The organism is Sphingomonas paludis, assembly GCF_053502515.1.
Map to the genome: position 1 here is coordinate 1,344,772 of NZ_CP187558.1, position 55,943 is coordinate 1,400,714.

Consider the following 55,943-nt stretch of genomic DNA (forward strand, 5'->3'; position numbering starts at 1 on the left):
GCCAGCCGTCGACGCGAATGGGCAATGTCGCGGTCGATCGCCAGACCTGGGCCAAGGCGCGGGAATATGACCGCAAATGGGATAAATATGAAAAGGATGGCGGCGAGCCGCCCGCGCGCGACATCGGCATGGACACGCTGCGCGGCGTGCTGGACGGCGAGATCATCGTCCACAATCATTGCTACCGCGCCGACGAGATGGCCATCGTGCTCGATATGGCGCGGGAGTTCGGCTACAAGCTGGGCACCTTCCACCACGCGGTCGAGGCGTACAAGATCGGCGACCTGTTAAGGGAACGCGACGCCTGTGCCGCGGTCTGGGCCGATTGGTGGGGCTTCAAGATGGAAAGCTATGACATGGTGCCGGAAAACCTGGCGCTGGTCGATCGCGCGGGTGCGTGCGCGATGATCCATTCGGACGACGCGAACGGCATCCAGCGGCTGAACCAGGAAGTCGCCAAGGTGCTGGCCGACGCCAAGCGGGCGGGCATGGATTATAGCAAGGCGCAGGCATGGCGATGGCTGTCGCTGCATCCGGCAAAGGCGATGGGCATCGACCAGATGACCGGAAGCCTGGTGGCCGGAAAGATGGCGGATGTGGTGCTGTGGAACGGCGATCCGTTCAGCGTCTATACCCGGCCCGAGCGGGTCTGGATCGACGGCGCGCTGATGTTCGACGCCAACAATCCCGCGCTTCGTCCGGTATCCGATTTCGAGCTGGGCCAGCCCGGCGAGGGAGACGTGAAATGATCGCCCGCCTGTTCCTGTCGGCGGCGGCGCTTGCCTTCGCCCTTCCCGCCGCTGCGCAGAGCGTGGCGATCACCAATGCCAAGCTGGTCACCGGCGACGGGTCCGGCCCGGTCGAGGGCGGCACCGTCGTCATCCAGAATGGCCGCGTCGTCGCCGCCGGGGCAGGCGTTGCCGCGCCTGCGGGCGTGCGCACCATCGATGCCGGCGGCAAATGGGTGACGCCCGGCCTAGTCGCGGGCTTTACCCGCATGGGCATTGTCGAGGTGGATGCGGTGCGCGGCACCAACGATGCCAGCGCCGGCAATTCGCCGTTCAATGCCGCGCTGGACGTCGCCCCGGCGGTGAACCCCAAAACGGGGGCGATCCAGCTGAACCGGGCGGAGGGGATCACGCGGGCAGTGGTCGCCCCCGACAATGGCGGATCGATCTTTGCCGGGCAGGGGGCGGTCATCGACCTGGCCACCGACGTGAACCCGATCACCAAGGCGCAGGCATTCCAGTTCATGGAATATGGGGAGGCAGGTGCCCGTGCCGCAGGCGGCAGCCGCCCGGCGGCGCTGGCGATGCTGCGCAACACCCTGTTCGAGGTAAAGGCCTATGCCGCCAATCCGGGGGCCTATCTGGACCGGGGCAAGGAGGCGCTGCTCACCCGCGCGGATGCCGAGGCGCTGGTGCCCGTCCTGAACGGTCGCCAGAAGCTGATGGTGCATGTCGAGCGTGCATCCGACATGCTGACGCTGATCGCGCTGAAGCGGGAGTTCCCGACGCTGGACCTGGTGTTCGTCGGCGCGAGCGAGGGCTGGACGGTCGCGCGCGAGATCGCGGCGGCGAATATTCCGGTGATGGCCAGCGCGCTCAACGACCTGCCCGACACGTTCGAGCAGCTCGCCGCGACCCAGTCCAATGTCGGCCGGATGGCGGCGGCCGGCGTCAGGGTCGGCATCGGCATGATCAACGACAACGAGGCGCGCCAGGCGCATCTGGCCAAGCAATATGCCGGCAATCTGGTCGCGCTGAACAAGGTGCCGGGGGCGACGGGGCTGAGCTGGGGCCAGGCATTCGCCGCGATCAGCTCCGGCCCGGCAGCGGTGCTGGGGCTGAGCGATATCGGTTCGCTTGCGCCCGGCAAGCGCGGCGATGTGGTGATCTGGGACGGCGATCCGCTGGAAATCGGATCGGCGGCGCAGGCGGTCTATATCGACGGGGTCGAACAGCCGCTGGTGAACCGGCAGACCCGCCTGTTCAGGCGTTATGCCCAGCCGCAGGAAGGCGCGCTGCCCAAGGCGTATGAGCGGTAAGGCCTTTGTGGCTGACCCCGGCTAACGGCCGGGGCGGCGGGGACCGGGTTGGACGCTGATACGCGTCAATCCTCCCCTGGATGGGGAGGGGGACCATGCGAAGCATGGTGGAGGGGTGATGCGCTATCAATGGCGCAATACCCCTCCGTCAGCGCTACGCGCTGCCGCCTCCCCTTGCAGGGGAGGAACTTGGCGGGGCATTTTTCATCGCTCGGTCGCTCCCCGGTTGTCGCCGCCGCGCGACCGGGCTAAGCGGCGCTTATGGGTATGCTCGGTTCGATCTTCACCTGGTGGAATGGCGCCACCTTTGGCACGCATATGGGCCTGCGCGGCAAGAAGCGCGTGGGCGAGGATGCGCTCGGCAACATCTATTATCAGGGCGGACGCGATACCGCCGGAAATCCGCGCCGCTGGGTAATCTATTCGGGGGCCAATGATTCCAGCCGGGTGCCGCCCGAATGGTTCAGCTGGCTGCACCATCAGATCGAGGGCACGCCCGACGAATCGCTGCCGCCGGTGCGCGCGTTCGAGAAGCCGGCCACCCCGAACCTGACCGGCACTGGTGCTGCCTATCGTCCGGCCGGTGCGCTGGAGGCGGGCGGCCGCCGCGCCCGTTCGGTGGGCGATTACGAAGCATGGACGCCGGACGCTTGAACCGTCGCTGGCTTGCCGCCGGGCTTGGCGGACTGGTGCTGATCGGCGGTGCCGGTGCCGCGACCTGGTATCTCTGGCCGCAGGCGGCGAAGGAATCGGTCGAGGGCGACGCCGCGCGCAAGGGCACGGACGGACTGGATGCCGCGCGCACCGATGTGGTGACCATGGCCAGCGCGCAGAGCCGCGATACGGCAGGCGCCACGCCGATGAACCAGCGGGTCGCCGTGCTGGGCCTGTTGAACAAGCGGAACGGCGAGACGCGGGACATCACGCTGAAGCCCGGTCAGGCGGTCCGCGCCGGGCCGGTGATCGTCCGCCTGCGCGCCTGCGAGGTGACGGCACCGTGGGAGCCGGACCAGTATACCGGCGCCTTTGTCCAGCTGGACGTCCAGAATAACGACGGCAAATGGGGCCGCGCCTTTTCAGGCTGGCTGTTCAAGGAGCGTCCGGCGCTGAACGTCGTTCAGCATCCGATTTATGACGTCTGGCCCAAAAGCTGTGCGATGACCCTGCCCGGGGCCGAAGCGCCCGCCACGCCCAAGGGCGGCGAGAGCCGGTCGAGCGCCCCGAAATCGGCCGACACCGACACGGGCGACGATGCCCCGGGCGATGGGGCCCCGGCACCCGCGCCCAGCCCGTCGGACAATGCGGCAGCCAGCAATCCGGAATAGCGCGCGCGGGGGATTTCCACCGCACCCATGCTGGCCAGATGATCCGTCTGAAACTGGCAATCGAGCAGGGTGAACCCGCCGATCCGCAATCGCGCGACCAGCCAGGCCAGTGCCACTTTCGACGCGTCCGTCGCGCGGCTGACCATGCTTTCGCCGAAAAAGGCGCGGCCAAGGGCCAGTCCATAGAGCCCGCCGACCAACCGGTCGTCCGCGTCCCAGACCTCGACCGAATGGGCATGGCCCAGCGCATGCAGTTGCAGGAAACAGCGTTCGATGGTGCCGTTGATCCACGTATCCGGCCGGTCGGGCGCGGCGGCGGCGCACAGGCCGATGATCCCGGCGAAATCCCGGTCGGCGGTGACGCGAAATCGATCGCTGACGATCCGCTTCCTGAGCGAGCGTGACAGGATGAAGCCATCCAGCGGCAGGATCCCACGCCATTTCGGCTCCACCCAGTAAATGGCGGGTGCATCGCGGTGGTCCGCCATCGGGAACACCCCCATGGCATAGGCACGCAGCACCACCAACGGATCCAGGTCGATCATCGCGGTCACGCCCGACAGGCTGCTACAGGTGGGTCCGGGGCGCAAGCTGGGGATGGCCCCTTCGGGCCACCGTAAGCCGCAGGCGCCGGACCCAAGAAAAAGGCCCGGCGGTCGTCCCGCCGGGCCTTTCGCATTGCGACTTGTCCGATCCTTACTCGCGGCTGCCGAACAGGCGAAGGATGAACAGGAACATGTTGATGAAATCCAGATACAGGTTCAGCGCGCCCATGATGACGACCTTGCCCTGCATCTCCGTTCCCGCGACGTGGAAGTAGATGCTCTTGATCTTCTGCGTGTCATAGGCGGTGAGGCCAGCAAAGATCAGCACGCCGGCGATCGACACGATCAGGCTGAGCACGCTCGACTGCACGAAGATGTTGATCAGGCTGGCGACGATGATGCCGACCAGGCCGACGATCAGGAAGGTGCCGAAAGCCGACAGATCCTTCTTCGTGGTGTAGCCCCAGAGGCTCAAAGCCGCGAAGCCGGCCGCGGTGGCGAAGAACGCGCCGGCGATCGACGTGCCGGTATAGGTCAGGAAGATCGTCGACAGCGACAGGCCCATCAGGACGGCGAAGCCCCAGTAGAGCGCCTGCAGCGTGCCGGTGCTCATCCGGTTCTGGCCGAAGCTCATCGCGAACACGATCGCCAGCGGCGACAGCGCGATGATCCAGGCGAGCGGACCGCCGCCAGCCATGATCGCGTATGCGGGCGAGCTTTCGCCGCCCCACGAAAACAGCAGCGCGACGATGCCGGTGAGCAGCACGCCCGACGTCATGTAGTTATAGACGGACAGCATGTACGACCGCAGCCCGGCATCAAATGCGGCCGAGCGCGTATCGACGCCCGACCCATAGGGCGCCGCTGTGGTGCGGGGGTCAGACCAGTTTGCCATAATCCCAAAAACTCCTTGCCCGGCATAAGGCCGGTTATCGACAATATCGGACGTCCGGCCGCCGACTTCAAGCAAAACCGGTCGCATCGCGCCGTGTGATGCGATAGCCAACGCCTATCATGCATCGGCTGTTCCTTGCCCTTCGTCCGCCGCGCGCCATGCGCGTGCAGCTGCTGTCGCTGATGCACGGCATTCAGGGTGCGCGGTGGCAGGATGACGACCAGCTTCACCTGACGCTGCGCTATATCGGCGAGGTGCCGGGCGACATGGCGGAGGATGTGGCGCTGGCCATGGGTCAGGTGCACGGTCCGCCGATCCGGCTGGCCCTGTCCGGCGTCGGGCAGTTCGCCACGCGGGGGCGGGCCAATGCCGTCTGGGCCGGCGTGGCACCGCACGAGCCGCTGGCCCGGCTGCACCGCAAGATCGATCAGGCGCTGATCCGGATCGGATTGCCGGCAGAAGGTCGTGCCTATCTGCCGCACATCACGCTGGCCCGGCTGAATGCGTCGAGCGGGCCGGTCGACGGGTTCATGGCGGCCAATGCCGGGCTGTCCGGGCCGGAGGAAGCGATCGGCGATTTCCGGCTGTATGAAAGCCGGCTGGGCGGCGAAGGCGCGATCTATGACATGATCGCGCGCTATCCGCTGGTGGGATGACCGATCAGTCGCCCAGCCGATAGTTCATCCGGGCAGCGGCGATGGGCTGGCTGCGGTCGTCCTGCCACGCAATCGCCTCGACATTCGCGATGCGGCTGCCCAGCCGGGTGACGATGCCGACCGCATGGGTCGGCTTGTCCCGCCCGCCGCGCATGAAATCGACGGTCACGTTGATCTGCTTGGCGCGGCTGTCCGCGTCGCCCAGCGCGTGACGCAGGGCCACGACGGCGGCGATTTCCAGCAATCCGCCGATTGCGCCGCCATGCAGGAATCCGGGCCGCCCGAGCACATGATCGGCAAAGGGCAGGATCAGTTGCGGCGGGCCGTTCGCGTCGCCGGGCACCAGTTGGACGCCCAGGGTTTCGGCATAGGGGGGCAGGATCATGACGGCATGTCCAGAAGCATGAAGGTGCCGGCGACATGGGCGATCGGGTCGGCCGCATCGCCGTCATGCGCCTGTCCCCGGACGAAGGCGACGGACCGGCTGAGCCGGTAACATTCGCCGCGACCGATCACGGTCGCACCGGGCCGGGCGCCGCGCAGATAGTCGATCCGCATGTCCAGCGTCGCTTGCGGTGCGAACACGCCGCGTTTCATCCAGACCGAGATCGCGGTTGCCATGTCCATCAGCGTCAGGATCGCGCCCGATGCGATGACGCCCGTTTCCGGATCGCCCACCAGTTCGGCGCGCCAGGGCAGGGTCAGTTCGCACCAGTCAGCGCCGTGGCCGCCATAGCCGACACCCAGATGACTGCCATGCCCGCCGACACGCGCTTCGAAAAAGCGGGCGGGATCGAACACGAAGCGGGGCGCGCTGGTCATGCCCGCCCCCCTAGCCAGCCGCGCGGCGTCCGGCAACCAAGGGGAAGGTTACACCATTGTAACTGACGCTTTGCGGCGATCCGCGCCTAGGCTCGTGACCCTGAGACAGGAAAGGGGAACGGTCATGTCGGACGGATGGATCGCACGGTTGGAGGATATTGCCGAGCTGGCGACGGACATCGCGTGCCAGGGGGCGATTGCGGCGATGCAGGTGCTGAACGATCAGGTGTTCGAACAGACGGTTTCGATCACCGCGCTGATCTATGAAATGGGCCCGCGCTGAGTGCCATGCGGGCGAGCATCCTGACCGCGCGAACCGGCAGTGCGGCCTTTGCCCAAGGCTGGGCCGACCGGGCGGAGGTCCGGTCCGTCACCGACCGGTTCGATGCCCTTGGCAAGGATGTGGACCAGGCCATTGCCGCCGCACGGTCGATCCTGTCCGATCCGGGACTGGTCGATCGGCTGATCGCAGCGCCACTGGCCGCGCTGGCAGGGGACCCTTTCTTTGACCCGCCATTTCGCGTGAGCCGGGACGCCGTCCGGCTGACCGCGATCCTGATCGAGCACCCCGCCGCCCGGTTGAGCATAACCGTGCTGGATGCCGCAGCGGTGCGCGCGATGGGCTTTCCCGACCGGTTCGTCATTCCGGGCCGCGTGTCGGTCAGCCGCCATGTGCAAGCCGAAGGCGTGATCCTGCATCGCTGGCGGACCGAGGCCGCAACCGAAGATTTCCGGCTGGACCACGCACCCGGATGTCGCCGTCTGGCGCCGGAACGGCTGGAGGCAGGTGCCATCACCGTTCAGGACGGGCGGATCGAGGGTCAGATCCTGTGGCCCGGCGCCGCCGATACGATGGCGGTGACCATCACGCTGGCGACCCCGGCCGCGCCGCTGGTGCGCGAGGGCGATGTTGAAACGGGCCGGATCAGGCGGGCGGCAGCGCCGACCGTGGCGGCATCCCGACGGACGATGTTGCTGCGGCTGGTGCGCGAACTGGGCAGGACGGATGCGGACCCGGTGTTCGACGCCGCATCGCGCGATCCCGCATTCTACCTGAGGTGGCATGCGATGCGCGAATGGCTGATGCTGGGCGGCGCTGCGGCAGGGCGGCGGCTGACCGAACTGGCGGCAGACGATCCGCATCCCGACGTCCGGGCGGCGGCGAACGCCACCCTGGTTGCGATCACCCGGCGAAACGCGCCGTGCCCCTGATCCTGGATCCCGGCACCGATGGCCCGATCGACCTGGCCGAGCTGATCGAGGCGCTTGGCGCGGCGCGGATCGATGTCCGGGACGAGTCGGCGTTCGCAACGCTTGGCCCGACGCTGGCGCGGCTGGGGCGCAACAGGCACTTTCTGGGCGATCTGGCAATCGACGAATTGAAGCGTCGGCACCGAAGCGATCCCGCCGCTGGCTATGGCCCGCAGGTGATGCTGCTGGCGCCGCCCGACGGCCGGTTCGTCGTGCGCGCCAATCTGTGGCCGGCGCGGGAGGATCAGGCGCTGCGGTCGAGCGGGGAGGCGGCGTTCGTGTACGGCCTGCCGCACGATCACAATTTCTCGTTCCTGACCTATGGCTATCTGGGGCCGGGATATTGGAGCGATTATTACCGGTTCGATCCTGATGCCGTGACGGGCGTCCCAGGCGATGACGCCGGCCTGCGGTTCGAGGCGCGCGCCCGGCTGAAGCCCGGGCAGCTGATGCTGTACCGCATGCAGCGGGACGTTCATTCGCAGTGGCCGCCCGATGCCTTTTCCGTATCGCTGAACATTCTGGGCGTGGATGCCGAACAGGCGTGGATCAATCAGCACCGGTTCGACCTGGCGTCCAATCGCATCGCCGCCGTCCTGACCCTCAGCCCGTCGGAGGCGCTGTTGCGCATCGCCGCGATGCTGGGCGGCGATGGGGTGGACCTGGCCCAGCACTTTGCCGTGCATCACCCCCACCCCCGGATGCGGGCGGCCGCCATCGCGGCCCTGGCCGGTACTGCCGAAAGCCCGGATGCGGCCTTCGCCGTGCTGACCCGGGGCAGCGGCGATCCCGACCGGTTCGTCGCTGGTATGGCACGCGTCGCGCTTGGCCGGTTCGACGCGAACGATCATATCCGTTCCGGAGCCGATCGCCCGCACCGGGGAACCGAGCTGGATTAGGCTCGCCGACATGGCACGCGTCCTGATCGACCGGGGCATTGACGGGATGGAGGCGCTGGCGGCCGGACTGGCCCGGCGCGGCCATCACCTGACCGGGATCGAAAGCTGGGCGGACGCGGCGGGCGACGGCGACCTGTTGCTGCTCAGCTGGGAGCCCGGGAAACAGGGGGCGGCAATGCGGCTGGACGCGGTCCGCGAACTGGGATGGGGTGGCCCGGTCCTGCTGATGGTTGCGGGCGGCCATGCCGGCGACATTGCCGATGCCATCGATGCCGGCGCAGCGGATGCCGTGCCCGTCGATGCCGACGGCCGCGAGATCGCCGCCCGGGCCGCCGCCGTGTTGCGCGCGCCACCGCCGATGGTGATCGGGCTGGGCACGCTGCGCATCGACCAGATCAACCGGGCGGCCACCCGCGACGGTCGCCCGCTGGACCTGTTGCCGCGCGAATATGCATTGTTGCTGCACCTGGCCCGACATGCAGGACAGTGCATCGAGCGGACGGCGTTGCTGGCGCAGGTATGGGGCCTGCGCTTCGATCCCGGCACGAACGTCGTCGCGGTCCATATATCGCGGCTGCGCGCGAAGCTGGACCGCGGCTTCGATCCCCCGATGCTGGTGACTGAAAAGGGGCGCGGATACCGGCTGGTCGCGCCGGCCCCTATTGCTCCAGCTTGATTTCAGCGGCGTAGAAATAGGGGATGGCATCCGGAGTCGCGTTCTGAATCCAGAAACCGTCGATCATCCGGTTGCCGGCCCCCAGCGCGTCTAGCGGCACGACCACTTTCGTCCAGCCATTTGCGGTCAGGGTAACCGAATGCCCTGCCTCGTCGATCGGCTTGTTATCGGCGATAGCGACGATCTTGATCTTCTGGCCACCGACGCTGCGCCCGTGCAGCAGCATCGAGATACCGCGATAGGGGGTAGTGTCGAATGGGTCATGGTGCAGGTACAGCGCCTGCCATCCCGCCTGAGGGTCGACCAGGATCGGGCGGCGGGTGCTGCCGTTCAGCTCGACGCTGAGTTCGGTCTTGGCCCAGCTCCAGTTCTGCCATCCATCGCCAAGCGCCGTGCCATAGATGTCGGCGACACCGGTCGCCGGTGCCGGCTGCGGTGCCGGAGCCGCCGCCTGCTGCCCCGAGGCGGGCGCCGCCGCCGAGAGCATGGCCAGCGATGATACGATGACGATTTGCCTGATCATGTGCGATATCCCCCCGTTCGTTCGTGCGCCGGTAATCCCGGCTTGCCGCCGCAACATGCGCCGCGCTAGCGATGTTCGCAAGAGCCGCCAGGGGCTTGGGAAAGGATGCCGAAATGGCCGAAGACCGGGTGACGGTGACGATGCGCGACGGGGTGGCCGATGTGCGGTTGAACCGGCCGGAAAAGCTGAACGCGCTCGACCCGGCAATGATGGATGCGCTGATCGCGGTCGTCGATCGGCTGGTGGTCGAGCCGGGGTTGCGGGCGGTCGTCCTGTCGGGCGAGGGGCGCGGCTTTTGCGCAGGGCTGGACATGGCCAGCATGGCGGCGATGGGCAGCGACCTGGGCCTGTCGGCGCGGACGAGCGGCATCGCCAACCGGTTCCAGCAGATGGCCTGGGGCTGGCGGACGCTGCCGGTGCCGGTGATCGCGGCGGCGCACGGCATGGCGCTGGGCGGCGGGCTGCAGATCCTGTCTGGCGCGGACATTCGCGTCTGTGCGCCGCAGACGCGCTTTTCCATCCTGGAGATGAAATGGGGCATCGTGCCGGACATGGGAGGTTTTGCCCTGTGGCGCGGGTTGATCCGCGACGATGTGCTGCGCGAGCTGATCTATACCGCGCGGGAATTCGATACGGCGGAAGCGAGCGGCTGGGGCTTTGCCAGCCATGTGTCCGACGATCCGCACGGCGATGCATTGGCGCTGGCGCGCGAGATTGCGGGACGCAGCCCGCACGCGGTGCGCGCCGCCAAGCGGCTGGCCAATGCGATGCACGATGCGGATGCCCCGGCGCTGTTGATGGCCGAAAGCCGGGAACAGGCGGCGCTGATCGGATCGCCCAACCAGATGGAGGCGGTGTCGGCCGGGCTGACGCGGCGCAGCCCGACCTTTACCGATTGACCATTCAGACGCCGGGGCGCTGCTTGCGCAGTTCCTCCAGAATGTCGCGCAGCAGCACGATGTCCGCCGGATCGGCGGCGGGCGGGGCCGCAGCCTCCACCTTTTCGCGTTCGGCCGCCGCCACCACCCTGTTCACCATGCGGACGAACAGAAAGATGATGAAGGCCAGGATCAGGAAATTGATGCCGACGGTGATGAACTGGCCATAGCCGAACAGGGGGACGCCCGCCGCTTTCAGCGCGGCATAATTGGTAGGCGAACCGGTATAGGTTTCGGGAATGTCGCCGAGGCGGATGAAATAGCTGGAAAAATCGAACCCGCCGAAAATCCAGCCGACCACCGGCATGATCAGGTCGTCCGTCAGCGATTTGGTGATGGTGGCGAATGCCCCGCCGATGATGACGCCGACCGCCAGATCGATGACATTGCCGCGTGCGATAAACGTCCGAAATTCGCTCATCATTCCCATTCACGTTCCCCCGTTTTGCGATTTTGCTTCAACGCACCGTATCGCTCCGCTAATACGGTCCCGCTTATGGTGGAGGAGGATGGAATGCGGTTCAAGGCGGTGATTGCCCTTATTGCGGCGGGGATGCTGTCGGCTTGCGGGCTGAACAGCGTGCCGACGGCAGAGGAAAACGCAAAGGCGCGCTGGGCCGATGTCGAGAGCGAATATCAGCGCCGCGCCGACCTGATCCCCAATCTGGTCAATACCGTGAAGGGGTTTGCCGCGCAGGAGGAACGCGTCCTGACCGAGGTGACGCAGGCGCGGGCGCGGGCGACCGGCGTCAACGTCAGTGCCGACGACCTGACCGATCCGGCCAAGGTCGCACAGTTCGAAGCGGCGCAGGGTGCGCTGAGCGCGTCGCTCGGCCGGTTGCTGGTCGTGACCGAGAATTACCCGACCCTGACTTCCAACGAGAATTTCCGCGCGCTGCAGAACGAGCTGGCGACGACGGAAAACCAGATCAATATCGCGCGGCGCGACTATAACAGCGCGGTCCAGAGCTATAACACCACCATCCGCACCTTTCCCGACGCGATCGGGGCGAAGGTGTTTTACGGGTCGAAGCCGATGGCGACGTTCAAGGCGACCACGCCGGGTGCCGAAGCTGCGCCCACGGTGAATTTCGACGCCAAGTGATCCGTCACGCCGCCCTTGCCATCCTGATCGGCATCGCCCTGCTGGTACCGACGCGCAGCGGCATGGCTGCGGCGGCGGATAGCTGTGAAGAGCAGGGCTTGGCTCTATTGCAGCAGTACAGCTTGGTCAGCGATACCGAGCCATTGGTGCTTCCCCCGCTGTCCGGCTGGGTGGTGGATGAAGCTGAGTTGCTCGATCCGGAGCGCGAAGCTAGCCTGACCACAGGATTGGCAGCGCTGGAGGCCGACGGGGGTCATCAGCTAGTCGTCGTGACGCTCGCTTCGCTTGCAGGCCGGACGATCGAAGAATGGGGTCTGCGGCTCGGCAATGGCTGGGGTATCGGGCGCGAAGATCATGACGATGGCGTCCTGCTGATCGTCGCGCCGAATGAGCGCCGGGTGCGGATCGAGGTCGGTTGCGGGCTGGAGCGTGCGATGACCGATGCCGAGGCGAAGCGGATCATTGATGATGCGATCGTTCCCGCCTTTGATAACGGCGACTATCCAGCGGGCATCCTGGCCGGCGCCGCTGCCATCATCGCTGAGATTGGAGCGGACGAGTGATCCGGCAGCTTTTGTTCCTCTGGCTGCTGGCGCTGGCGATGCCGGCGACGGCACAGGATTTCCCCAAGCGCACGACCCAGCCGGTGGTCGATGCGGCGAACATCATTCCCGATGATCAGGAAGCGGCGCTGGCTGCCGAGCTGGACCGGTTTGAGGAAGAGAAAGGCCAGCAGTTCGTCGTTGCCACCATCCCCGACCTGCAGGGCTATTCGATCGAGGATTACGGATACCGGCTGGGCCGAGAATGGGGGATTGGCCGGGAAGAGGTGAATGACGGCGTCATCCTGATCGTTGCGCCCAATGAGCGGAAGGTGCGGATCGAGGTTGGTTACGGCCTGACCCCGGTGCTGACCGCCGGGCTGTCGGGCGCGATCATCGGCGATGTCATCACGCCGCGGTTCAAGGACGGCGACTTGCCCGGCGGCATCCGCGCCGGGGCCGATGCGATCCTTGAGCAGCTGCGCCTGCCCGCCCCGCAGGCGGAGGCGCGGGCCAAGCGCATCCTGGGCGACAGGGCGGAGAAGAAGAAGCGCAAGGCCGGCATCTTCGGGTTGGTGATGCTGGTCTTCTGGCTGATGGTCATCGCGTTGATCGTCGTGCCGCTGATCTTTGGCCGGGCGAAGGGCAAGAAATATCGCGGGCGCCGACGCGGCGGCGCCGGGCCGGTTATCATCTGGGGGCCGGGCTGGGGTGGCGGCAGCGGCGGATCGTCCTGGGGCGGCGGCGGCGGCGGTGGTGGCGGCGGCTGGGGCGGCGGTGGCGGCTTTTCCGGCGGCGGCGGGTCGTTCGGCGGCGGCGGCGCATCGGGGGGATGGTGATGGGTCCGATCCTGAACGAGGCGGATCACGCCCGGGTTACTGCGGCCGTCGCGGCGGCGGAGGCCGGGACCGATGCCGAGATCGTGACGATCGTCGCGCGGCGGTCCGATGCCTATCACGACGTGGCGCTATATTATGCGGCGGCGGCGATGCTGCTGGTGCTGGGCGCGCTGGTGGTGGTGCCCGGCGTGCTGCCGGCCAAGCTGGACTGGCTGGCCGGTGGATGGAACAGCGAGGCGGTCGATCCGCGCACGATCCTGGCGGCGCTGCTGGTCGGGCAGGCGGCGGCGTTCTTCCTCGTCCAATTCGCATTGATGCGGGCCGGGCTGCGCGCGCGCCTCGCCCCGCTGCCGGTGCGGTCGCGGCGGGTGCGGCGGCGCGCGATCGAATATTTCCGGGCAAGCGCCGAAAAGCGGACCGTCGCGCGGGTCGGCATCCTGATTTACCTGTCGCTGGACGAGCATCGGGCTGAGATCGTCGCCGATGCCGCGATCACCCCGCACGTCACCCCGGAATGCTGGGGCGATGCGATGGAAGTGCTGATCGACGCGGTGAAGGACGGGCGCATAGCCGATGGCATGGCCGGGGCGGTGGCCGAAGTCGGCACCGTGCTCGCCCGGAATGTGCCCAAGACCGAGGGCGACCGGAATGAACTGCCCGATCGGCTGATCGAACTTTGAGCGTTCCCGATCACGACGCGCCCATCGAGACGATGTGGGAGGGGCGCTTCATCGTCGCCAAGCGGCAGGGGCGGTGGGAATATGTCGGACGGGCAAGGGGCATCCGGGCGGCCGTGATCCTGGCGGTCGAGGACGGGCACGTCCTGCTGGTCGAGCAATACCGCGTGCCGCTGGGGCGGCGCTGCCTGGAGCTGCCTGCGGGGCTGATCGGCGACGAGACGGAAGGCGAGGATGCGCTGGAGAGTGCCGCGCGCGAGCTGGAGGAGGAAACCGGCTGGCGGCCCGCGCGGGTCGAATCGCTGGGGGAATTCCATTCCTCGCCAGGCATGGTGTCGGAAAGCTTCACGCTGGTGCGGGCGAGTGGCCTGACCCGCGTGTCCGATGGCGGCGGCGTCGCGGGGGAGGGGATCACGCCCTATCGCGTACCGCTGGATGAGCTGGCGGCGTTCGTTGCCGAGCAACGGGCGGCGGGGGCGGCGGTGGACGTGAAGCTGTTGCTGCTGCTTGGCCAGCATCTGCTGGGCTGAGCGCAGGTAGCTGGCGTCCGGAACAGATTAGCGGGCTTGGTTGATACGGGGGGGAACGTTGTGACGGGACCGTTGAACATCATCGCGTCGAGCGTCGGCGTGCTGTTTTTCAGCTGGCTTGCCATTCAAACCATTCGAACCGGCATGATCGCCGGCAATTCCGCCTGGTATCCCAGGCGCGACGAACGCCCGGTGCAATTCTGGTTTGTCGTGGCGCTGCTTGTGTTGATGGCTGTTGCCAATGGCGTGCGCCTGGCGGACGGATGAATGCGGGGCCGCGTCCTTCGGCTGGCTCGGGACGAGCGGGATCGGGACGGGCGACGGTCCGCCTTAGCGGGCGCGGGGGCCGGTGTCGGTCAGGTCAGAGCGGCGATCCTGTTAGCCGCGTGGCTCCCGTGTAGGACAGCTTATTTGAAATTGTCGGCGTACGCCTGAAGCTTGAGGGTCTTTTCCGGGGCGGGGATGACGCGGGCGGGGATGCCGTAGCGGTCGGCATAGGCCTGGGCCGCCGCCAGATCGGGGAAGGTCAGCTTGACCTGGGTCTGGGTGTTGCCGGAGCCTGCCCAGCCGGTCAGCGGATCGGGACGCTGCGCCTCGGCAGGTTCGAATTCCAGCACCCAGTTGTCCGTGCGCGCGCGGCCGGACTGCATCGCGTTTTTCGGGCGCTGATAGATGCGGGCGGTGGGCATTGGGTGTTCCTGACTGACGGTTCGTGCTGGCGATGACCTAAGGAAAGTGTGGCGGTTCGACAAGCGGTGGATCATCCGCCGCGCCGCCGGGCATCGGCATTTTTCGTGCGCAGGGTGGCGGATGCGCTGGCCGGATCGTCGGGCCAGGGGTGGCGCGGATAGCGGCCGCGCATTTCCTTTGCCACTGCGGCCCAGCTTCCTGCCCAGAAGCCGGGCAGGTCGCGCGTCGTCTGAATGGGGCGACCGGCGGGAGAAGTGAGGCTAAGCACCAGCGGCACGCGCCCGCCGCCGATCATGGGATGGGTGGCGAGGCCGAACAGCGCCTGTGGCCGGCATTCGACGCGCGGGCCGCCCTCTGCGGCGTAGTCGATGGCGTGGCTGGACCCCGCGGGGGTTTCCAGGCGGGCGGGGGCGAGGCGGTTGATCTCCTGAAGCCCGTCCCAGCCGAGCAGCCCCTCCAGCACGCCGGTCAGCGCGCCGGGCGATACCGCGTCCAGCCGCCTTTTGCCGGTGAGCAGGGGCGGCAGCCAGTCATCCAGGGTCGCCAGCAGCGTCGCATCGTCGATGGCGACGGCATGGCCGCCCTGTTCGGCGGCAAAGCGCGCCCGTTGACGCAGCGCCTGGGCGGTATCGGGCCAGGGGAGCAGGTCGAGGCCATGCTGGCGGACGCCGCCGAGCAAAGCGGCGGCGATGGCGTCGGCGGGGACATCGCTGTCCGGGCCGGACGACAGGCGGAGCGCGCCGAGGCGGCGCTGGCGGGTCGTGCTGATGCCTCCGGTCGCCGGATCGAAGCGGACGTCGCGGACGGTTTCGATGCGGTCGCCGTAAAGCTGTTCGATCATTTGCAGGTCGATCGCTGCGGCGGACAGGATGCGCGCACCCGACGCCGATCCCTGGGTTTCCCCCACGGCCAGCCATTCGCTTCCCGCCAGCGAGGATGTCGGGTCCAGCCGGAAGCCGCGACCCCCGACACTGGCCCAGTGTTCGCCGGTGGCATCGCGGCGGCGGGCGATGCGATCGGGGAAGGCGAGGGCGAGGGGGAGGGCGGTGCCCTCTAGCCCCTCCCCTTTAGGCGAGGGGTTGGGGTGGGGTCTATCCGCTGGCGGGATTGCTTGCGGCGACGCCCCGCCCCCGGCCCCTCCCCTGAAGGGGAGGGGGGCTTTTAGGGTCGCCCATCTGGCTGCGAGTTTGCGTCCTGCCTCCGCTCTTGGCCCCCGCTCCGTGCGCCAGCGGCGCAGGCGAAGGTCGAGATCGGGGTCGGTGCCGCCAAGGCCGCGTTCGGAGAGCAGCACCGCCACCTCCGCCGCGCGTTCGGCAAGGCCGAGTTCGCCCGCAGCGATCAGCATGTGCGACAGGCGGGGACTGAGCGGCAGTCGGGCGATGGCGTGACCGTGCGGCGTCGGACGGCCATCTGAATCGAGGGCGCCGAGCGCGTTCAGCCGCGCCCGCGCCTCTGCCACGCCCGCGTCCGGCGGCGGATCGAGCCAGGCGAGGGTGCGCGGATCGGTGACGCCCCAGATGGCGCAGTCGAGCAGGAGCTGGCTCAGATCCGCCTCCAGGATTTCGGGCGGGTCATAGGGCGGCATTCCAGCGGTGGCCGCCGCTTCCCACAGGCGATAGGCGACCCCCGGTCCCTGGCGCGCGGCGCGGCCGGCGCGCTGGGTGGCGGCGGCTTGGCTGGCGCGTTCGGTGACGAGGCGGGTCATGCCCGCGGCACGATCGTAGCGCGGGCGGCGGGCGAGGCCGCTGTCGACGACGATACGGATGCCGTCGAGGGTCAGCGAGGTTTCGGCGATGCTGGTGGCCAGCACGAGTTTTCGCAGGCCGTCGGGTTCGGCGGCGATTGCCGCGCGCTGATCGCGGGGATCGACCTGGCCGTGCAGGCGGTGCAGGCGAACGCCGGGCAGGTCGCCCAGCCGGTCCGCCGTCCGCTCGATCTCTGCCACGCCGGGCAGGAATGCGAGCAGGCCGCCCTCTGTCTCTGCCAGCGCGCGGCGAATCGCGGCGGCCATGCTGTCCTCGATCCGCGCCTCTGCTGCGCGGCCGAGATGGACGAGATCGAGCGGAAAGCTGCGCCCTTCCGACCGGATGACCGGCGCATCGCCGAGCATGGCCGCATAGCGCGCCCCATCCAGCGTGGCGGACATCGGCACGATCCGCAGGTCCGGCCGGAACGCGGCCTGCGCATCCAATGCCAGCGCCAGCGCGAAATCGCTGTCCAGACTGCGCTCATGCACTTCGTCGAACAGCACGGCGGAGACCCCCGCCAGTTCGGGGTCCGATTGAATGCGGCGGACGAAAATGCCCTCCGTCACCACGGTCACCCGGGTGGCGGCGGATCGTTTGCTGTCCATGCGCGTGGCATAGCCATAGGTGCGGCCGACCGGTTCCCCGGCCAGCGCGGCCATCCGTTCGGCCGCCGCGCGGGCGGCGATGCGGCGGGGGGAGAGCAGGATGACCTCGCCCGTGCACCAGTGCTGGTCCAGCAGGGCAGGGGCAACCGCCGTCGTCTTGCCCGCACCCGGCGGCGCGACCAGCACGGCGTTCGGCCCGGCATCGAGCGCGGCGATCAGATCGGGCAGGACGGCGTGAATGGGCAGCATGGCGTGGCTGTTCATGCGGCAGGAACCGACCGGCGGGCAATGAAAAGGGGGCCGCCCGTTGCCGGACCGCCCCCATTCCCGGATCGCGCGCCGATGCCCGTCAGGCTGCGGCCGCTTCCCTGTCTTCCTTGTCCTTGTTGTAGATCGCGGCAGACGCCTTCAGGATCTCGATCAGCTTCTTGAGCGCGGTCGGCTCGTCCACCTGTTCCATCGCGGCAAGTTCGCGGGCCAGGCGGCTGGCGGCCGCTTCGAAGATCTGCCGTTCGGAATAGCTCTGTTCCGGCTGATCGTCGGCACGGTACAGGTCGCGGACCACTTCGGCGATCGAGACGAGATCGCCCGAGTTGATCTTTGCCTCATATTCCTGGGCGCGCCTGGACCACATGGTCCGCTTGACCTTGGGCTTGCCCTTCAGCGTATCCAGTGCCTCGCGCAGCGTCTTGTCGCTGGACAGCTTGCGCATGCCGACGCTTTCCGCCTTGTTGGTCGGAACGCGCAGGGTCATTTTCTCTTTTTCAAAGCGCAGGACGTACAGCTCGAGCTGCATTCCCGCAATTTCCTGCTTCTGGAGTTCGATCACACGGCCAACGCCATGCTTGGGGTAAACGACATAATCGCCGACATCGAAGGACAGCGCCTTGGCAGCCATGTAGGAGGAACCTTTCCGTGAACTCTCGCCCCAGGGGGTTGCACGAACAGAACCGGCCCGCTAACCGGGCTGAGCTGGTGCGACCGGGGCATTATTGTCAACGTCTCCGCGGCGGCGGATGCTCGAATCCGCCGTCTGACCGCTATGTAACACGACAGACACAGAAATGCCAGCGTGGCGCGCGCATCGCTGCACATTTATCCTGTTTGGCACGCGGAATAGGCCCATCCGCGCCCGATGCGGATGGGCTGACGACGGCAATGCCCCGGATGCGGCGGATCAGTCGCCCTCGCCCGGTTCCGGCGAGAAATACTTGTCGAACTTGCCTTCTTCGCCCTTATGCTCATCGGCATCGGCGGGGGTCTGGCCGGCATTGTTGGTGACGTTGGGCCACTGCGCCGAATAGGTCGCGTTCAGCTCCAGCCATTGTTCCAGGCCGCTTTCGGTATCCGGCAGGATCGCTTCTGCCGGGCATTCGGGTTCGCACACGCCGCAATCGATGCATTCGTTCGGGTTGATGACCAGCATCACCTCACCCTCGTAGAAACAGTCCACCGGACAGACCTCGACGCAATCCATGTATTTGCATTTGATGCAGGCGTCGGTGACGACATAGGTCATTGGGGAATGCGCTCCGTTCGTGTGCTCCGGACTTCTGCTATGCGGGGGCGTCGGGCACGTCAACGGGGTTGGACGCGCCGGGGACCAGGTTTTCATAGCAGCCAAGCGCCTCTGCCGGCGGGCCGCGGCGATGGGGCAGCGCCACCACGCGCAACACCCGCACCCGGCCATGCAGGGGAAAGGCGATGATCGCACCGGGTCGGACGGCGGCATGGGCACGGTCGATCCGGCGCCCGTCGAGCCGCAGCAACCCGCCCTCGGCCAGCTGTTGCGCCAGGCTGCGCGATTTGGTGAGGCGGGCGAACCACAGGAAACGGTCGAGCCGCATGGATCCGCCGGATTCAGCCATGCGGCAGCAGATCGGCGAGCGCGGCAAAGGCATTGCCGGGGCGGGGCGGGGCCGTACGGTCGGCGGGGCGGGCCGGGCGTCGCGGCCGTCCATGCCACACCCATGCCGCAGCGTCGTCGGCCGCATCCGCCCCCTTCAGCCGTCGAAAGCCCAGCACGGCCATCAACCTGTCCTGCGATCCGGCATTCAGGCCGATCGCGGTCGCCAGCGGCAGCGCCGGACGAAAGGGTTCATCCCGACTGGCGGCGATGCGGGCGTCATGCACCCCGCGCGCCAGCCGTTCGATCAGGTCGATGCGCACCGCCTGATCCCCGATCCGGCGGAAACCGGGCGCGATTGCGCCGATCCCGTTCAGGACGGTCGCGCCCGGCGGCGGTGCCGGTGCAGGGTGGCCGCCAGCGACCGCCATCAGCGCCAGCCGCCAGCGCATCGCCATGGGCTTCAGCACGCGCGGGTCGAACAGGTCCAGGCTGCCGATGGTGATGCCTGCCCGGCGCAGCGCGTGGCGGGCCGGGCGGTCCAGCGCATCGAGCGCATCGCCAAGCGGTTCCCGGGGCGCGATGCCAAGGCCGCTCAACAAGGCGGCGGCGGTGACGCGGAGCGCCGGGCTTGCATCCTCCGCCTCGGCCAGCGCGGCCAGCGGGGCAAGCGGCGGCAAATGCCGGCCGAGCTGGGCCGCAAGCCACCGGTCGAGCCGCGCCTGCACCGCGTCGCGCTGGGCCGGGGGCAGGGCGGCGGCGGCACGGTCTAGCCGTACGCGGCTACGATGCATGGCCGGTCCCGGAGCCAGTGCGGCCACCGGGGTATCGGCCCAGGCAATCTGCGCCGGGCCGCCATCGGCTTCGATCAGGGCAAAGGCGTTGTCGGGCGCATCCGCCAGCCCCTGAGCGCGCCGCGCAAGCTCGCCCGCCAGCCGCTTTTCGGCGGCGGCCAGCAACATGCGCTTATCGGATGCCCGCGCCTCTGCCGCCACCTCGAACCGGAAACCGGTCAGCCGGCCCAGCGGTTCGCCCTCCACATTGACCGAGCCATCGGCGGCGACCTCGACCGGCAGGGACGCAGGGTCGGCCCCGATCTGGCGCAAGAGCACGCTCGTCCGACGGTCGACGAAACGCTGGGTCAGGCTGGCGTGGAGCGCGTCCGACAGGCGTTCCTCGATGGCGCGGGTGCGCTCTGCCCAATGGGTCGGGTTTTCCAGCCAGTCGGATCGGTGCGCGATATAGGCCCAGCTGCGCGCGGCAGCGATGCGGCCGGCAAGCGTTTCGACATCGCCGCCCATGCGGTCGAGCCGATCGATTTCCTGAGCGAACCAGTCCTGGGGCACATGGCCCTTGCCCTCCGACAAATGGCGGAACAGGCGGCCGACGAAGCGGGCATGGGGATCGGGACCGAGCTTGCGGAAATCGGGCAGGCCGCACGCCGCCCATAGCCGCCGGACCATGGCCGGATGCCGCGCCCGTTCGCGCACCCATTGTTCGCCCGCCAGCCGTTTGAGCACGGCCAGGTCGACGGCCTCTGGCGCGGCGCGCAGCACCGGGTCGGCCGGGCGGCGCTCCAGGCTGTCGATCAGCGCGTCGATGCCGGACAGGTCCAGCTGGCCGTTCCGCCAATACAGCCGTTCGAGCGGCGGCACGCGGTGTCCCTCAATCGCCAGCACTTCTTCCGGCTGGAACGCGTCCGGCCCCTGTTCATGCAATGCGCCGAACGTCCCGTCGCGCTGATGCCGTCCGGCGCGTCCGGCGATCTGGGCCATTTCGGCGATGGTCAGCCGGCGATGACGGCGGCCGTCGAATTTGTGCAGCGACGCAAAGGCGACATGGCCGACATCCATGTTCAGCCCCATGCCGATGGCGTCGGTGGCGACCAGATAATCGACCTCGCCCGCCTGGAACATCGCGACCTGGGCGTTGCGCGTGCTGGGGGACAGTGCGCCCATGACCACCGCCGCCCCGCCGCGCAGCCGCCTGAGCGCCTCTGCCACCGCATAGACCTCCTCTGCGCTGAACGCGACGATGGCGCTGCGCCGGGGCAGGCGGGACAATTTCTTCGCGCCGGCATAGCTGAGCGTCGAAAAGCGGGGGCGGGTGATGATCTCTGCATCGGGGACCAGTGCCCGGACCATGGGCCGAAGCGATTCCGAGCCCAGGATCATGGTTTCGTCGCGGCCTCGTGCACCCAGCAGCCGGTCGGTGAACACATGGCCGCGTTCGGGATCGGCACCCAGTTGCGCCTCGTCAATCGCGACGAAGCCCACTTCCCGGTCCGTCGGCATGGATTCGGCGGTGCACAGCAACCAGCGGGCATCGGGGGGCAGGATCTTTTCCTCGCCCGTGATCAGGCCGACCTGGTTCGCGCCCTTGATCCGGACGACGCGGTCATAGACTTCCCGCGCCAGCAGCCGCAGCGGAAAGCCGATCATGCCGCTGGAATGCCCGCACAACCGCTCGATCGCCAGATGCGTCTTGCCCGTGTTGGTCGGCCCCAGCACGGCAGTGACCGGTCGATGCGCGAACTGGGTCATGCCGGATAGATTGGCCATTGGGGACGCCGTGGCAACGGGCAATCGGTGATTAATCGTGTCGGACTGGCCATCCGGGCCGGATCGCCCCTGGGATCGCACGGTTCGTCGCACGGCGGCAGGGCCGGTCCACGGGTTAATTTGACTTTAGCACCTTTGCTGCACAGAAATCGCGTCGGCCCAGTCGTCGGAACGATCGACGGGCCATCGGGTCGGGGGTGCGGGTTTTTGTTCCTGCGGGGTGAACAGGACTGGACGGGCGGTAGCAGCGGCGCGCAGAGCGTCGCGGTGCCCGCGCTGCGCCTGCGTCGCGCGCGGTTGATCGATGCCCTGTCCGATCGCTTTCCGGATTTCGACCCCTTTCCAGATCTTGGTTCGCGGATCGGTACCGGCGAATGGTATCGCGGTGCCGCAACCTGTGCCGGGATGCTGGCGCTGGCATGGCTGTTGTCGCCGGGGTTCGAACGCCCGATCCTGGGCCGCGCGCCAGCCGCGCTGACCGGGTCCGCGCTGGATGAGGCGCGCAGCCAGGGGGTGACCGCCCTTGCGCTGGGCGCAAACAGCGGGGCGCGCATGGGCGCGACCGCCGCCGTGCGGCCGCTGGCTGACACCCCCGAACGGCCGATCATCGATGTCAGCGGCACGGTGGGGGGATCGTTCGAACGCTTCCTGACCCGATCCGGGGTCGCGCAGGACGAGGCGGCGTCCGTTGCGGCACTAGTCGGCGATGCCGTGCCGGTGGACAGCATCAATTCGGGCACGCGGATCGCGATGAAACTGGGTCGTCGCCCGGCAAAGGATGCCGCCCGGCCGCTGGAGGCGCTGTCCTTTCGCGCGCGGTTCGACCTGGCGCTGGAAGTCGCGCGGGGCGAGGGCGGGCTGACGCTGAAGCGGATTCCCATCGCCATCGACGATACGCCGCTGCGGATTCGCGGACGCGTCGGATCCAGCCTGTACCGTGCGGCACGTGCATCGGGTGCGCCGGCGCGCGCGGTCGAGGCGTATATCCGTGCGATGCGCGCCCGCCTGCCGATGTCGCGCATGGGTGCCGATGACGAATTCGACCTGATCGTCGAGCGCCAGCGTGCCGAAACCGGCGAGGAACGGCTGGGCAAGCTGCTCTATGCCGCCATCGACCAGGGCCGCCGCCAGATCCAGCTCGTCCGCTGGGAACAGGGTGGGCGGACCGAATGGTTCGATGCCAAGGGGATCGGCGAAAATCGCGGCGACATGGCACGGCCGGTACCGGGCGCCGTATCCAGCGGCTTCGGCGCGCGGTTCCACCCCGTCCTGCGCTATCGCCGCCAGCATAACGGCCTGGATTTCAAGGCGAGTTACGGCACCCCGATCCGCGCGGCATCCAGCGGCACCGTGGTCTATGCCGGCTGGCATGGCGGCCATGGCAAGTTCGTGAAGCTGGACCATCCCGGCAATCTGGCGACCGGCTATGCGCATATGAGCCGCATCGCCGTCAGCCCCGGTACCCGCGTCACCGCCGGTCAGGTGATCGGCTATGTCGGGTCGACCGGCCTGTCGACCGGCCCGCACCTGCATTACGAGGTCTATCGCGCCGGCCGCCCGATCAACCCGGCCAATTTCAAGTTCACGCTGCAGCAACAGCTGAGCGGGGCCGAGTTGCGGCAGTTCCGGTCGATGCTGGCGCGACTGATGGCGGTGCCGGCGGCCAATGGCAGCCGGACCGAGACGAAGCCCTGATCCCCGCTCAGGCGGCGGACCGTTCCAGCCACAAGAGTCGGGCAAGCATCGGCAGCAGTGCGATCGATGCCGTAGCTGCGACCGCAATTCCCCAGGGAAGCGGGTTCATGCCGACCGCCCTGGCGCGCGGCACCATCAGGAAAAAGGCCATGGCAACCGCGATCAACAGGTCGAACCACACCTGATTGCCGGCCAGCGTCGTGGTGTGGTTGAGCCAGAATTGCACCAGACCGTCCGACAGAAACGTGATGGCGGAAAAAGCGGCAAAGGCGATGCCGGTCAGTGCCACGGCAAGGACGGGGCGGGCCGGTGACCGGCGCACGGCGCTGATCAGGATGACCGGGGCAAGGATCGCATAGGCAAGGACCGGCATGATCTGCAAAAGGGTCATGGTCGACATTCCTGTGTATGGATGTAGCGGACGCTACAATTAGCACAGGAATGTAGCGATTGCTACAGGGGAAAAGGCACGCATGGCGTACGACAGGATCACCGCTTTGGACCGGATGGCCGATCATGTGCTGGCGAGTGGCCTGGGCCAGGCCACGCTGCGCCCGCTGGCGATCGCCGCCGGTACGTCGGACCGGATGCTGATCTATCATTTCGGGACCAAATCGGCGCTGGTCGCGGCCTTGCTGGACCATCTGGCGCATCGGATGCAGCGGATGCTGGACGCCGCCGTCACACCGCCCCGCTTTGACGACGAGGATGCGCTGGTGGCGACGACGCTGGCCGCCATCCGGTCCGACGCCTTTGCTCCCTATGTCCGGATATGGCTGGAAATGGTCGCGGCGGCAGCGCGCGGTGAGGCGGCCTATCGCGAGACCGGCGAGCGGATCGCGCGCCTGTATCTCGACTGGCTGGCGCATCGCCACCCGGCGGGCGCGGCGGGGGCGCTGGAGGCGCTGCGGCGGATCGAGGGTACCATCGTCCTGGACGCCGTCGGCATCCGCGATGCCGGTGCGAGCTTAACGCCCCTGTGACCGCCAGCGCCGGATCGTCCGGTCGATGATGCGGTCTTCACCGCCGGTTTCGCGCCACAGGGTCGAGAATAGCGGGTCTTCCGATGCCGGTCGTCGTGCCTCTTCCAGATTGTCGAAGGCGACCCGGATCGGCGTCGCCACGCCTTCGCCGCAGACGATGCATTCGCGGTTGCGCAGCGCCGGGATGGCGTCGAGGAAGCCGCGCGCGCCCTCCGGCATGGCAGCGCGGACGAATGCCTGGTCGCGTTCGTTGTTCAGGCGCATCGAGATGATCGTGCCGACCTGCGACAGCACGCCTTCGGCCAGATCCGACGGACGCTGGGTGATCAGCCCCAGCGAGACGCCGTATTTGCGCCCTTCCTTGGCAATGCGGCTGAGGATGCGGCCGACCGAGCTGGCATCGGCCTTGCGCTCGTTCGGGATGTAGCGGTGCGCCTCTTCACAGATCAGCAGGATCGGACGCTGCGGTTCGTTGCGCGACCAGATGGCGAAATCGAACACCATGCGGGCCAGCACCGCGACAACGACGGACGTGATCTCGTTCGGCACGCCCGACACGTCGATGATCGAAATGGGCTTGCCGTCGCTGGGCAGGCGGAACATGCGGGCGATAAACTGGGCCATGGTATCGCCGACCATCATGCCGGAGAACATGAAGGAATAGCGGGGATCGGCCTTGACCTCGTCGATCTTGGACTTGAGCCGAAGGAAGGGCGCGGTGTCGGTCGCCTTGTCCATCTTGCCCATCTCGTTCTGGATGGCGGTGGACAGGTCGGACAGCAGATAGGGAATGGGGGCATCGACGGTCAGCTTGCCCACCTCCTGCCCCACCCGGTTCTTGGCCTTGGCCGTCATCAGGCAGCGGGCGAGGATGTCGGCATCGACCTGACGGTCGGAGCCGGTCGAGGTGAGCAGCACCTCGCAATGTTCCTCGAAATTCATCAGCCAATAGGGCAGGGCCAGGTTGCTGACGTCGAACAGGGCGCCATTGCCCTGAAACGCGACGGAATATTCGCCGTGCGGGTCGATCATGACGATATGGCCCTGGGGTGCCATGTCGCAGATGCGGTGCAGGATGAGCGCGGCGCTGGTCGATTTGCCGGTGCCGGTCGAACCCAGCAGCGCGAAATGCTTGCCCAGCAGCGCATCGACATAAAGCGCGGCGCGGATGTCCCGGCTGGGATGCACGGTGCCGATTTCGATGTGCGGCCGATCCTCTGCCGCATAGATCTGGCGCAGGTCGTTGGTGGACAGCGGATAGATGCGCGTTCCGGGATTGGGATAGCGGGTGATGCCGCGCCGGAACCGGTACAGGCGACCGGTCAGCTTCTCCTCGTCCCCTTCGCCCAGAAAATCGATCTGCGCGACCAGCCGGTTGCTGTCGTTCGGCGCGATGCGGACGCTGCGGACACTGGCCACGACCCATGTTGCGCCGACCCGCAGCTTGATCTGGCTGCCGATCTGGCCCGCATTGGCGATGCTGGCATCGGGATCGGCCATCAGGCCTTCCAGCTGCGCGCGGTCCAGTTCGACCTCGCTGCCGCCGCCGGTGATGGCGACGACCATGCCGATGGCCGGCACGGTACCAAGGGGCACCGCTCCCGCGCCGCCAAGCACGCCTATCGCAGGTTCAAAAGCGTGCGCGCCGTGCATGTCCGCCATTCGTGTGTTCCCGTGACCAGTGCCCGGTATTGCGGATCAAGCGTAAAGATATGGTTGCCCGGCGGTAACCCGATGTTCGCATGGGGTCATTCAGCCAACGTCAGCGCGGCCGGACCCTTTGCCACAGCGCACCCGCTGCCCATCCGAGCCCAAGGGACAAAAGCACCGCCACCAGACCATACAACAGCGACCATTGCTGCGCAGCGGCCGCGACAAACCGCTCAAACCCCGATTTGCGGATGTCGATATCGCGCACCGCCGCCGCCAGCACCCGGCCGTCACGGATCAGGAAGGTTTCGGCGGTAAAGCGGCCCACCGGTACCCGGGCCGGGATGGCCAGGCGCGCCCGATAGAGCACGTCGGCGGTGATTTCCACCGCGCCCGGCGCCTCGTAATACAGTCCCGCCCGGCGTTTCAGATCGACCAGTCCGGCCGCGAATCGCCGTTGTTCATCGGTCGTTGCCGGCGTGATCGGCGACAGCTGCAGGCTGTCCAGGCCCAGTTCGTAAATGGCGCGCGTGCGTTCATCCACCAGCTGATCGATGGGGCGGGACGAGGCGATGGCGTAAAAGGACGGGGCGGACCGATAGCGCGCGGTATCGGCATTGACCCAGATGCCGGCCACCTTGCTTTTTTCGCGCAGCCTGATGCTTTCGGTCGGCCCCTTGACCACCACAACGATATCGGCCGGTTCGTCGCCATCGGGCACGCGGCCGCCGGGATAGAGGATCGCACCGAACAGCAACAGTTCGGCGCCGGTAAAGCTGTAGATGATCTCGATATCCCGCTGCGACACATCGGGCACCAGCACCGGTTTGGTCGCGCCCAGCAGCGCTGGGGCCGCTAGCATCAGGATCAGGGGGCGCAGCCGCCGCACCAATGCTCTCATCCCAGTTCGATCGAATAGATTTCGTCCGGCCGCCAGGCGAGGCCCAGCAGCATCCGCAGGCCGACGCCCAGGACCAGCGCGGCCAGCATCAGCCGCAGATATTCGGGCTTTACCCGTTGGGCCAGTCGGGCGCCGATCTGGGCACCGCTGACCGATCCGACCAGCAGCAGGGCGGCCAGCACGATGTCCACCGCCTTGGTCGTCAGCGCATGGATCATGGTGGCCGCGGCGGTGACGAACAGGATCTGGAACAGCGAGGTGCCGACCACCACCCGCGTGCTCATGCCAAGGAGGTAGATCATCGCCGGCACCAGCACGAACCCGCCGCCCACGCCCAGCAGCATGGTCAGGATGCCGACGCCGACCCCCAGCACGAATGGCGCAATCGGCGAGATGTAGAGGCCGGAGCGATAGAAGCGCCATCGCCAGGGCAGGGCGGCGATCAGCGGCCAGTGCCGCTTGCGCAGCGGGGCGACCGTCCCTGCCCGGCGCGCCTTCAGCGTATCGATCGATTCGCGCAGCATCAGCCAGCCGATCGATCCGAGCATGACGACATACAGGACGTTGATGACGGTATCGATCTGTCCCGTGCCGCGCAGCCAGTCGAAAAGCGCCGCACCCAACAGCGATCCGACCACGCCGCCCAGCACCAGCACGCCGCCCATCTGAAGATCGACGCCGTCCCGACGCAGATGGGCGAAAACGCCCGATACGCTGGCCCCGGTCACCTGGCTGGCGGCTGATGCGGCGGCGACGGTGGGCGGAATGCCGTAAAAGATCAGCAGCGGCGTCGTCAGAAATCCGCCGCCGACGCCGAACATGCCCGACAATAATCCCACCGCGCCGCCCAGCAGGATGATCACCAGTGCATTGACTGACAGATTGGCGATGGGAAGGTACAGGTCCATGGCCATCCGGCGATAGCGCGAGAGCCGGGCGGGAAAAAGGCGCAATGCGCGCCCGTGGCCAAACGGCCACCCGGTTGCGTCAAAAGTCCAGGCCGATGGTCAGCGCAGGGCCGCTGTCCGGTGCGGCATCGCCGGCCACCCGTTGCCGCCAGTCGAGCGCGACGCGGACCGGCTGATTGCCGAGCCGGACCGTAGCCACCGCACTTGGCCCGATGTCCAGCCGCGCTGCATCGCGCTGAATCCCGCCCCAGATGCCACCGCCCATGGCCACGGTGGTCCCGACGGGATGCAGTGCGCGCGCTGCCCCGTCGGCATAGGGTTCCAGCCGGTCGCGCATCACTGCCCCGGCCTGGCCATAGGCTTCGATCGAAAGGCCGCCGCCGACCGGTTGCGGACCAATCCCGGCGACAGCGGCGGCTCCGGTGGCCGCACCGACGCCGTCCACCGCCATCCGCTGCTCGGCGATCAGCGTCACCGGTGCGTCCAGCGGCCGCCATTCCAGGCCGGCGACCAGCTCGCGGCCGGCTGCACCGATCGGCACGTTGACCCCTGCCATGGCCGCAATCGCCCGGTGGCCGATCGGATGGCGCAACCGGGCACCGGCCTGCGATCCGCCGAGCTGACCCTGGCCCGCCACGGGCCGTGCCGCTCCGCCGCGCGCCATCAGCCATGCCGAACCGGACAGGCCGGCCGGTACGGAGGCGGGCGCGGGCAGGTCTGGCGACAGTCGCGGATCGGGCGTCCATGCGACCGGTGTCGCCGGTTCCAGCGCGATGAGCGCCAGCATCGCCATGTTCACACGCTCCGGATCGACGCCCTGGCGCTCGGCGGGGGGAAGGTGGAGGAACGGCATCGGCGCGGGCGTGGCTGCGGTTGCGATCAGGGTCGGCAACGGCATGGTTGGCGCGACGGGAACGGCGGCGGGCGGGATGGCGAGCGCCGCAGGAGGGGCGGCGATTGCATCGCTGCCGCGGACCAGGCGTTCGACGATCGCGCCGCCCGGCACGCCGTCGCGGATGGCGCCGGGCAGGTCGCCGGTCTGGTACCAGAGCAGCATGACCCGAAGGACGACCCATCCGCCCAGGATCAGCCCGGCAAATCGCAGCGGACGCCCGCCGGCGCGCAGCATCATCGCCGCATCGCCCGATCCGGTGCGATCGGGAAATGATGCGCGGTCTTGTCCCAGTGCAGCCGGGCGCCGCGCAACAGCTTGATATAGGCGAACAGCGCCCGCCGCGTCGCCAGCAGCGCGATCAGGTTGCCGACCAGCGCCCGTGGTGCCGACAGCGCCGCCTGTCGCCAGCCATAATGCGCCCGGACATGCACCGCCCGCAGCAACAGCCGCCATCCCAGCAGCAGGGCATTGGCCCGGATCAGCCAGCCAAGCCATGGATCGGCGGGCGGCACCGCCACCCCGATCGCCCAGTGCCCGACCCGCGCCAGCCCCCAGCCGACCAGCGCGGCATAGGCCGCCGCCAGCACCAAAACGGCGATCAACGCCCGCCGGTCGCGCATCCGCATCCAATGGTCCTGCCAGTTACCGCGACGGCTCCAGCCCGTCCGGTCCCATCCAGCCAGCGCGATGCCGGTGATCCATCGCGCCTTTTGCCGGACGGCCGTTTCGACGCTGGCGGGGAAATAGGCGCGCACGGCGACCATCGGACCACCCGGATATTCCGCCATGCGCACGAACGCCCCGCGTCCGCCCAGCCGGTGAATGGTCAGCCCCAGTTCGTAATCCTCGGTCAGGCTGGCCTCGTCGAAGGGCAGCCCGCCACGCGCCGCCGCTACCGCGTGCAGCATGGGTACGGTGATGGCGCACCCGACCCCCGCCAGCGGCAGTCCGGCACCCAGCCGTTCGCGGACCGGCAAACTGAGGGAATGGGCCTCGGAAAACTCGTCCGCATAATGGCCGGATACCAGTATGGAACGCGGATCGATCAGCGGCAGCACCGGGATCTGCACCACGTCGTTCCGCCGCAGATACTGGTCGAAAACACGCAGTTCGGCGGGGTGTACCAGATCTTCTGCGTCATGCTGGACAACCAGGTCGAATGGATGCCCCTGCGCCAGCTGGTCGGCCAGCATCGCCTGCCACATCTGGTTCAGGCAATGCGCCTTGGTCGTGGGGCCGGCCCGATCGGCGATGACGGTGCGCACCCGCCCATCGATCCGAGCGACGGCGGTGACCGCCGCTATCGTTGCGGGATCATTCGGATAGACGCCGACATAGATGCGGTAATCGGGATGATCGAACCGGTCCAGCGCATGGGCCAGCATGGCACCGATGACGCTGGATTCGTCCCATGCGGGCACGAATACCGCGATGGTCGCCGGCCGGTCCGGCAGGGGCAGGTCGCGCAGCGTCGGTCGCCTGCGCCTGCGGATCAGCCGGTCGCGCACCAGATGCCAGCCATGGATCACATCGATCGACAGGTCGTCCAGCCCGCCGATCAGAAACCCGATCGCGGCAAACAGCAACAGTTCGTGTGTGATGGCGTCCAGCCAGTCGAGCAGCAATCCAGCCAATCGCCACCCCCCAGTTGCGCGATTCGCGTATAGCATAAGTAATGTTGCGGTAGCTTTGGTAAATCAGTCGGTTGGTTCCGAATGGACAGGGCCGCCGCTTGTCCGTTACTCTCGCGTCCGGACCGGCCGGAGGGGGATGGCCATCATGCTGTTTGCACGCATTGCCATGGCGCTGGCCCTGATCGCCGCAATCCCCTTGGCGGTGGCGGATGATGCCCCGCGCGTGACGCTGGCCACGCCGGGGCTTGGCAATGGCGCGATCGAGCGGTTCACGCTGCGGTTCAGCGCGGCGATGGTGCCGCTGGGCGATCCGCGCGCCGCCGCGCCGGCCGCCATTGCCTGTCCGGTGGGGGGGCAGGGACGATGGGTCGATCAACAGACCTGGGTCTATGATTTCGCCAGCGGGCTGCCGGGCGGGGTCACCTGCCGGTTCGACCTGCGCGATGGCCTTCGCAGCGCGGCGGGCTATGCGGTCGAGGGGACGCGCAGCTTCAGCGTGGACAGCGGCGGGCCGGTGGCGCGCGCCGTGCTGCCCGGCGGCTATGGCGGCGAGATCGAGGAGGATCAGGTGTTCCTGGTCGCCGCGAACCTGCCCGCATCGCCGCAGTCGGTGGGGGCCAACGCCTATTGCGCGGTCGATGGCCTGAGCGAACGAATCCCGGTCGATGTGCTGGGCACCGATGCCGCGATCGACCTGATCCGCAAGCTGGGCAAGGACAACTGGTCGAGCCGCAGCTTCCTGTCGAGCGCTGGCCTGCCCGAACAGCTGCCTGCCAGCGCGGACGAGGCCAAGCGGGCGCTGGCCGGGGTGACGGCGCTGCGCTGTCGCAGGCCGCTGCCGCCCGGGCGCGACATGGCGCTGGTGTGGGGCGCAGGGATCGAGAGCGGCGGGCGCAAGGCGGGCACCGACCAGCGGTTCGATTATACCGTCCGCAAGCCGTTCACCGCGCGCTTCGAATGTTCGCGGGTCAATCCGCAGGCGGGGTGCAATCCGGTGTCGCCGGGCTGGCTGCGCTTTTCCGCGCCGGTGCCCGCCGAAGTGGCGAAACAGGCGCGGATCGAGGTGCCGGGCGGCAAGGTGCTGACCGCCGCGATAACCGACGACGACAAGAACAAGCAGATGGTCAGCGAAGTGCGCTTTACCGCGCCCCTGCCCGAGGCGGTGGCGGCGCGGCTGATGCTGCCCGCCGGGGTGAAGGACGAGAGCGGGCGGCCGCTTTCCAATGCCGAGCGCTTTCCGCTGGAGGTGCGGTTCGACGAGGCGCCGCCGCTGGTGAAGTTCGCTGCACCGTTCGGCATCGTCGAGGCGAAGGAGGGCGGGACGCTGCCCGTCACCATCCGCAATGTCGAAAACCCGTTGCCGGGGAACAATGCCGCACTGGCTGGGCAGGCACTGCGCGTCGCCGGATCGGACGCCAGCATCGCCAAATGGCTGCGCACCATCGACGAGGCCGATGATTACAAGAGCCATGAGGAGCAGCGCGGCGGCGAGACGGTGACGGTGAACGACACCGGATCGAAGGCGATCCTGACCGGCGGCGCGGGCAAGGCGTTCAACCTGCCGCTGCCCGCAGGCGGCAAGCCGATGGAGGTGGTGCCGATCGCACTGGGCAAGCCCGGATTCTATGTGGTCGAGTTCGCCAGTCCGCGGCTGGGCGCGGCGCTGCTGGGGCGAAACGCCCCGCGCTATGTCGCGGCGGGCGCGCTGGTCACCAACATGGCGGTGCATTTCAAATGGGGCCGGGGCGGATCGCTCGCCTGGGTCACGGCGCTCGACAGCGGCAAGCCGGTGGCGGGGGCGGAGGTGCGCGTCACCGACAGCTGCTCGGGCGCGGAACTGGCGCGCGGGCGTAGCGATGCGCAGGGGCGGGCGGCGTTCTCCACGGGGTTGCCTGAGCCCGAAAGCTATGGCGATTGCGGCCCGTCGAGCGAGGCGCATCCGCTGATGGTGTCGGCCCGCGCGGGCGATGACATGAGCTTTACGCTCACGAGCTGGGGCGAGGGCATCCGGCCCTATGATTTCGACCTGCCGTTCGGCTGGTCGGCGCGGGAGGAGGTGATCCACACGGTGTTCGACCGCGCGCTCGCCAAGCAGGGCGAGACGGTGAACATGAAGCATTTCGTGCGGATGCCGAGCGGAAATGGATTCAGCCTGATGCCGGGCTTTACCGGCAAGCTGGTACTGACCCATTCGGGCACCGGGACGGAGTTCGAACTCCCGCTGACGATTCGGCCGGGCGGTTCGGGGGAGACGACATGGGCCGTGCCCGCCGCTGCGCCGATGGGCGATTACAATCTGCGTTTCGTCAATGGCGACCGGACGATCTGGTCGGGCCAGTCGGTCAAGGTGGACGAATATCGTTTGCCAACGATGAAGGCGAGCGTCGCCGGGCCGAGCGCGCCGATGGTGAAGCCGAAGTCCGTGCCGCTGGACCTGTTTGCCGGGTATCTGTCGGGCGGGGGGGCATCCAACCTGCCGGTCGATCTGCGCGTCGCGTTCATGGAAGGGTACCGGCGGCCCAAGGGCTTTGACGGCTATAGCTTTGCCGGGCGGCGGATGGAGGAGGGCGTCAAGCCGCTCAATGGCGATGGCGAGGAGGAACTGGCACCGCTGCCGCCGACGCAGACGCTGCCGCTCACGCTCAATGCCGAGGGCGCGGCGCGGACCAGTGTCGAGGTGCCCGCGATGCTGACCGGCCCGACCGACCTGCTGGTCGAGATGGATTATGAGGATGCGAATGGCGAGATCCTGACCGCGTCGCGGCGGGTGCCGCTGTATGACAGTGCCGTCCAGATCGGGGTGAAGACCGATGGCTGGATGATGAAGGACGACGATCTGCGGTTGAAGCTGGTCGCCCTCGATCCCAGCGGCAAGCCGATCAAGGGGCAGCGGATCACGGTGGAGCTGTTCAGCCGCGAGGTGCTGACCGCCAGGCGACGGCTGATCGGCGGTTTCTATGCGTACGACAACCAGATGAAGACGACGCGGATCGACGAGACCTGTTCCGCGACCACCGACGAACTGGGGCTGGCGGAATGCCGGATGGATCCCGGCGTGTCGGGCGAGGTCTATGCGGTCGCCACCGCCGAGGATTCGGATGGCAATTCGACCGTCGCGGGCACCTCGGTCTGGCTGGCGGGCGAGGATGACTGGTGGTTCGGCGGCGACAATGGCGACCGGATGGACGTGATCGCCGAAGCGCCGGAAGTGAAGGCGGGCGAGAAGGCGCGGTTCCAGGTGCGGATGCCGTTCCGCGAGGCAACGGCGCTGGTGACGGTCGAGCGCGAGGGCGTCATCGACAGCTTCGTCACCGAACTCAGCGGCAAGGACCCGGTGGTCGAGGTGGCGCTGCCCGGCGGCTATGCGCCGGAGGTCTATGTCAGCGTGATGGCGGTGCGCGGGCGGATCGGCGGCTGGTCGCTGTGGCTGGCGAACCTGGCGCGCGACTGGAACCTGCCGTTCTTCTCCCGCGAGGGTGCGCGTCCGACCGCGCTCGTCGATCTGGCCAAGCCCGCTTACCGGATGGGCGTGGCGCGGGTGAAGGTCGGCTGGGACGATTTCCGCATGGGCGTGAGCGTCAAGGCGGACAAGGAACGCTATGCCGCGCGCGACACGGCCCAAGTGGCGATCGCCGTCACTAACCCCGATGGCAGTCCGGCGCGCGATGCGGACGTGGCGTTCGTCGCGGTGGACGAGGCGCTGCTCCAGCTCGCGCCCAACGAAAGCTGGGACGTGCTGGGCGCGATGATGGGCGAGCGGCCGCTGTCGGTGCTGACCTCCACCGCGCAGATGCAGGTGGTCGGCAAGCGGCATTATGGGCGCAAGGCCGTCGAGGCGGGCGGCGGCGGGGGCGGCGACCTGTCCGGGCTGAACCGCGAGAATTTCCAGCCGGTGCTGTTGTGGCGCGGGCAAGTGGCGCTGGATGCACAGGGGCGGGCGCGGGTCGCGGTGCCCTTGTCCGATGCGCTGTCCGGGTTCCGGCTGGTCGCGGTGGCGGGGGCTGCGGGCGGCAATGCGTTCGGCATGGGCGAGGCGAGCGTGCGGACCGCGCAGGACCTGTCGATCTTTGCGGGCGTGCCGCCGCTGGTGCGGGGCGGGGACCGCTATGCGGCGCAGTTCACCCTTCGCAACGGGTCCGACCGCGCGATGAAGGTGACGGCGGATGTCGCAGTCAGCCCGCGCGTGGCGACGGGCAGGCCGCTGACCGTCACCATTCCGGCGGGCGGGGCGGTGCCGGTGGCATGGAACCTGACCGCACCCGGCGGGACGGGGACGCTAACCTGGACGGTCAATGCGCGCAGCGAGGATGGCCGGGCGGTCGACCGGATGACGGTCACGCAGAATGTCGTGCCACCGGTGCCCGTCGAGACCTGGGCCGCGACGCTGACGCGGGTGGGCGCGGGCGGGGCTATCCCGATTGCGCCGCTCACGGGCTTCCTGCCGGGGCTGGGCGCGGTCGAGGTGACGCTGACCGACACGCTCGTCCCGCCAATGCAGGGCGTGCGCGACTATATGGCGGCCTATCCCTATACCTGTTTCGAGCAGCGGCTGTCGAAATCGGTGGCGCTAGGCGATGCGGCGGCATGGAACCGGCTGGCCGGAGAACTGCCCGCCTATCTGGATGCCGATGGCCTCATCAAATATTTCCCGGTCGAGGGGATGAACGGGTCGGAGGCGCTGACCGCCTATGTCCTGTCGATCACGGCCGAGGCTGGCCTGCCGCTGCCCGGCGGATCGCGCGAGCGGATGGTCGCGGCGATGCAGGCGGTGCTGGACGGGCGGCTGCGGCGTGAGGACTATGGCGATGTCCGCATCCAGCGGATCGCGGCGCTGGCGGCGCTGGCGCGGGCGGGCGCGGCAACCCCTGCGATGCTGGGGCAAGTGGGCATGACCCCGGCTGAGATGCCGACCGCGTCGCTTGCGGACTATCTGGCGGCGCTGGGGCGCATCCCGGGGCTGGCCAATGGCGCGGCGTTGCGGGCGGCGGGCGAGGGCGAGCTGCGCAAGCGGCTGGCCTATGAAGGGACGCGGCTCGACCTGACCGATCAGGGGCAGGCGGCGTGGTGGATGATGTCGTCCGGCGACGAGGCCGCGATCAAGGCGCTGGCCGCCGTGCTGGGGCGGCCCGGCTGGGGCGAGGATGGCCCACGCATGATGACCGGCATCGCGACGCGGCAACAGCGGGGGCATTGGGACACGACCACGGCCAATGCCTGGGGGACGATCCTGGCGCGGCGCTTTGCGGCGGCCTATCCGGCGGAAATGGTGGCGGGAGTGACGACGGCGTCGCTGGGGACTGCGCGGGTGAGCCGGAGCTGGCCGCTGGCGGCATCGTCGCGGCTGCTAAGCTTCCCGCTTCCGCCCGCGCGCGCGCCGCTGACCCTGACGCAGAGCGGCGGGGCCGGGCCATGGGCGTTCGTGCGGGTGAAGGCCGCCGTGCCGCTGCGCCAGCCGCTGGCGGCGGGATACCGGATGACTCGCAAGGTCGATGTGGTGCAGGCCCGGACCAAGGGCGTGCTGACGCGCGGCGACGTGCTGCGCGTGACGCTGACCGTCGAGGCGAGCGCCGAGCGGAGCTGGGTGGTGGTTTCGGACCCGATCCCGGCAGGCGCGACGGTGATCGGCGGCATGGCCAACCAGTCGGCGCTGCTGGGCGAGGGCGGGGAGAGCGAAGGCGCATCCCCCAGCTATGTCGAGCGCGGACAGGATGCCTGGCGCGCCTATTTCGCCTGGCTGCCCGCGGGGACGCATACGGTCAGCTATACCGTCCGGCTGAACGGCGCGGGCACGCTGCAACTGCCGCCCAGCCGGGTGGAGGCGATGTATTCCCCGGAAATCCGCGCGGCGGTGCCGAATGGGGTGGTGACGGTGCGGCAGCGTTAGGGAGTCTGCCAGTCCACTCCGTATTTATCTACAACATGACCTTCGCTATCGACCGCAAAAACGAGTTGGACGTCGGTGACATCGTTTATCGCAACCCACACATAATCCAGTCCGTCATTGCCTTTTCTTATGTTCACGATGTAAGGTGTATATCGAGATTCAAGCGTTGTGTAGTCGTAGTAGCAATCAATAGCGGAATCTAGAGATTCTGGTTTGATGTCTTTCGAACCGCCTAGCTTGTCAAAATATCGATAGCTCACTCCTCTGTAATCAATCATTGTGCAAAGATATTTTGATTTTATGTATCCATTGAGCATCACTAACGTTACCAGCGCAACGATAACGGTCCCAACGGCGATATAGATACTGACACGCTTCATGGTCCGGTTCCTGATGTCCAAAAGCGGAGGCCAGAGAGGCAAGGTGGCGGCTGTGCGCCCTTTCCTACACTTAAGCCGCCGACTAATATTACTGCTTGCGACGGTCTCGTGGCGTTGTGTGCCACCATGGACAGACCAGTCGTGAACGTCAAAGGTGACAGGATCAAACCGCTTCCGCGTAACTTTGTCAGGTTGAGGGTACAGTCGGCAGGATGGGGGATCGGGTCGATAGGACAGCGTCCCACGCGCTCCCGCGTAGGCGGGAGCCCAGAGCTGCATGCCTTTCGCTCGGCAACCCTAGGCTCCCTCCCGCGCGGCAGCGCAACGGTGAGGTGTTGCCCTGTGTTCCCCGGCGGAGGCCAGGGTCCAGCTTGCAGGCGCTCGCAACTGGGCCCCGGCCTTCGCCGGGAAACGGGTAGGTGATTGCTCGGCGGCATTGGGGGTTGGTGGCACTGGCTCTAGCGGCTGCGCTGTATGCGGTGCTTAGCTGGCTGACGCTGCCGCCGCCCTTGCCTTCGCTGGCCAGCGTCAAGGCTGAATTCCGCCCGTCCGAGGCCTGGCTGTACGACCGCAATGGCGCGCTGATCGACAGCGAGCGGGTGGATTTTGCGGCGCGGCGGCTGGCCTGGGTGCCGCTGGATGCCGTGTCCGCCGATGCGCGGGCGGCGATCGTTCAAGCGGAGGACCGGCGCTTTGCCGATCATGGCGGCGTGGACTGGTGGGCGCTTGCCGGAAGCGTGCGCGACCGGGTGACTGGAGAGCGGGTGCGCGGGGCGAGCACGATTTCGATGCAGGTTGCCGCGTTCGTTGCGCCGGAACTGGCCCGGCCCGGCGCGCGGGGGTGGCGCGACAAGCTCAAGCAGATGCGCGCCGCCTGGGCGCTGGAGCGGGCCTGGGGCAAGGACCAGATACTGGAGGCCTATCTGAACCTGGCTGGCTTTCGCGGCGAGGCGCAGGGGGTGGGTGCGGCGGCGCTGAGCATGTTCGGCAAGACGGCCGGAACGCTTACCCGCGACGATGGCGTGCTGCTCGCCGCCCTGTTGCCCGCGCCGGGGGCGGATGCGGCGGCGGTGGCGCGGCGGGCCTGTGCGATTGCCGGCGGGGGCAACTGTGCGCGGTTTCGCAGCGGGGCGGCGTCGATGCTGGGTCCGGCGCGCAGCCTGCGCCTTGATCCCGGCCTTGCCCCGCATCTGTCGGTGCGGTTGCTGAAGGAGCCGGGCGCCAACGTGACGACGACGCTGGATGCGGGCGTGCAGCGCATCGCCGTTGCGGCGCTGACTCGGCAGCTCAAGGGGCTGGGCGGATCGCGGGCGCGCGACGGGGCAGTGGTGGTGGCGGATACCGCGACCGGCGAGGTGCTCGCCTATGTCGGCGGCGTCGGAGGCGCGTCGACAGCGGCGGCGGTGGACGGGGCGAGCGCCTATCGGCAGGCGGGATCGACGCTGAAGCCGTTCCTGTTCGCGCAAGCGATCGAGCGCGGCTACCTGACGCCCGCCTCCATCCTGGACGATTCGCCGGTTCAGCTGGACACGGCGTCGGGGCTGTATGTGCCGCAGAATTACGACCGGGCGTTCAAGGGGCCGGTTTCGGCGCGGGTGGCGCTGGCCGGGTCGCTGAACGTCCCCGCCGTGCGGACGCTATTGCTGACCGGGGTGGAGGCGTTTCGGGACCGGCTGTGGGATACGGGCTATCGCGGGCTGACCGAGGACGGACAATATTATGGTTATTCGCTGGCGCTGGGGTCGGCGGAAGTGACGCTGATGGAACAGGTCGCCGCCTATCGCAGCCTGGCGCGCGGTGGGCAGTGGCAGAAGCTGCGGCTGACCAAGGGGGAGACGGCGGAGGAACCGCGCGCGGTCACTACGCCCGCCGCCGCTTGGATCGTGGCGGACATGATCGCCGATGCCAATGCGCGCGCCGCGACGTTCGGCACGGATTCGGCACTGCGGCTCCCCTTCTGGGCGGCAGTGAAGACCGGCACGTCCAAGGCGATGCGCGACAATTGGTGCATCGGCTTTACCGACCGCTATGTCGTCGGCGTGTGGGTCGGGAACCTTGAGGGCGATCCGATGCGCGCGGTGTCGGGGACCAGCGGGGCAGCACCCGTTTGGCGCGACGTGATGCTGGCGCTGCACCGCGACCGGCCGGGGCGGGCACCGGCGATCCCGGCGGGGGTGGAGGGGCGCAGCGTTCGCTTTGCCGAAGGGCTGGAGCAGCCGAGGCGCGAGTTCTTCCTGGCCGGGACCGGGATGGGCGAGGTGGCGCTGGCCCCGGCAACCGCGCGACGCCCCCGGATCGTCAGCCCGGTATCGGGCAGCGTCTATGCGCTCGATCCCGATATCCCGGTGGACCGGCAACGGCTGGTGATCGGGGTGTCGGGTGAGGTGGCCGGGCACCGACTGATGCTCGACAAGCGCGATCTTGGCGCTGCGGACGGACGGCCGATGGTGCTGGCCGGGCCAGGCGCGCACCGGCTGGCATTGGTGGCACCGGGCGGGCGCGTCGTCGACCAGGTGCTGTTCACCATGCGGTGATGCCTGAAGAAGGGGCGGTCCCAACAGGACCGCCCCGAATGCTTACCAGAAGAAGTTGTTATACACCTGGATCACGCGCCCACGGCGGGTGTCGACCAGCAGGACATCGTCATAATGACGGACGTAGCGCACGGCACCCCGGGCGGGCGGCAGGCGATAGCGGCCGGGATTGGCGATCCAGTAGCGCTGGCCGTAATAGGCCGGCGCGATCCGACCGCCGTTGCTCCACCGATTGTAGCGGAACGGCGCGTTCCAGTTGCCGCGGGCATAGACGCCGCGGTTGCGGGCGCGGTAATCCCGCCAGTCATTGTTGCCCCAGGCGCGGTTGCGATCCACGCGGCGCTGCGTCTGGCGCAGATCGCGGGTTTCGCGACGCAGGTCGCGGCGTTCTTCGCGGATTTCGCGTGGATTGCCCCGGCGATACGCCTGGCGCAGTTCCCGGCGTTCCTCGCGCACATCCTGCCGGTCGCGGCGCAATTCGCGCACCTGGGCCTGGGCGGCGCTCGGCATTGCGATGACGGGCATCGCCACCGCAGCCATCAACAGCATCAGCATGGGCTTACGCATCGAACAAACTCCCTTTCATTCCGGCCGGATAACGCCGGATCATGAAAAGGGTTCTAGGCCGATTCGGCTGAACGGGCCGGGAATCGGTCGTTTAGCGGAGCGAAAGGAACATCACTGCCCGGGGCCGCCGGGCCCGCCGGCACCGCCGCCCAGCGGGGCGCCGACCTGACCGATATTGCCGAACAGATCCTCGAAAAAGCCGCGCTCCCGACCAAGGGTCGGCGTTTTCTTGTCGCTGGGCGCGATGAAGGCGACCTGATCGATCCCGGTCTTGTCGATCCGCGCGACGTTGCCGGCATCGTCGAACACGATGCGCAGCGCGGTCTGATCGACGGGGCGCGGCCGGTTATAGGCAAGGTTGCGGCTGTCGCGCGACAGATAGATCCATTCCTTGTCGTTGAACTGCGCGACAAAGGTGGGGCTGCCCAGCGTCTGGAGCACCGAATCGCGATTGTCGACGCCCGGCTGGACGGAGTTCACCAGATCGGCGTCGATCACATATCCCTGATGGCTGCGCAATTTGGTGCAGGCCCCGGTCGCCAGGGCGGCCGTCATCAGCAGCGTGACGCCCAGCGCCCGATAGGAAAGGGACTTCATCACCACCGCCTCCGCAAAATAACCATCGGCCCGGTCAATCCATTGCAACCCCGGGCCAGCCGCTCAATATGCCGCCAATCGTGGCGCCACAAGGGCGCTGTGACGAACGGACAAGAGGCACGGTGGAATGAAGCTGTTACAGCGCCTGTTTGGACCGCGGGGCGAACGCCCGGCGGAACGTGCCTATCGCGCCGCCGTCGAACGTGCCCGCGAGCCGCACTGGTATCTGGCGGGACAGGTGCCCGACACCATCGATGGCCGGTTCGACATGGTGGCCGCGGTGCTGGCCATGGTGCTGTTGCGGCTGGAAGAGACGCCGGAGGGGGCTGGCCCGGCGGCGGCGCTGGCCGAATGCTTTGTCGAGGATATGGACGGTCAGCTCCGCCAGATCGGGTTCGGCGACATCGTGGTCGGCAAGCAGATCGGGCGGATGATGGGGATGCTCGGTGGCCGGCTGGGCGCGTATCGCGACGGGCTGGCGGCGCCCGGGGCTGCCCAGATGCACGAAGCGCTGGTCCGCAACCTGTATCGCGGCGTAGCCCCCGATCCTGCCGCGCTCGACCATGTGACGACACGCCTGCGCGCGCTGCGCGGCGACCTGCGCACGGTGTCGGTCGACACCATCATGCAGGGCAACCTGCCATGACCGGCCCGGAATTTTCGCGTCCGTGGCGACTCGACCAGATGGGCGGGACGGCCCAGGCCGTGTCGATCGAGGCGGATGCGACCGAGCGGGAAAAGCTGGCCCGCCGGTTCGATCTGGTCGCGGTGCACGCGCTGACCGCCGAAATGACGGTCCGGCGCGACGGCGACCGGGTGCTGGCCGCCGGTCGGGTCAGGGCCACCGTCGATCAGCGCTGTATCGCCACCGGCGATCCGGTGCCGGCGACCGTCGATGAACCGGTCGAGCTTCAGTTCGTGCCGCAACCGGATGCGATGGAGGATGAGGTGGAGATCGACGAATCCGCCGCCGATACCCTGTTCTATGCCGCCGGGTCCGTCGATCTGGGCGAGGCGGCGGCGGAGACCATGGCGCTGGCGCTCGATCCCTATCCCCGCAGTCCCGCCGCCGATGCCGCGCTGCGCGAGGCGGGGGTGCAGCGGGAGGACGAAGTGTCGATCGGCGCCTTTTCCGGGCTAAAGGATCTGTTGCGGGGCCAGTGACGGCTCAGTCGCGCCGCGCAAGGCCATCGGCCAGCAGGTCGGCGACGCGGTCGGCAACGCCATCGGGTGCATCGGCATCGTTCCAGACGCCGTAGCGCAGACCCAGAAAGACGTTCATGCCCATGATCGCCCAGGCATGGACCTCGTTCACGTCGCCGCGCACTTCGCCGCGTGCCGCAGCAGCGGACAGGCGCGCATGGATGCGGTCCGCCGTCGTCGCATAATGGCGGCGGAAACTGTCGGGGTCGACGAACTCCGCCTCGTCGATGATGCGATAGATTTCCTTATGTTCCCGCACGAAGCGGATGAACGCAAGCAGGCCTGCCCGTTCGGCGGCAAGCGGATCGGACGCGGCGCGAAGGGCAGGGGCGACATGATCTCGCACCTGATCCGACATGTCCTGGACCAGCGCACGGAACACCGCGTCCTTGCTGTCGAAATAGGTGTAGAAACTGCCCAGGGCCACGCCGGCGCGGCGGGTAATCCCGCTGATCGAACCGTCGTGAAACCCCTTTTCGCCGAACTCCAGCGCGGCAGCATCCAGGATGGCACGAAGCGTGCGCCGCCCCCGTTCGGTCCGCGGTTCCTTGCCCGCGCTCGCCGCCGATGCAGCCGTCGTTTCCGGTCCCGCCCCCATCCGGCCCCCTCCATCACATTCCCAAGTTGAAACCCGGTTCAGGTTTCAGTATAGCGGTTTGCAACAGGGCACAACCCGCGCATGACGGGATGCCGAAAACGGGGAGGTTTCGCCATGAAAAGCCGTTCGTCCATCATCCGTCCGCTGATGTTGTCCGCCGTCGCCATCCCGGCGCTGATGGCCATGCCCGCTTATGCGCAACAGGCCGGGCCGGATGAGGTGGAGCAGGATGCGGCGTCCAGCGACCCTGCCGATGGCGACATCGTCGTGACGGCCCGACGCCGCGAGGAATCGCTGCTGGACGTGCCGATCGCCATCACGGCCTTTTCCGGGGACCAGCTGGAGCGGGTGGGCGCGATTGATGTCACCGACCTCGCCGCCGTTACCCCCAACGTGACGCTGGAGGTGTCGCGCGGCACCAATTCGACGCTGAGCGCCTTTATCCGCGGCGTAGGCCAGCAGGACCCGGTTGCGGGGTTCGAGGCGGGCGTCGGCATCTATCTGGACGATGTGTACCTCAACCGCCCGCAGGCAGCGGTGCTGGACATTTACGATGTCGAGCGGATCGAGGTGCTGCGCGGGCCGCAGGGCACGCTTTATGGCCGCAACACCATCGGCGGCGCGGTCAAATATGTCACCCGTCGGCTGGGCGACGACCCCATGCTGAAGGTGCGGGCGGCCTATGGCACCTATGACCAGGCCGATGCCGTGATCAGCGGCAGCGTGCCGATCGGCAATGGCGTGGTGAAGATCGGCGGCGCGGCGGCGCGGCTGTCGCGCGGCGGTTTCGGCGAGAACCTGACCACCGGCGATGCCAATTACAACAAGGACATCTGGGCGGCGCGCGGTACGCTTCAGATCGAGCCGGACGACAGCCTCTTCATCCGTCTGTCGGGTGATTATACCGAGGACAAGAGCAATCCGCGCGGTGGCCACCGGCTGATCCGGGGCATCGCCACCGGCGCCCCGGTGCTGGACGATGTGTACGATTCGCGCGGCGGCCTGAACGATCCGGAACAGAAGGTCGAGGCCTATGGCGGATCGCTGTTCATCGAGGCGAAGCCCGCCGACTGGCTGACCTTCCGCTCGATCACCGGCTATCGCAAGGATGACAGCGGCACGCCGATCGATTTCGATGCGCTGCCGGCGGTGCAGGTCGATGTGCCGGCATTCTACAACAACGAGCAGTTCAGCCAGGAAGTGCAGATGCTGGTCGGCACCGACCGGTTCAATGCGCTCGTTGGCCTCTATTATCTGGATGCCAAGGCGCGGACCGTGTTCGACGTGCGCCTGCCGGGCGGGGTCACGGCGCTCACCTTCGGCAATGTGGAAACTGATACTGTCGCGCTGTTCGCCGATGCGACTTATGACCTGACGGATCAGCTGAGCCTGTCGGTCGGCGGCCGCTACACCTGGGACACGCGGCGGTCGACGATCCTTCGCCAGACGTTCCTGGGCGGCGGTTCGCCCTTCTTCAATGGCAACGGGACGTTGTTCGCAACGACGTCCAACTTTTCGGGTGCGGCCGATTTCGGCGATTTCACGCCCCGTGCGTCGATCCAGTGGCAGCCGACCGGCGACCTGAATGTCTATGCAAGCTATTCGCAGGGCTTCAAGGGCGGCGGCTTCGATCCGCGCGGGCAATCGACCGCGTGCCGCACGCCCACCGGCGGCGTCTGCAATGCCGATCAGGTGTTCGACTTCCTCTCGTTCGACCCCGAAACGGTCGATACCTATGAAGTCGGCTTCAAGGGTTCGGTGTGGGACCGCCGCCTGACCTTCGCGCTCGCCGCCTTCCGCTCGGATTATACCGATGTGCAGGTGCCCGGATCGATCGGCACCACCATCAACGGCCAGCAGACCTTTATCGGCGTGACGACCAATGCCGGCCGCGCCCGGATCAACGGGATCGAGGCCGAGGTGAACCTGGTCGCTGCCCGCGACTTCGCGGCGGCGGGCGACCGGTTCACGCTGTCGGGCACGATGGGCTATCTGGATGCCAAATACACTCAGTTCATCGACGGGCGCGGCATCGACGTGGCCGACCGCCGGGCGTTCCAGAACACCCCCGACTGGACGGCCAGCGGCACCATTGCCTATTCCGCACCGGTCGGGGCGGGTTCGGTCGATCTCAGCACCACGGTCAGTTATCGCGGCGACAGCCAGCAGTTCGAATTGCGCACCCCGCTGCTCGATCAGCCGGCGTTCGCGCTGTGGGATGCCAATCTGGTCTGGGCGATCAACGAAAGCTATTCGATCGGCGTCCATGGCCGCAACCTGACCGACAAGCGCTATATCGTCGCCGGTTACAATTTCCTGGCGCAGAACCCGGATACGGGCGCGTTCCTGACCAACCCGGCCACCGGCAATTTCGTGCCGACGCTGGGCACGGAAGGGGTGCTGACCGCCTATTACGGCAATCCGCGCCAGGTCTTTGCGACGTTCACCGCGAAATTCTGATCGAACGGGCGCGCATTGGCGGTCGATGCGCGCCCTGCTAACCACAAAGGATCGCGGGTCGGTCGCGGCGGGCAAGGAGCGGGCATGAACGGGTCAGGCGCACCCACGACGCCGGGGTATCGCGCGGCGGCGCTGGCGATGCTGTTGCTGGTCTATACCTTCAATTTCCTCGACCGGCAGATCCTGGGCATCCTGGTCCAGCCGATCAAGGCGGACCTGAACCTGACCAACACCCAGCTGGGCGCGCTGGGCGGCATCGCCTTTGCGCTTCTCTATTCCACGCTGGCCATTCCGCTGGCGCTGGTTGCCGACCGGACGAGCCGCACCTGGGTCATCACCCTGTCGCTGACCGTGTGGAGCGGCTTTACCGCGCTTTGCGGCATGGCGGGCAGTTTCTGGCAGTTGTTCGCGTTCCGGCTTGGGGTCGGCGTGGGCGAGGCGGGGGGCGTGGCACCCAGCTATGCCGTCATCGCCGACACCTTTCCCCCGCATCAGCGGGCGCGGGCGCTGGCCATCTATTCGCTGGGCATTCCCATTGGCCTGGCCAGCGGGACGCTGCTCGGCGCTTGGATCGCGGCCAGCGTGGACTGGCGCTGGGCGTTCATTATCGTCGGCATTGCCGGCATCCTGATCGCGCCGCTGTTCCGCCTGATCGTGCGCGAACCGGCGCGCCCTGCCCAACCGGCCGGCGAACGGGTGCCGGTAAGCGCGGTGTTCCGCATCCTTGCCGCCAAGCCGAGCTTCTGGCTGATGAGCTTTGCCGCCGCGTTCAGTTCGATGTGCGGATATGGCCTCGCCTTCTGGACGCCCTCGGTCCTGATGCTCAGTTTCGGGTTCGATCTGGCGTCGACCAGCTATTTCTTCGGATCGCTGCTGCTGGTCGGCGGAACGATCGGGGTGTTTTCAGGCGGATGGCTGGCCGACCGGCTGGGTCTGGCGGATCGCGGTGCCTATGCCCGGCTGCCGGCATTCGCCTGGGGGGCCAGCATCCCGCTGTTCCTGGGCGGTTTTGCGATGACTGGATCGCCGGTGATCGCATGGTTACTGTTCCTGATTCCCAACGGCCTCAACATACTGTGGCTCGGCCCGGTGACGACTGCCGTGCAGCATCTGGTGCCGCCGTACATGCGGGCGACGGCAAGTGCGTCGTTCCTGTTCATCAACAACCTGATCGGGCTGGGTGCCGGATCTTGGATCATGGGCGCGGTGGCCGATGGGATGACGGCCGCCCATGGGGACGAGGCGCTTCGCTATGCCGCGATGGCGGCCCTGGCATTCTATGCGGTGGCGGCAGGGTTGATGCTGCTGGCGGTCCGGCCGCTCAGACGGGACTGGGTGGGGTAGGAGATATTCGTATTCCTGCGAGAGCAGGAATCCAGGGTTTCGAGCGACGGCCTGTGAAGCTCTGGGCTCCTGCTTTCGCAGGAGCACGGGTAAGCGTCAGCGTTCGCGCGTGGCGGCGAACTTCACCTTGGCGTAGCGGTCGGCGATGTAGTTCACTTCCCAGGCCGATTTGGCGAGGAACACAGGATTGCCGTCGCGGTCCTTGGCCATCGCGCCGCGATTGATCGACATGAACTCTTCAAGGTCCTTGTCGCTGTCCGCTGAGATCCAGCGCGCGGTCTCGAACGGTGCGCCCTCCAAGTTCGCGCCGACCTTGTACTCCGCATCCAACCGCGACAGCAGCACTTCCAGCTGAAGCTGGCCGACGACGCCGATGATCCAGTTCGACCCGATATCGGGATAGAAGACCTGGATCACCCCTTCTTCCGACAGGTCGTCCAGCGCCTTGCGCAGCTGTTTCGTCTTTGTCGGGTCCTTCAGCGCGATACGGCGCAGGATTTCCGGCGCGAAATTGGGCAGGCCGGTAAAGCGCACTCCCGCCTTTTCGCTCAAGCTGTCGCCGACGCGCAGCACGCCGTGATTGGGAATGCCGATGATGTCGCCGGGATAGGCCTCGTCCGCCAGCTCGCGTTCGCGGGCGAAAAACAGGATGGGCGAATGGATCGCGATCGGCTTGCCATGGCCCGTCGGGGTCAGCTTCATGCCGCGCTTGAACGTGCCGGAGCACAGCCGCATGAACGCGATCCGGTCGCGGTGATTGGGGTCCATGTTCGCCTGGACCTTGAAGATGAAGCCGGTGACTTCGCTCTGGGCGGGATCGACCGGGGCCGGCTCGGCGGGCTGGGGGCGGGGTGGGGGCGCATGATGGGCCAGCGCCTCGATCAGCGAATCGACGCCGAACTCCTTCAGCGCCGAACCGAAATAGACGGGCGTCAGGTCGCCGTTCCGATATGCCTCCATATCGAATTCGGGATAGCCCGCCTGCGCCAGTTCCACATCCTCGCGCAGCTTGGCGAGATTGTCGGGCGACAGGATCGCATCCAGCTGCGGATCGTCCAGACCGCTGGTCTGGATCACCTTGCCCTGAAACTCGCGGCTGTCCCCTTCGGGCAGCAGCAGGCGGTGGGTGACGAGGTCGTAAATCCCCTCGAACTGACCGCCCATGCCGACCGGCCAGGTCATCGGGGTGACATCGAGCGCCAGCAGTTCGGCGATCTCGTCTAGGATCGCGAACACCTCGCGCCCCTCCCGGTCCACCTTGTTGACGAAGGTAATGATGGGAACCGAGCGCAGGCGGCACACCTCGAACAGTTTCCGCGTCTGACTTTCGATGCCCTTGGCGACGTCGATCACCATCACCGCGCTGTCGACGGCGGTGAGGGTGCGATAGGTATCCTCGCTGAAATCCTCGTGCCCCGGCGTGTCGAGCAGGTTAAAGGTCACGCCCTGCCGCTCGAACGTCATCACCGATGAGGTGACGGAAATGCCGCGCTGCTGCTCGATCTTCATCCAGTCGCTGCGGGCGCGCCGCGCCTGGCCCCGCGCCTTCACCTCGCCCGCCAGATGGATCGCGCCGCCGAACAGCAACAGCTTTTCGGTCAGCGTCGTCTTGCCGGCATCGGGGTGGGAAATGATCGCAAAGGTGCGACGGTCTAACGGGGAAGTCATGCGCGCGCCCTAGCGGTCCGGCCATGCCAAGTCGAGGGCGGCACGTCCCGACATCGCTGTCATGACATCGACCCGCTTTCGCATCATCCTGTCCCCCGGCGACTCGGCCATTCATGGCTGACGGGACAGGGAGCAGCACCATGCCATTCATCACCACCGACGACGGCACCGAGATTTTCTACAAGGACTGGGGACCGGCGGATGCCACCCCGGTCATGTTCCATCATGGCTGGCCGCTGAGTGCGGACGACTGGGACAACCAGATGCTGTTTTTCCTGCACAAGGGATACCGGGTGATTGCGCATGACCGGCGCGGGCATGGCCGCTCGACCCAGACGTGGCAGGGCAACGAGATGGACACTTATGCCGCCGACGTAAAGGCGCTGGCGGCGGCACTGGACCTGAAAGGGGCCATCCATATCGGCCATTCGACCGGCGGCGGCGAAGTGGCGCATTATGCCGCCCGTGCCGAGCCGGGGCGGGTGGCCAAGGCAGTGCTGATCGGTGCGGTGCCCCCGATCATGGTGCAGACGCCGGACAATCCGGAGGGGCTGCCCATGTCGGTGTTCGACGGCTTCCGCGATGCTCTGGTCGCCAATCGCGCCCAGTTCTTCCTCGACATCCCGACCGGGCCGTTCTTCGGCTTCAACCGCGAGGGGGCAAAGGTCGATCAGGGCGTCATCCACAATTGGTGGCGGCAGGGGATGATGGGCGGCACCAAGGCGCATTACGACTGCATCAAGGCGTTCAGCGAGACGGATTTTACGGAGGATCTGAAGGCGCTGGATATCCCCGTTCTGGTGATGCACGGCGACGACGACCAGATCGTGCCCATTCACGACAGCGCGATGAAGGCGATCGAGCTGCTGAAGCACGGCACGCTGAAGGTTTATCCGGGCCTACCGCACGGCATGGCGACGACCCATGCCGATGTGATCAACGCCGACCTGCTGGCGTTTATCGAGGGGTAGGGTGAAGAAGGAATAGAACCCTCACCCTTCCGCGGCTGCCGGGCCCCATGAAAGTTTTACTTTCATGGGAACCCTATGCCGCTCCCTCCCTCTCCCGCACGCGCGAGAGGGAAGGGGCCCGCCGCGAAGCGGTGGGAAGGGTGAGGGTTTTGTCCGTTGGTGCTGAAGAGGCGCGTCAGCCCCGTCTAGAAGCACCTGAGGATGTCCTTCGAGACGCCGCTTCGCGGCTCCTCAGGACGAGCGGTCGGTGGACACAATGGAGATTCGGATCGCGAAGCGGCGTTCCTCGCCAGGAGCCAGGAGGTAAATGCCCGGCTTCTCGCTAATCTCTCCTGCGAAGCCCACTGGATCGGCGATGCCCCACCAGGGTTCGATGCAGACGAATCGCGCGCCGGGCTTGCTCCAGATGCCCAGCTTGTCGGCGTCCGGGAATTCAACCCGCAGCGTCGTGCCGCCAGGCGAGCGATAAGTGACGGCGCGGCTGGCTAGGCCGTCCCAGATCAGCGCGTCGTCCTGGAACAGGGCATCGCCCAGCCTAAGAATCTGGCCGTCGATCAGCGGGCTTGGCCGGTCGTGCCCGGCGATCAGGCCGCTGGACAGGCGGGCGAGCAGGCCGGGTTCCGGTTGATCGAAAGCGATGTCATGCCCGTCCTTGTCCGCATTGCCCGGGAGCGGCCAAGCAATGGCGGGGTGATAGCCGAAGCTGGCGGGCATCGGCTCATCCCCGGTGTTCGTCACGGTGCAGGCAATGGTCAGCGATGGTCCGTCGATCCGGTATTCCGCGTCGAGCGCAAAGGCGAAGGGATAGACGGCGCGGCTGTCTCCATCGTCTGTCAGTTGGAAGGTCGCATGGTCCGCACCGCTGTCGATCAGCGCAAAGGAGCGGCGGCGGGCGAAGCCGTGCTGGGGCAGGGCATATTCCTGCCCCTTATGGCGATAAGTGCCGCCGTTCAGCGCGCCGACGATGGGGAACAGCAGCGGGGAGCGGCCAGCCCAGAAGGCGGGGTCCGCATCGGTCATCCATTCGCGGCCCTGCGCATCCGTCAGCGATGACAGTTCCGCCCCGAGCGGGTTGATGCGGGCCGTAAGCGCGCCGCCGCCGATGCTGAGCCAATCGCTCATAAACCCTCACCCTTCCGCGGCTGCGCCGCTCCCTCCCTCTCCCGCTTGCGGGAGAGGGAAGGGGCCCGCCGCGAAGCGGTGGGAAGGGTGAGGGCTCGTTCCCTCACGCCTGCCCCTCGCGGTGAATCGCAAATCCGGCAAAGCTCTGATGCACCGGCATGATCTCGATGCGGTTGATGTTCAGATGCGGCGGCAGGGTCGCGACCCACAGCATGGTGTCGGCGATGTCCTCCGAAGTGATCGGGTTGACCCCCGCATAGAGGCTGTCCGAGGCCTGCTGGTTGCCGCCGGTGCGCACCACGGTGAATTCCGTCTCCGCCATGCCCGGTTCGATACACGTCAAGCGCACGCCAGTGCCGTGCAGGTCGGCGCGCAGGACGTGGCTCAGATGGTTCACGAACGCCTTGCTGGCGGCATAGACGTTGCCGCCGGGATAGGCGTAGTTCCCCGCGATCGAGCCGAGATTGATGATCGCACCCTTGCGCTGGATCAATCCGGGCAGCAGCTTGTGAGTGATCGCGATAAGCGCCGAGATGTTGGTGTCGATCATGGTCTGCCAATTGGCCAGGCTGGCCCGTTGCGCCGGCTCGGTGCCGAGCGCGAGGCCGGCATTGTTGATCAGCAGGTCGATGGCGGCAAAGGCTTCGGGCAGGCTGTCCAGCGCGGCGTTGCGGGCGGCCTCATCGCGCACATCAAAGACCAGCGGCAGAAAGGCGTCACCCAGTTCCGCATTGAGCGCGTCCAGCCGCTCGGCCCGGCGGCCGGTGCCGATCACCTGCCAGCCTGCGCTGACGAAGGCGCGTGCGGCGGCGGCACCGAACCCGGCAGTGGCACCGGTGATGAGGGCGGTGGGCATGGGCGTGTCTCCTTCATCTTAAAGCCCCTCCCCTTCAGGGAAGGGGAGAATAGGCTCAACCCCTCAGATTGGCCCCGAGTTTCGCGGCGGCCGCCACCACCTTGTCGGCGATCGCTTTCAGGTCCGCGTCGGTAAAGCTCTTGTCGCCCGGTTGCAGCGTCACTTCGACCGCCAGGCTGAGCTGGCCGTCCTTTTCGAAGCGGTCGAACAGGCGCGTATCGGTGATCGCCGCCTTGTCCGCGCCCCGGATCGCGCGGACCAGGTCGCCGGCCGCCAGATCGGCTGGGACGAGGAACGCGAAATCGCGGGTCACGGCCTGAAGCGCGGGCGGCGCATAGGCGGGGCGCATGAAACCCGAAGCGCGTTTGGGCGGGATGGCGTCGAGATACAGCTCCACCGCCGCGACGGCGACGCCGTCCAGGTCGAAGGCCTTGAGCGTTGCGGGATGGATCATGCCGAACGCGGCCAGCACGGTTTTCGGCCCAAGCCGCAGCGTGCCCGACTGACCGGGGTGCCAGGCGTCGCCAGCCTCGCCCATCACCTGCAGATTGCCGACCGGCGCGCCAGCGGCCTCCAGCAGGGCCAGCGCCTCCGCCTTGGCATCGAACGGGCCCAAGGGCTGGGCCTTGCCCGTAGTCCAGCCGCGCGGGGTGCGTTCGCCCGCGAGCAGGACGGTCAGCGTCGGGCGCTCGGCATCGGCCAGGTAGCGGCGGCCGATCTCGAACAGCCGCACGCTGGTCGCCCCGCGCCGCAGATTGCGGTCGGCCGCGCCGAACAGCCCGGGCAGCAGGGACGGCCGCATCACCTTCATGTCCGCCGCGATTGGATTGGCTACGGTCCATGCCCCGCCGCCGAAAGCCGCTGCCTGCGCCTCGCCGATGAAGCTCCAGGTGACCGCTTCAGACAGGCCGCGCGCAGCGGCGGTGCGGCGCAGGCGGCGCTCCAGCTTCTGCGCCGGGGTCGCGGTGGGCGTGGCGACGCCGGGCGTGCGGGGCAGGGGGGTGGAGGGCACCTTGTCGATCCCCTCGATCCGGATCACTTCCTCCACCAGATCGGCCGGGCCATCCACGTCGCGGCGCCAGGACGGCACGGTGACGACATCGCCATCGACCGCAAAGCCCAGCCGTTCCAGGATCGCCCGCTGGCGGTCGGCGGGGACGGCGAGGCCGCCCAGCGTTTCAGCCAGTTCGGGGCGGAACGCCACGGTGCGCGGCTCCAGCGGCGGCCGGCCCGCGCGCGTGATCGCGCTGGGCGTGCCGCCGCAGATCGACAGGACCAGCCGCGTGGCGATGGCCAGGCCATCGTCAAGGAACGCCGGATCGACCCCGCGCTCGAACCGCTGCCGCGCATCCGAGGTCAGGCCCAGCTTCTGGCCGGTCACCGCGATATGTTCGGGGGTGAAATAGGCGCATTCGATCAGCACGTCGCTGGTCGTTTCCGAACAGCCCGAATGTTCGCCGCCCATCACGCCGCCAATGTCGTGCACCGAGACATCGTCGGCGATGACGGTCATCGTTTCGTCGAGCGTATAGGTCTTGCCGTTGAGGGCCAGCACCTGCTCGCCCGCCACCGCCTTGCGCGCGACGAGACCGCCGGTCAGTTTTGCCCGGTCATAGACGTGAAGCGGGCGGCCAAGGTCGATCATCACATAGTTGGTGATGTCGACCAGCGCGCTGATCGGCTTCTGCCCGATGGCGGTCAGGCGGCGGGCGATCCATTCGGGCGCATCGCCGTTGGAAACGCCGCTGACGCTCTGCGCAAAGAAGGCCGGGCAGCCTGCAGGGTCGTCGGTCCGGACGTCCGGCGCCGGGCCGGTACCCTCGACTTCGGCCACACCATCCGTTCGCGCTGAGCTTGTCGAAGCGCTGTCTTGCTTGCTCGAAGAAAAGGACAGGGCTTCGACAGGCTCAGCCCGAGCGGGGAATTGGTAGACGTCAGCGAGCGGCTTCAGCGTGCCCAGGCCAGCCGCCGCCAGATCGCGGGCGATTCCGCGAACGCCCATGCAATCCTGGCGGTTGGGGGTGATCGACACGTCGATGACCGGATCGTCGAGTCCCGCATAGGCGGGGAAGGGCGTGCCGACCGGTGCATCCTCGGGCAATTCGATGATGCCGTCATGGTCGTCGCCCAGTTCAAGCTCGCGCGTCGAACACATCATGCCGTTGGATTCGACGCCGCGGATGGCGGACACCTTCAGTTCCATGCCGTTCGCCGGCACCACCGCGCCGGGCAGGCCAAGGACGCCGACCAGCCCCGCACGGGCATTGGGCGCACCGCACACCACCTGTAGGGGGTTGCCGCTGCCCGTATCGACGCTCAGCACCTGAAGCTTGTCGGCTTGGGGGTGGCGCTCTGCGGTCAGCACGCGCGCGACGGTGAAGCCGGCGAACCGGTCGGCGGGATTGTCCACGCCTTCCACCTCCAGCCCGATGCGGGTCAGCGCATCGAGGATCGCGGCGAGGTCCGCGTCGGTGTCGAGATGGCTTTTCAGCCAGCCAAGGGTGAACTTCATGCGCCCACTCCCCCCGACAACGTGGGCACGTCAAGCGCGCCGAACCCGTAATGGCGGAGCCAACGGATATCGCCGTCGAAAAAGGCGCGCAGATCGTCCATCCCATATTTCAGCATCGCCAGCCGGTCGACGCCGGTGCCAAAGGCAAATCCCTGCCACTCATCGGGGTCCAGCCCGCAATTTCGAAGCACACGGGCATGGACCATGCCGCTGCCCAAGACCTCCATCCAGCCGCCATCGGCCGCATTGCCGTCGCCGCCGATCACGCGCTTGCCCTTTACCCAGGTGAAGCCGACATCGACCTCCACCCCCGGTTCGGTGAACGGAAAATAGCTGGGGCGCAGGCGCAGGACGATGTCGTCGCGTTCGAAAAACGCCTTCAGGAACGTCTCAAGCGTCCATTTCAGGTGCGCCAGCGTTATCCCCTTGTCGATCACCAGCCCCTCGATCTGATGGAACATCGGCGTGTGGGTCGCGTCGCTGTCGCTCCGATAGACCCGGCCCGGCGCGATGATGCGGATCGGCGGCTGCTGCGACGTCATCGTGCGGATCTGCACCGGCGAGGTGTGGGTGCGCAGCACGCGGCGCGCGCCGTCCGGCCCGTCGACATAGAAAGTGTCGTGCATCGCCCGCGCCGGATGGGTTTCCGGAATGTTGAGCGCGGTGAAATTATGCCAGTCGTCCTCGATCTCCGGACCCGTCGCGACGGCGAAGCCCATGTCGGCGAAGATTTCGGCCAGCTCGTCCATCACTTGCGCCATGGGATGCACGCCGCCGGGCGGGGGCAGGTCGGCGGGCAGGGTCAGGTCGATACGCTCGGCGGCCAGCTTTGCGGCGAGTGCGTCCGCCTCAAGCACCGACTTGCGGGTGGCGATGGCCTCGGTCACCGCCTCGCGCAGCGCATGGATGCGCGGCCCTTCGCTGGTACGCTGGTCGGGCGTCATGCCGCCCAGCGTCTTGAGGAGCGCGGTGATGCTGCCCTGCTTGCCAAGGGCAGCGACGCGCAAGGCCTCCAGCGCGTCCAGCGCGGGGGCCTGGTCAATGGCCGGGATCAGGTCGGCGCGGAGTTGGTCGAGATCGCTCATGCCCCGCGTCGAAGCCGACAAAGCGGGCAAAGGTCAAGCCCGGATCACACCCGGCTGCCCAGCAGCGCCAGGCCGAACGCAATGAAAATGCCGCCCGTCGCCCGGTTGAACCAGCGCTGGCGGACAGGGGATGCCAGATAGCGGGCCAGCGATCGGCCGCCCAGCGCATAGGTGGTGAACCAGAACCCCTCGATCACGGTGAAGGTGGCGATCAGGATGCCCAGCTGGAATGCGATCGGCCGGCCGGTGTCGATGAACTGCGGAAACAACGCGGCGGCGAACACGATCAGCTTGGGATTGGAAAAGCCGGTACCCATCGCGGTCAGGAACAGGGCGCGGGCCGACCCGCCGGTGCGGGGGGCGGCCGCCGCGTCTGGGTCCACCGGTGCGCGCCAGGCCTTGACCCCCAGCCAGACCAGATAGGCGACGCCGATCAGCTTCAGCGCCTCGTACAGCATCGGCGACGCGCGGAGGAGCGCGCCCAGCCCTGCTGCCGAAGCGAGCAGGCACAGGATGTTCGCCAGCATCAGCCCGGCCATTGAGATGACCGATCGGCCCACGCCGTGTCGGATGCTCTGCGTCATCACGTGCAGCATGTTCGGCCCGGGCGTGGCCGAGATCAGGAATACGGCGGTGACATAAAGCCACCAGATCTGAATGGACATGGCACTCCCGACAGCAGGCTGGCTTGCGCCGACCGGGCATTAACGAGAGGCGCTCCGTCGGGCTAGCAGCAAGCGATCGCTAAAGCGCGGGCAGCGACCATTTGTGTCGACCCGATGGATCGCCATTCGCCTCATCCTGATAGCCGTCGAACAGCGCCAGATTGCACCGGACACCTGGCAAGAGGGGCACCAGCATCATGGCAATCCCTTCCTGGAGGAAATGAGCCGTCGCCCGTGATTCCATGAATTGGCGCACTTCGTTGATCGTGGCGCGGCCCGTGACCCAATTGTCGCGATGCAGCGTCCCCGGCACATGCATCGTCGCATCGCCGCTGAACACGGCAGGCGAAAGCGTGCAGCCCGACCGAAACAGGCTGACCTCGCCGTCCGTCAGTCGGAAGGGAGCCGACGCCCATGCCGAGCTTTCCCGGTTGTTCTGGCCATAAAATCCGATGACCAATTGCCCGCGTTGACCGGCCAAGCCCTGGGTCTGGAGAACAAGCCGCTCAAGCAGCTGGCCGTGAAGCACGCGACCGTCGAATTTGGTGGGGTTGGGCGCGTCGAATCGGATCGATGTCCGGGCGGGCCGCGTCGGGGCGGGGGACTTGGGCTTTAGCGGGTCGTCTCGATCCTGCGCGACCAATGCGCCCGCCCAGCAAAGCGCCGGAGCGCCCGCCATCATGGTAACAAACTGCCTGCGCTTCATGCTGCCCTCCCATCGAATGCGGCACACGATCTGGCGCGCCGATTGAGTAAACAGGATCGGCTGTGGAAAGCGGACAGAACAGTGTCAGGCCCCGCAGAATCGGCGGGAATGTTACGAAACCGCGACATGCGGACGATTCCAGATGTAACAATCGCCGGGCATTGGCGGGTGCCATCAACCGCTGCTTTCGCAAGGACCGGCACCCGATGGCGACCATCACCAAGCTCCCGTTCGGCACCGACATCAACGACATCGCGGATTTCGCCAAATCGTCGCCCAGCATTCCGGAAAAATCGGTGACGGAGCGTCGCCAGTTCCGCACCATCTGGATCAGCGACGTGCATCTGGGCACGCGCGGCTGCAATGCGGACCTGCTGATCGATTTCCTGGACCATGTGGACAGCG

Annotated in this window: 54 protein-coding genes and 1 pseudogene (2 of these 55 only partly in view); 26 read left to right on the forward strand and 29 right to left on the reverse strand. The window is 67.4% G+C overall.

Annotation, left to right across the window (positions count from 1 at the left end; translation table 11 throughout):
• The 4 genes and pseudogenes from ACPVPU_RS06525 to ACPVPU_RS06540 all read left to right on the forward strand — a co-directional run.
• A protein-coding gene (locus tag ACPVPU_RS06525; RefSeq protein ID WP_448660434.1) for an amidohydrolase crosses the window boundary here: on the forward strand, positions 1-749 show its 3' portion. The gene continues 658 nt to the left of window position 1, outside the view; only the last 749 of its 1,407 coding nucleotides appear in the window; its start codon lies off the left edge, out of view; it ends in the stop codon at positions 747-749.
• Positions 746-2,047: an amidohydrolase family protein gene (locus ACPVPU_RS06530; RefSeq protein ID WP_448660161.1), complete on the forward strand. Its 1,302-nt coding sequence runs from the start codon at positions 746-748 to the stop codon at positions 2,045-2,047. The genes ACPVPU_RS06525 and ACPVPU_RS06530 overlap by 4 nt, the downstream gene beginning before the upstream one ends.
• Before the next feature lie 261 nt (positions 2,048-2,308).
• Positions 2,309-2,701 carry an NADH:ubiquinone oxidoreductase subunit NDUFA12 gene (locus ACPVPU_RS06535; RefSeq protein ID WP_448660162.1) on the forward strand — a complete coding sequence of 131 codons (393 nt, stop codon included), beginning with the start codon at positions 2,309-2,311 and terminating at the stop codon, positions 2,699-2,701.
• A 206-nt stretch (positions 2,702-2,907) separates the two neighbouring features.
• Positions 2,908-3,141: pseudogene (locus ACPVPU_RS06540) on the forward strand (DUF2155 domain-containing protein); the annotation flags it as partial.
• Between the two features lie 35 nt (positions 3,142-3,176).
• Here the strand turns inward: ACPVPU_RS06540 and aat are convergent.
• Together aat and ACPVPU_RS06550 are read right to left on the reverse strand one after the other, a co-directional pair.
• Positions 3,177-3,917 carry a leucyl/phenylalanyl-tRNA--protein transferase gene (gene aat / locus ACPVPU_RS06545; protein WP_448660435.1) on the reverse strand — a complete coding sequence of 247 codons (741 nt, stop codon included), beginning with the start codon at positions 3,915-3,917 and terminating at the stop codon, positions 3,177-3,179.
• Positions 3,918-4,068: 151 nt separating this feature from the next.
• The gene (locus ACPVPU_RS06550) at positions 4,069-4,812 is read right to left on the reverse strand and encodes a Bax inhibitor-1/YccA family protein (protein ID WP_448660163.1); all 744 of its coding nucleotides are present in this window, start codon (positions 4,810-4,812) and stop codon (positions 4,069-4,071) included.
• A gap of 119 nt (positions 4,813-4,931) precedes the next feature.
• Between ACPVPU_RS06550 and thpR the strand changes: the two genes are divergently transcribed.
• A complete protein-coding gene (gene thpR, locus ACPVPU_RS06555; protein WP_448660164.1) occupies positions 4,932-5,468 on the forward strand; it encodes an RNA 2',3'-cyclic phosphodiesterase in 537 nt (178 codons plus the stop codon).
• Between the two features lie 4 nt (positions 5,469-5,472).
• On the opposite strand, the gene ACPVPU_RS06560 is transcribed toward thpR, so the two are convergent.
• Together ACPVPU_RS06560 and ACPVPU_RS06565 are read right to left on the reverse strand one after the other, a co-directional pair.
• Positions 5,473-5,853 (reverse strand): PaaI family thioesterase, encoded by a 381-nt coding sequence (locus ACPVPU_RS06560; protein WP_448660165.1) that lies wholly within the window; start codon positions 5,851-5,853, stop codon positions 5,473-5,475.
• Entirely contained in the window at positions 5,850-6,290 is a 441-nt protein-coding gene (locus ACPVPU_RS06565) for a PaaI family thioesterase (RefSeq protein ID WP_448660166.1), read from the reverse strand. Before ACPVPU_RS06565 ends, ACPVPU_RS06560 begins: the two co-directional genes overlap by 4 nt.
• Before the next feature lie 124 nt (positions 6,291-6,414).
• Between ACPVPU_RS06565 and ACPVPU_RS06570 the strand changes: the two genes are divergently transcribed.
• Genes ACPVPU_RS06570 through ACPVPU_RS06585 form a run of 4 tightly spaced genes read left to right on the forward strand, consistent with a single transcriptional unit; the run spans position 6,415 to position 9,116 of the window.
• Positions 6,415-6,573 (forward strand): hypothetical protein, encoded by a 159-nt coding sequence (locus ACPVPU_RS06570; RefSeq protein ID WP_448660167.1) that lies wholly within the window; start codon positions 6,415-6,417, stop codon positions 6,571-6,573.
• A 5-nt stretch (positions 6,574-6,578) separates the two neighbouring features.
• Positions 6,579-7,502 carry a hypothetical protein gene (locus tag ACPVPU_RS06575; protein ID WP_448660168.1) on the forward strand — a complete coding sequence of 308 codons (924 nt, stop codon included), beginning with the start codon at positions 6,579-6,581 and terminating at the stop codon, positions 7,500-7,502.
• On the forward strand, positions 7,493-8,440 hold the full coding sequence (locus ACPVPU_RS06580; protein WP_448660169.1) for a transposase: 948 nt from the start codon (positions 7,493-7,495) through the stop codon (positions 8,438-8,440). Before ACPVPU_RS06575 ends, ACPVPU_RS06580 begins: the two co-directional genes overlap by 10 nt.
• Positions 8,441-8,450: 10 nt before the next feature.
• Positions 8,451-9,116 carry a winged helix-turn-helix domain-containing protein gene (locus ACPVPU_RS06585; protein WP_448660170.1) on the forward strand — a complete coding sequence of 222 codons (666 nt, stop codon included), beginning with the start codon at positions 8,451-8,453 and terminating at the stop codon, positions 9,114-9,116.
• On the opposite strand, the gene ACPVPU_RS06590 is transcribed toward ACPVPU_RS06585, so the two are convergent.
• Positions 9,100-9,639 carry a hypothetical protein gene (locus ACPVPU_RS06590; protein WP_448660171.1) on the reverse strand — a complete coding sequence of 180 codons (540 nt, stop codon included), beginning with the start codon at positions 9,637-9,639 and terminating at the stop codon, positions 9,100-9,102. The genes ACPVPU_RS06585 and ACPVPU_RS06590 overlap by 17 nt on opposite strands.
• Before the next feature lie 113 nt (positions 9,640-9,752).
• Here ACPVPU_RS06590 and ACPVPU_RS06595 point away from each other — a divergent pair, with 113 nt between their 5' ends.
• Positions 9,753-10,538, forward strand: a complete 786-nt coding sequence (locus ACPVPU_RS06595) for a crotonase/enoyl-CoA hydratase family protein (protein WP_448660172.1) — start codon at positions 9,753-9,755, stop codon at positions 10,536-10,538.
• Positions 10,539-10,542: 4 nt separating this feature from the next.
• Here the strand turns inward: ACPVPU_RS06595 and mscL are convergent, their stop codons facing one another.
• Entirely contained in the window at positions 10,543-11,007 is a 465-nt protein-coding gene (mscL, locus tag ACPVPU_RS06600) for a large conductance mechanosensitive channel protein MscL (RefSeq protein ID WP_448660173.1), read from the reverse strand.
• Positions 11,008-11,091: 84 nt separating this feature from the next.
• Between mscL and ACPVPU_RS06605 the strand changes: the two genes are divergently transcribed.
• From ACPVPU_RS06605 to ACPVPU_RS06630, 6 genes are all read left to right on the forward strand, one after another.
• Positions 11,092-11,682 carry a LemA family protein gene (locus ACPVPU_RS06605; RefSeq protein ID WP_448660174.1) on the forward strand — a complete coding sequence of 197 codons (591 nt, stop codon included), beginning with the start codon at positions 11,092-11,094 and terminating at the stop codon, positions 11,680-11,682.
• On the forward strand, positions 11,679-12,245 hold the full coding sequence (locus ACPVPU_RS06610; RefSeq protein WP_448660175.1) for a TPM domain-containing protein: 567 nt from the start codon (positions 11,679-11,681) through the stop codon (positions 12,243-12,245). Before ACPVPU_RS06605 ends, ACPVPU_RS06610 begins: the two co-directional genes overlap by 4 nt.
• Positions 12,242-13,063: a TPM domain-containing protein gene (locus tag ACPVPU_RS06615; RefSeq protein WP_448660176.1), complete on the forward strand. Its 822-nt coding sequence runs from the start codon at positions 12,242-12,244 to the stop codon at positions 13,061-13,063. The genes ACPVPU_RS06610 and ACPVPU_RS06615 overlap by 4 nt, the downstream gene beginning before the upstream one ends.
• Entirely contained in the window at positions 13,057-13,743 is a 687-nt protein-coding gene (locus ACPVPU_RS06620; protein WP_448660177.1) for a TPM domain-containing protein, read from the forward strand. Before ACPVPU_RS06615 ends, ACPVPU_RS06620 begins: the two co-directional genes overlap by 7 nt.
• Positions 13,740-14,270, forward strand: a complete 531-nt coding sequence (locus ACPVPU_RS06625) for an NUDIX hydrolase (RefSeq protein ID WP_448660178.1) — start codon at positions 13,740-13,742, stop codon at positions 14,268-14,270. The genes ACPVPU_RS06620 and ACPVPU_RS06625 overlap by 4 nt, the downstream gene beginning before the upstream one ends.
• 72 nt (positions 14,271-14,342) lie before the next feature.
• Positions 14,343-14,537: a hypothetical protein gene (locus ACPVPU_RS06630; protein WP_448660179.1), complete on the forward strand. Its 195-nt coding sequence runs from the start codon at positions 14,343-14,345 to the stop codon at positions 14,535-14,537.
• A 140-nt stretch (positions 14,538-14,677) separates the two neighbouring features.
• Here ACPVPU_RS06630 and ACPVPU_RS06635 read toward each other — a convergent pair whose 3' ends face one another.
• The 6 genes from ACPVPU_RS06635 to ACPVPU_RS06660 form a co-directional block, all read right to left on the reverse strand.
• Positions 14,678-14,959, reverse strand: coding sequence for an ETC complex I subunit (locus ACPVPU_RS06635; RefSeq protein WP_448660180.1), 282 nt, complete (start codon positions 14,957-14,959; stop codon positions 14,678-14,680).
• Positions 14,960-15,030: 71 nt separating this feature from the next.
• On the reverse strand, positions 15,031-17,577 hold the full coding sequence (gene hrpB, locus ACPVPU_RS06640) for an ATP-dependent helicase HrpB (RefSeq protein WP_448660181.1): 2,547 nt from the start codon (positions 17,575-17,577) through the stop codon (positions 15,031-15,033).
• An 85-nt stretch (positions 17,578-17,662) separates the two neighbouring features.
• Complete coding sequence (locus ACPVPU_RS06645; protein WP_448660182.1) at positions 17,663-18,211, reverse strand: CarD family transcriptional regulator; 549 nt, start codon at positions 18,209-18,211, stop codon at positions 17,663-17,665.
• A gap of 279 nt (positions 18,212-18,490) precedes the next feature.
• A complete protein-coding gene (gene fdxA, locus ACPVPU_RS06650; protein ID WP_448660183.1) occupies positions 18,491-18,832 on the reverse strand; it encodes a ferredoxin FdxA in 342 nt (113 codons plus the stop codon).
• A gap of 37 nt (positions 18,833-18,869) precedes the next feature.
• A complete protein-coding gene (locus ACPVPU_RS06655; RefSeq protein WP_448660184.1) occupies positions 18,870-19,181 on the reverse strand; it encodes an RNA-binding S4 domain-containing protein in 312 nt (103 codons plus the stop codon).
• On the reverse strand, positions 19,174-21,702 hold the full coding sequence (locus ACPVPU_RS06660; RefSeq protein WP_448660185.1) for a helicase-related protein: 2,529 nt from the start codon (positions 21,700-21,702) through the stop codon (positions 19,174-19,176). Before ACPVPU_RS06660 ends, ACPVPU_RS06655 begins: the two co-directional genes overlap by 8 nt.
• A 225-nt stretch (positions 21,703-21,927) precedes the next feature.
• Between ACPVPU_RS06660 and ACPVPU_RS06665 the strand changes: the two genes are divergently transcribed.
• Positions 21,928-23,415, forward strand: a complete 1,488-nt coding sequence (locus ACPVPU_RS06665; RefSeq protein ID WP_448660186.1) for a M23 family metallopeptidase — start codon at positions 21,928-21,930, stop codon at positions 23,413-23,415.
• Between the two features lie 7 nt (positions 23,416-23,422).
• Here the strand turns inward: ACPVPU_RS06665 and ACPVPU_RS06670 are convergent, their stop codons facing one another.
• Complete coding sequence (locus tag ACPVPU_RS06670; RefSeq protein WP_448660187.1) at positions 23,423-23,806, reverse strand: hypothetical protein; 384 nt, start codon at positions 23,804-23,806, stop codon at positions 23,423-23,425.
• 82 nt (positions 23,807-23,888) lie between these two features.
• Between ACPVPU_RS06670 and ACPVPU_RS06675 the strand changes: the two genes are divergently transcribed.
• Complete coding sequence (locus ACPVPU_RS06675; protein WP_448660188.1) at positions 23,889-24,398, forward strand: TetR/AcrR family transcriptional regulator; 510 nt, start codon at positions 23,889-23,891, stop codon at positions 24,396-24,398.
• On the opposite strand, the gene ACPVPU_RS06680 is transcribed toward ACPVPU_RS06675, so the two are convergent.
• The 5 genes from ACPVPU_RS06680 to ACPVPU_RS06700 form a co-directional block, all read right to left on the reverse strand.
• Complete coding sequence (locus ACPVPU_RS06680; protein WP_448660189.1) at positions 24,384-26,060, reverse strand: ATP-binding protein; 1,677 nt, start codon at positions 26,058-26,060, stop codon at positions 24,384-24,386. The two genes, ACPVPU_RS06675 and ACPVPU_RS06680, sit on opposite strands and share 15 nt — an antisense overlap.
• 100 nt (positions 26,061-26,160) lie before the next feature.
• Positions 26,161-26,949, reverse strand: a complete 789-nt coding sequence (locus ACPVPU_RS06685; RefSeq protein ID WP_448660190.1) for a TIGR02186 family protein — start codon at positions 26,947-26,949, stop codon at positions 26,161-26,163.
• Positions 26,946-27,857 carry a sulfite exporter TauE/SafE family protein gene (locus ACPVPU_RS06690; protein ID WP_448660191.1) on the reverse strand — a complete coding sequence of 304 codons (912 nt, stop codon included), beginning with the start codon at positions 27,855-27,857 and terminating at the stop codon, positions 26,946-26,948. The genes ACPVPU_RS06685 and ACPVPU_RS06690 overlap by 4 nt, the downstream gene beginning before the upstream one ends.
• 79 nt (positions 27,858-27,936) lie before the next feature.
• A complete protein-coding gene (locus ACPVPU_RS06695; RefSeq protein ID WP_448660192.1) occupies positions 27,937-28,989 on the reverse strand; it encodes a hypothetical protein in 1,053 nt (350 codons plus the stop codon).
• Entirely contained in the window at positions 28,986-30,386 is a 1,401-nt protein-coding gene (locus ACPVPU_RS06700; protein ID WP_448660193.1) for a glycosyl transferase family protein, read from the reverse strand. Before ACPVPU_RS06700 ends, ACPVPU_RS06695 begins: the two co-directional genes overlap by 4 nt.
• A gap of 145 nt (positions 30,387-30,531) precedes the next feature.
• Between ACPVPU_RS06700 and ACPVPU_RS06705 the strand changes: the two genes are divergently transcribed.
• Positions 30,532-36,270 (forward strand): alpha-2-macroglobulin family protein, encoded by a 5,739-nt coding sequence (locus ACPVPU_RS06705; protein ID WP_448660194.1) that lies wholly within the window; start codon positions 30,532-30,534, stop codon positions 36,268-36,270.
• On the opposite strand, the gene ACPVPU_RS06710 is transcribed toward ACPVPU_RS06705, so the two are convergent.
• Positions 36,267-36,650, reverse strand: a complete 384-nt coding sequence (locus ACPVPU_RS06710; protein WP_448660195.1) for a hypothetical protein — start codon at positions 36,648-36,650, stop codon at positions 36,267-36,269. The two genes, ACPVPU_RS06705 and ACPVPU_RS06710, sit on opposite strands and share 4 nt — an antisense overlap.
• Positions 36,651-37,096: 446 nt before the next feature.
• Here ACPVPU_RS06710 and pbpC point away from each other — a divergent pair, with 446 nt between their 5' ends.
• On the forward strand, positions 37,097-39,184 hold the full coding sequence (pbpC, locus tag ACPVPU_RS06715; protein ID WP_448660196.1) for a penicillin-binding protein 1C: 2,088 nt from the start codon (positions 37,097-37,099) through the stop codon (positions 39,182-39,184).
• Positions 39,185-39,226: 42 nt separating this feature from the next.
• Here the strand turns inward: pbpC and ACPVPU_RS06720 are convergent, their stop codons facing one another.
• Positions 39,227-39,751: an RcnB family protein gene (locus ACPVPU_RS06720; RefSeq protein ID WP_448660197.1), complete on the reverse strand. Its 525-nt coding sequence runs from the start codon at positions 39,749-39,751 to the stop codon at positions 39,227-39,229.
• Between the two features lie 111 nt (positions 39,752-39,862).
• Complete coding sequence (locus ACPVPU_RS06725; RefSeq protein WP_448660198.1) at positions 39,863-40,348, reverse strand: outer membrane protein assembly factor BamE; 486 nt, start codon at positions 40,346-40,348, stop codon at positions 39,863-39,865.
• A 127-nt stretch (positions 40,349-40,475) separates the two neighbouring features.
• Between ACPVPU_RS06725 and ACPVPU_RS06730 the strand changes: the two genes are divergently transcribed.
• Together ACPVPU_RS06730 and ACPVPU_RS06735 are read left to right on the forward strand one after the other, a co-directional pair.
• A complete protein-coding gene (locus tag ACPVPU_RS06730) occupies positions 40,476-40,994 on the forward strand; it encodes a ubiquinol-cytochrome C chaperone family protein (RefSeq protein ID WP_448660199.1) in 519 nt (172 codons plus the stop codon).
• Positions 40,991-41,512: a YceD family protein gene (locus ACPVPU_RS06735; protein WP_448660200.1), complete on the forward strand. Its 522-nt coding sequence runs from the start codon at positions 40,991-40,993 to the stop codon at positions 41,510-41,512. Before ACPVPU_RS06730 ends, ACPVPU_RS06735 begins: the two co-directional genes overlap by 4 nt.
• 4 nt (positions 41,513-41,516) lie before the next feature.
• Here ACPVPU_RS06735 and ACPVPU_RS06740 read toward each other — a convergent pair whose 3' ends face one another.
• Entirely contained in the window at positions 41,517-42,149 is a 633-nt protein-coding gene (locus tag ACPVPU_RS06740) for a TetR/AcrR family transcriptional regulator (RefSeq protein ID WP_448660201.1), read from the reverse strand.
• A gap of 114 nt (positions 42,150-42,263) precedes the next feature.
• Between ACPVPU_RS06740 and ACPVPU_RS06745 the strand changes: the two genes are divergently transcribed.
• The gene (locus ACPVPU_RS06745; RefSeq protein WP_448660202.1) at positions 42,264-44,609 is read left to right on the forward strand and encodes a TonB-dependent receptor; all 2,346 of its coding nucleotides are present in this window, start codon (positions 42,264-42,266) and stop codon (positions 44,607-44,609) included.
• A gap of 84 nt (positions 44,610-44,693) precedes the next feature.
• Positions 44,694-45,953, forward strand: a complete 1,260-nt coding sequence (locus ACPVPU_RS06750) for a spinster family MFS transporter (protein WP_448660203.1) — start codon at positions 44,694-44,696, stop codon at positions 45,951-45,953.
• Positions 45,954-46,049: 96 nt separating this feature from the next.
• On the opposite strand, the gene ACPVPU_RS06755 is transcribed toward ACPVPU_RS06750, so the two are convergent.
• Entirely contained in the window at positions 46,050-47,621 is a 1,572-nt protein-coding gene (locus ACPVPU_RS06755; RefSeq protein ID WP_448660204.1) for a peptide chain release factor 3, read from the reverse strand.
• Between the two features lie 140 nt (positions 47,622-47,761).
• On the opposite strand from ACPVPU_RS06755, the gene ACPVPU_RS06760 reads away from it, so the two are divergent.
• On the forward strand, positions 47,762-48,592 hold the full coding sequence (locus ACPVPU_RS06760) for an alpha/beta fold hydrolase (RefSeq protein ID WP_448660205.1): 831 nt from the start codon (positions 47,762-47,764) through the stop codon (positions 48,590-48,592).
• A gap of 231 nt (positions 48,593-48,823) precedes the next feature.
• Here the strand turns inward: ACPVPU_RS06760 and ACPVPU_RS06765 are convergent, their stop codons facing one another.
• The 6 genes from ACPVPU_RS06765 to ACPVPU_RS06790 form a co-directional block, all read right to left on the reverse strand.
• Positions 48,824-49,714: an aldose 1-epimerase family protein gene (locus ACPVPU_RS06765; protein ID WP_448660206.1), complete on the reverse strand. Its 891-nt coding sequence runs from the start codon at positions 49,712-49,714 to the stop codon at positions 48,824-48,826.
• A 103-nt stretch (positions 49,715-49,817) separates the two neighbouring features.
• The gene (locus ACPVPU_RS06770; protein ID WP_448660207.1) at positions 49,818-50,570 is read right to left on the reverse strand and encodes an SDR family NAD(P)-dependent oxidoreductase; all 753 of its coding nucleotides are present in this window, start codon (positions 50,568-50,570) and stop codon (positions 49,818-49,820) included.
• 55 nt (positions 50,571-50,625) lie between these two features.
• Complete coding sequence (gene pheT, locus ACPVPU_RS06775; RefSeq protein WP_448660208.1) at positions 50,626-53,082, reverse strand: phenylalanine--tRNA ligase subunit beta; 2,457 nt, start codon at positions 53,080-53,082, stop codon at positions 50,626-50,628.
• Positions 53,079-54,167, reverse strand: a complete 1,089-nt coding sequence (gene pheS / locus ACPVPU_RS06780) for a phenylalanine--tRNA ligase subunit alpha (protein WP_448660209.1) — start codon at positions 54,165-54,167, stop codon at positions 53,079-53,081. The genes pheT and pheS overlap by 4 nt, the downstream gene beginning before the upstream one ends.
• A gap of 44 nt (positions 54,168-54,211) precedes the next feature.
• A complete protein-coding gene (locus tag ACPVPU_RS06785) occupies positions 54,212-54,832 on the reverse strand; it encodes a LysE family translocator (protein WP_448660210.1) in 621 nt (206 codons plus the stop codon).
• 79 nt (positions 54,833-54,911) lie between these two features.
• Complete coding sequence (locus ACPVPU_RS06790; protein WP_448660211.1) at positions 54,912-55,538, reverse strand: hypothetical protein; 627 nt, start codon at positions 55,536-55,538, stop codon at positions 54,912-54,914.
• Between the two features lie 206 nt (positions 55,539-55,744).
• On the opposite strand from ACPVPU_RS06790, the gene ACPVPU_RS06795 reads away from it, so the two are divergent.
• Positions 55,745-55,943: the 5' portion of a UDP-2,3-diacylglucosamine diphosphatase gene (locus ACPVPU_RS06795; protein WP_448660212.1), read on the forward strand. Its footprint extends 689 nt past the window's final position; 199 of the gene's 888 nt are visible here — the first part of the coding sequence; it begins with the start codon at positions 55,745-55,747; its stop codon lies beyond the right edge, outside the window.

Bases quoted from the DNA above. Each gene is read 5' to 3' on its own strand.
- ACPVPU_RS06570 (WP_448660167.1), top strand. From the start codon at position 6,415: ATGTCGGACGGATGGATCGCACGGTTGGAGGATATTGCCGAGCTGGCG.
- ACPVPU_RS06655 (WP_448660184.1), bottom strand. From the start codon at position 19,181: ATGGCTGAATCCGGCGGATCCATGCGGCTCGACCGTTTCCTGTGGTTC.
- hrpB (WP_448660181.1), bottom strand. From the start codon at position 17,577: ATGAACAGCCACGCCATGCTGCCCATTCACGCCGTCCTGCCCGATCTG.
- ACPVPU_RS06690 (WP_448660191.1), bottom strand. From the start codon at position 27,857: ATGGACCTGTACCTTCCCATCGCCAATCTGTCAGTCAATGCACTGGTG.
- ACPVPU_RS06685 (WP_448660190.1), bottom strand. From the start codon at position 26,949: ATGAGAGCATTGGTGCGGCGGCTGCGCCCCCTGATCCTGATGCTAGCG.
- ACPVPU_RS06575 (WP_448660168.1), top strand. From the start codon at position 6,579: ATGCGGGCGAGCATCCTGACCGCGCGAACCGGCAGTGCGGCCTTTGCC.
- ACPVPU_RS06735 (WP_448660200.1), top strand. From the start codon at position 40,991: ATGACCGGCCCGGAATTTTCGCGTCCGTGGCGACTCGACCAGATGGGC.
- ACPVPU_RS06765 (WP_448660206.1), bottom strand. From the start codon at position 49,714: ATGAGCGATTGGCTCAGCATCGGCGGCGGCGCGCTTACGGCCCGCATC.
- ACPVPU_RS06760 (WP_448660205.1), top strand. From the start codon at position 47,762: ATGCCATTCATCACCACCGACGACGGCACCGAGATTTTCTACAAGGAC.
- ACPVPU_RS06560 (WP_448660165.1), bottom strand. From the start codon at position 5,853: ATGATCCTGCCCCCCTATGCCGAAACCCTGGGCGTCCAACTGGTGCCC.
- ACPVPU_RS06530 (WP_448660161.1), top strand. From the start codon at position 746: ATGATCGCCCGCCTGTTCCTGTCGGCGGCGGCGCTTGCCTTCGCCCTT.
- ACPVPU_RS06730 (WP_448660199.1), top strand. From the start codon at position 40,476: ATGAAGCTGTTACAGCGCCTGTTTGGACCGCGGGGCGAACGCCCGGCG.
- ACPVPU_RS06725 (WP_448660198.1), bottom strand. From the start codon at position 40,348: ATGAAGTCCCTTTCCTATCGGGCGCTGGGCGTCACGCTGCTGATGACG.
- pheT (WP_448660208.1), bottom strand. From the start codon at position 53,082: ATGAAGTTCACCCTTGGCTGGCTGAAAAGCCATCTCGACACCGACGCG.
- ACPVPU_RS06740 (WP_448660201.1), bottom strand. From the start codon at position 42,149: ATGGGGGCGGGACCGGAAACGACGGCTGCATCGGCGGCGAGCGCGGGC.
- ACPVPU_RS06605 (WP_448660174.1), top strand. From the start codon at position 11,092: ATGCGGTTCAAGGCGGTGATTGCCCTTATTGCGGCGGGGATGCTGTCG.
- ACPVPU_RS06660 (WP_448660185.1), bottom strand. From the start codon at position 21,702: ATGACCCAGTTCGCGCATCGACCGGTCACTGCCGTGCTGGGGCCGACC.
- ACPVPU_RS06785 (WP_448660210.1), bottom strand. From the start codon at position 54,832: ATGTCCATTCAGATCTGGTGGCTTTATGTCACCGCCGTATTCCTGATC.
- ACPVPU_RS06745 (WP_448660202.1), top strand. From the start codon at position 42,264: ATGAAAAGCCGTTCGTCCATCATCCGTCCGCTGATGTTGTCCGCCGTC.
- ACPVPU_RS06675 (WP_448660188.1), top strand. From the start codon at position 23,889: ATGGCGTACGACAGGATCACCGCTTTGGACCGGATGGCCGATCATGTG.
- ACPVPU_RS06695 (WP_448660192.1), bottom strand. From the start codon at position 28,989: ATGATGCTGCGCGCCGGCGGGCGTCCGCTGCGATTTGCCGGGCTGATC.
- ACPVPU_RS06790 (WP_448660211.1), bottom strand. From the start codon at position 55,538: ATGAAGCGCAGGCAGTTTGTTACCATGATGGCGGGCGCTCCGGCGCTT.
- ACPVPU_RS06595 (WP_448660172.1), top strand. From the start codon at position 9,753: ATGGCCGAAGACCGGGTGACGGTGACGATGCGCGACGGGGTGGCCGAT.
- ACPVPU_RS06755 (WP_448660204.1), bottom strand. From the start codon at position 47,621: ATGACTTCCCCGTTAGACCGTCGCACCTTTGCGATCATTTCCCACCCC.
- ACPVPU_RS06635 (WP_448660180.1), bottom strand. From the start codon at position 14,959: ATGCCCACCGCCCGCATCTATCAGCGCCCGAAAAACGCGATGCAGTCC.
- ACPVPU_RS06680 (WP_448660189.1), bottom strand. From the start codon at position 26,060: ATGGCGGACATGCACGGCGCGCACGCTTTTGAACCTGCGATAGGCGTG.
- ACPVPU_RS06620 (WP_448660177.1), top strand. From the start codon at position 13,057: ATGGTGATGGGTCCGATCCTGAACGAGGCGGATCACGCCCGGGTTACT.
- ACPVPU_RS06705 (WP_448660194.1), top strand. From the start codon at position 30,532: ATGCTGTTTGCACGCATTGCCATGGCGCTGGCCCTGATCGCCGCAATC.
- ACPVPU_RS06670 (WP_448660187.1), bottom strand. From the start codon at position 23,806: ATGACCCTTTTGCAGATCATGCCGGTCCTTGCCTATGCGATCCTTGCC.
- ACPVPU_RS06750 (WP_448660203.1), top strand. From the start codon at position 44,694: ATGAACGGGTCAGGCGCACCCACGACGCCGGGGTATCGCGCGGCGGCG.
- ACPVPU_RS06645 (WP_448660182.1), bottom strand. From the start codon at position 18,211: ATGGCTGCCAAGGCGCTGTCCTTCGATGTCGGCGATTATGTCGTTTAC.
- ACPVPU_RS06550 (WP_448660163.1), bottom strand. From the start codon at position 4,812: ATGGCAAACTGGTCTGACCCCCGCACCACAGCGGCGCCCTATGGGTCG.
- ACPVPU_RS06565 (WP_448660166.1), bottom strand. From the start codon at position 6,290: ATGACCAGCGCGCCCCGCTTCGTGTTCGATCCCGCCCGCTTTTTCGAA.
- thpR (WP_448660164.1), top strand. From the start codon at position 4,932: ATGCATCGGCTGTTCCTTGCCCTTCGTCCGCCGCGCGCCATGCGCGTG.
- ACPVPU_RS06710 (WP_448660195.1), bottom strand. From the start codon at position 36,650: ATGAAGCGTGTCAGTATCTATATCGCCGTTGGGACCGTTATCGTTGCG.
- fdxA (WP_448660183.1), bottom strand. From the start codon at position 18,832: ATGACCTATGTCGTCACCGACGCCTGCATCAAATGCAAATACATGGAT.
- aat (WP_448660435.1), bottom strand. From the start codon at position 3,917: ATGATCGACCTGGATCCGTTGGTGGTGCTGCGTGCCTATGCCATGGGG.
- pheS (WP_448660209.1), bottom strand. From the start codon at position 54,167: ATGAGCGATCTCGACCAACTCCGCGCCGACCTGATCCCGGCCATTGAC.
- ACPVPU_RS06585 (WP_448660170.1), top strand. From the start codon at position 8,451: ATGGCACGCGTCCTGATCGACCGGGGCATTGACGGGATGGAGGCGCTG.
- ACPVPU_RS06590 (WP_448660171.1), bottom strand. From the start codon at position 9,639: ATGATCAGGCAAATCGTCATCGTATCATCGCTGGCCATGCTCTCGGCG.
- mscL (WP_448660173.1), bottom strand. From the start codon at position 11,007: ATGGGAATGATGAGCGAATTTCGGACGTTTATCGCACGCGGCAATGTC.
- ACPVPU_RS06535 (WP_448660162.1), top strand. From the start codon at position 2,309: ATGGGTATGCTCGGTTCGATCTTCACCTGGTGGAATGGCGCCACCTTT.
- ACPVPU_RS06770 (WP_448660207.1), bottom strand. From the start codon at position 50,570: ATGCCCACCGCCCTCATCACCGGTGCCACTGCCGGGTTCGGTGCCGCC.
- ACPVPU_RS06720 (WP_448660197.1), bottom strand. From the start codon at position 39,751: ATGCGTAAGCCCATGCTGATGCTGTTGATGGCTGCGGTGGCGATGCCC.